The organism is uncultured Nostoc sp. (assembly GCF_964245575.1).
Lineage (GTDB): Bacteria > Cyanobacteriota > Cyanobacteriia > Cyanobacteriales > Nostocaceae > Nostoc.
Genome location: NZ_CAXTNP010000009.1, coordinates 1 through 57671, shown reverse-complemented (window position 1 = coordinate 57671; position 57671 = coordinate 1). Strand labels below are relative to the sequence as shown.

Annotated in this window: 19 protein-coding genes and 4 pseudogenes (1 of these 23 running past the window's edge); 22 read left to right on the top strand and 1 reads right to left on the bottom strand. The window is 41.2% G+C overall.

Features of this window, described 5'->3' with window-relative positions; all coding sequences use genetic code 11:
* The 21 genes and pseudogenes from ACFFAP_RS02645 to ACFFAP_RS02545 form a co-directional block, all read left to right on the top strand.
* Nucleotides 1-5476, top strand: partial view of an amino acid adenylation domain-containing protein gene (locus ACFFAP_RS02645; RefSeq protein ID WP_375509764.1) — the 3' portion only. Its footprint begins 1142 nt before the window's first position; only the last 5476 of its 6618 coding nucleotides appear in the window; its start codon lies beyond the left edge, outside the window; its stop codon occupies nt 5474-5476.
* 4 nt (nt 5477-5480) lie between these two features.
* A pseudogene (locus ACFFAP_RS02640) lies at nt 5481-8132 on the top strand (type I polyketide synthase); the annotation flags it as partial.
* Between the two features lie 162 nt (nt 8133-8294).
* On the top strand, nt 8295-11282 hold the full coding sequence (locus ACFFAP_RS02635; protein WP_375509767.1) for an SDR family NAD(P)-dependent oxidoreductase: 2988 nt from the start codon (nt 8295-8297) through the stop codon (nt 11280-11282).
* A 75-nt stretch (nt 11283-11357) separates the two neighbouring features.
* A complete protein-coding gene (locus ACFFAP_RS02630; RefSeq protein ID WP_375509763.1) occupies nt 11358-13898 on the top strand; it encodes a condensation domain-containing protein in 2541 nt (846 codons plus the stop codon).
* A 19-nt stretch (nt 13899-13917) separates the two neighbouring features.
* Nucleotides 13918-14736: a cupin-like domain-containing protein gene (locus tag ACFFAP_RS02625; protein WP_375509762.1), complete on the top strand. Its 819-nt coding sequence runs from the start codon at nt 13918-13920 to the stop codon at nt 14734-14736.
* A gap of 167 nt (nt 14737-14903) precedes the next feature.
* The gene (locus tag ACFFAP_RS02620) at nt 14904-18212 is read left to right on the top strand and encodes an amino acid adenylation domain-containing protein (protein WP_375509761.1); all 3309 of its coding nucleotides are present in this window, start codon (nt 14904-14906) and stop codon (nt 18210-18212) included.
* Nucleotides 18209-22900, top strand: a complete 4692-nt coding sequence (locus ACFFAP_RS02615) for an amino acid adenylation domain-containing protein (RefSeq protein ID WP_375509760.1) — start codon at nt 18209-18211, stop codon at nt 22898-22900. Before ACFFAP_RS02620 ends, ACFFAP_RS02615 begins: the two co-directional genes overlap by 4 nt.
* Nucleotides 22897-28926, top strand: a complete 6030-nt coding sequence (locus ACFFAP_RS02610) for an SDR family oxidoreductase (RefSeq protein ID WP_375509759.1) — start codon at nt 22897-22899, stop codon at nt 28924-28926. The genes ACFFAP_RS02615 and ACFFAP_RS02610 overlap by 4 nt, the downstream gene beginning before the upstream one ends.
* The gene (locus ACFFAP_RS02605) at nt 28926-32192 is read left to right on the top strand and encodes an amino acid adenylation domain-containing protein (protein ID WP_375509758.1); all 3267 of its coding nucleotides are present in this window, start codon (nt 28926-28928) and stop codon (nt 32190-32192) included. The genes ACFFAP_RS02610 and ACFFAP_RS02605 overlap by 1 nt, the downstream gene beginning before the upstream one ends.
* 50 nt (nt 32193-32242) lie before the next feature.
* Complete coding sequence (locus ACFFAP_RS02600; protein ID WP_375509757.1) at nt 32243-33082, top strand: phytanoyl-CoA dioxygenase family protein; 840 nt, start codon at nt 32243-32245, stop codon at nt 33080-33082.
* 14 nt (nt 33083-33096) lie between these two features.
* Complete coding sequence (locus tag ACFFAP_RS02595; protein WP_375509756.1) at nt 33097-37719, top strand: amino acid adenylation domain-containing protein; 4623 nt, start codon at nt 33097-33099, stop codon at nt 37717-37719.
* Nucleotides 37720-38090: 371 nt separating this feature from the next.
* Nucleotides 38091-41336, top strand: coding sequence for an amino acid adenylation domain-containing protein (locus ACFFAP_RS02590; protein WP_375509755.1), 3246 nt, complete (start codon nt 38091-38093; stop codon nt 41334-41336).
* Nucleotides 41337-41353: 17 nt separating this feature from the next.
* Nucleotides 41354-42403, top strand: coding sequence for a TauD/TfdA family dioxygenase (locus ACFFAP_RS02585; protein WP_375509754.1), 1050 nt, complete (start codon nt 41354-41356; stop codon nt 42401-42403).
* Nucleotides 42404-42660: 257 nt separating this feature from the next.
* Nucleotides 42661-48522 (top strand): amino acid adenylation domain-containing protein, encoded by a 5862-nt coding sequence (locus ACFFAP_RS02580; RefSeq protein ID WP_375509753.1) that lies wholly within the window; start codon nt 42661-42663, stop codon nt 48520-48522.
* Between the two features lie 389 nt (nt 48523-48911).
* Nucleotides 48912-50063 (top strand): aldo/keto reductase, encoded by a 1152-nt coding sequence (locus ACFFAP_RS02575; protein ID WP_375509752.1) that lies wholly within the window; start codon nt 48912-48914, stop codon nt 50061-50063.
* Between the two features lie 256 nt (nt 50064-50319).
* Nucleotides 50320-50424: pseudogene (locus ACFFAP_RS02570) on the top strand (IS1 family transposase); the annotation flags it as partial.
* An 80-nt stretch (nt 50425-50504) separates the two neighbouring features.
* Nucleotides 50505-50807 (top strand): helix-turn-helix domain-containing protein, encoded by a 303-nt coding sequence (locus tag ACFFAP_RS02565; protein WP_375509751.1) that lies wholly within the window; start codon nt 50505-50507, stop codon nt 50805-50807.
* A 380-nt stretch (nt 50808-51187) separates the two neighbouring features.
* Complete coding sequence (locus tag ACFFAP_RS02560) at nt 51188-52981, top strand: ABC transporter ATP-binding protein (RefSeq protein WP_375509750.1); 1794 nt, start codon at nt 51188-51190, stop codon at nt 52979-52981.
* 302 nt (nt 52982-53283) lie between these two features.
* Nucleotides 53284-55131 (top strand): ATP-binding cassette domain-containing protein, encoded by a 1848-nt coding sequence (locus ACFFAP_RS02555; RefSeq protein WP_375509749.1) that lies wholly within the window; start codon nt 53284-53286, stop codon nt 55129-55131.
* Between the two features lie 348 nt (nt 55132-55479).
* On the top strand, nt 55480-55665 hold the full coding sequence (locus ACFFAP_RS02550) for a hypothetical protein (protein WP_375509748.1): 186 nt from the start codon (nt 55480-55482) through the stop codon (nt 55663-55665).
* 222 nt (nt 55666-55887) lie between these two features.
* Nucleotides 55888-56181, top strand: a complete 294-nt coding sequence (locus tag ACFFAP_RS02545; RefSeq protein ID WP_375509766.1) for an HNH endonuclease — start codon at nt 55888-55890, stop codon at nt 56179-56181.
* Here ACFFAP_RS02545 and ACFFAP_RS02540 read toward each other — a convergent pair.
* Nucleotides 56092-56668 (bottom strand): annotated as a pseudogene (locus tag ACFFAP_RS02540) (hypothetical protein); the annotation flags it as partial. The gene ACFFAP_RS02545 and the pseudogene ACFFAP_RS02540 sit on opposite strands and share 90 nt — an antisense overlap.
* A 281-nt stretch (nt 56669-56949) precedes the next feature.
* Between ACFFAP_RS02540 and ACFFAP_RS02535 the strand changes: the two are divergent.
* Nucleotides 56950-57159 (top strand): annotated as a pseudogene (locus tag ACFFAP_RS02535) (ISLre2 family transposase); the annotation flags it as partial.
* Nucleotides 57160-57671 lie beyond the last annotated feature (512 nt).

Here is a 57671-nt window from a genome sequence, read left to right as displayed (position 1 = left end):
TGGTCAAGTCGTACCTTTACAACAGATTACAATCGTCAATCCCGAAACATTAACTCGTTGTCAAGCTAATGAAGTAGGAGAAATCTGGGGATCAGGACCTAGTATTGGTCAGGGTTATTGGAATCATCCTCAACAGACAGAGCAAACATTCCACGCTTACCTCAAAGACACACAGGAAGGTCCATTTCTACGTACTGGTGATTTGGGCTTTTTGCACAATCAACAACTCTTCATCACAGGTCGAGCCAAAGACTTAATTATTATCCGAGGTCGCAACCTCTACCCACAAGATATAGAGTTAACTACAGAACGTAGTCATTCATCATTACGTTCAGGTAGTGGTGCAGCCTTCTCGGTCGAGGTTGGCAATGAAGAACGACTGGTTGTAGTTCAAGAGTTAGAGTTTCGCGCTAAACCGAATGTTGAGGAAGTCATTGCAGCAATTCGGCAGGCAATTGCCGAAGAACACGAAGTACAAGTCTATGCAGTGATTCTAATTAAACCAGGTAGTCTTCCAAAAACTTCGAGCGGTAAAATTCAACGCCGTGCAACAAAAGCCAATTTTCTCGCAGCTCAACTGAAAATCGTTGGTAACAGTATTCAGAAAAGTATTGATATTGATATAGATGGAAACAACAATAGGTTGCAGCGCGAAGCTCTGTTAGCGATCGCTCCCAAAGAATCTCAATTGTTGTTAGAGTCTTATCTTCAAGAACAGATAGTGCGAGCGTTTGCAATCCTACCGGATGAAATTAACTCTCAACAGCCATTAACCTCCTTGGGACTCGATTCTCTAAAAGTTTTCGAGTTAAAAAACCGATTTGAATCTGATCTGGAAGTTAGCATATCCGTAGCTGACTTTTTTGAAGGATCGAGTTTGCGATCGCTCTCCACCAAGATACTCGCTCAAATCATAGCAGAGGCTTTCACCCCCTCAGAATCTCTTAGTCAAATCCAGCTAGCCGAAGTTTATCCTCTCTCTTTTGCCCAGCAACGCCTATGGTTCCTTAACCGATTGGAACCAGGAAACCCAGCTTATAATATTTCCTTAGCTGTGAATCTCAAAGGTCAGCTTGACATTACTTTACTAGAACAAAGTCTGAATGAAATTATCCGGCGACATGAAACTCTCAGAACCACATTTACAACAGTCAACGAACAGCCGGCGCAAATTATTGCTTCTTCCCTAAAATTATCTTTATCAGTAATAGATTATCAAAAAAATATCCAATCACAGGGCGATGCCGCAGTCCAACAATTCTTGACTCAAGAAAGTCAACAACCTTTTGACCTAACGCAGGGGCCATTATTACGTGCTAAACTTTTACGCCTAGCACAGCAAGAGCATATTTTTTTGCTGGAGATGCACCATATCATCTCTGATGGGTGGTCTACTGAGGTATTTTTGCAAGAGATTGCATTACTGTATAAAGCATTCTTAACCAGAAGTTCTTCACCTCTACCAGAAATCTCTGTCCAATACAAAGACTTTGCAAACTGGCAGTGGCAATGGCTACAAGGGGAAATTCTGCAAAGTCAACTCTGTTATTGGAAGCAACAACTTGCAGATGTACCAACTGTTTTACAATTACCAACAGATCGACCAAGACCCGCTGTACAATCTTCACACGGCTTTCATCAATCTGTTGAGTTACCCAAAAGTCTGTTAGACCAACTCAAGGCGATCGCTCGTCAAGAAGGCGTAACTCTATTCATGTTGCTACTAGCGGCATTCCAGACTTTCCTCTACCGTTATACAGGACAAGACGATATTCCAGTCGGCTCACCAATTGCTAACCGTAACAATGACAAATTAAAAGGGCTAATTGGCTTTTTCGTCAACACTTTGGTTTTACGTACTAAGCTTTCTGGCAACCCCACATTTCAACAGTTACTTGCTCGTGTGCGAAACATGGCTCTAGAAGCATATAAACACCAGGATTTAACCTTTGATCAACTAGTGGAGGCATTGAATCCAGAACGAAATGTCAGTCACACCCCTCTATTTCAGGTGATGTTCGACTTCCGGAATGCTCCACCTCTACCAGAAATGCCCGATTTAGTTATCAGTCAATTAAAAGTAGAAAATGAAACGGCACAGTTTGATTTGAGCCTATCTGTGGAGGTTAGACAGGGGCTAATAGTGTCATTTGAATACAACACTGACCTGTTCGATGCCACCACCATTGCCCGAATGTTGGAACATTTTCAAAACTTGCTCTCAGGAATTGTGGCGAATCCTCAAACTAAGCTTTCGGACTTGTCACTATTGACAAAAAAAGAGCAGCATCAACTGCTTGTAGAATTTAATCAAAATCAATCCAAAATCCAAAATCTAAAATCTAAAATTGGGCAGTGTATCCATCAGCTGTTTGAAGTACAGGTAGAGCAAACACCGGATGAGGTTGCAGTAGTATTTGCTCAGAAGCAATTGAGATATTGGGAGTTGAATCAACGTGCTAATCAACTAGCGCATCACTTACAAGCACTGGGTGTAGGACCAGAAGTTATTGTTGGCATCTACATGGAACGCTCACTAGAAATGGTAGTAGCAGTCTTGGGTGTCCTGAAAGCGGGAGGAGCTTATGTGCCACTAGATCCTATCTACTCCCATGAGCGGCTGGCATTGATGTTGAAAAATATGCAGGTGTCAGTTTTAGTAACGCAGAAGTGGTTAGTGAAAAATCTCCCAGAACACCAAGCCAAGGTTGTTTGTCTAGACTCCAATTGGGAGACTATTTGCCAGCAGAGCAACGAAAATCTACTCAATCAAACAACTCCTCAAAACCTAGCATACGCAATCTACACTTCAGGTTCTACTGGCATTCCTAAGGGAGTTATGGTTACTCACGGCAGTTTAGTGAATGCGTATCTTGCTTGGGAGGATGTATACTCGCTTTGCTCTGTAGCCACAAGTCATTTGCAAATGGCAAGTTTTTCCTTTGATGTTTTTACTGGGGATTTAGTTCGGGCTTTATGCTCCGGTGGCAAACTAGTACTTTGTCCACGGGAATTTCTATTGCAGCCAGATCGACTTTATGCATTGATGTGTTCTCAACGAGTAAACTGTGCCGAGTTTGTGCCAGCTGTGCTGATGAACTTACTTCAGTATTTGGAAGAAACTCAACAATCTCTTGACTTTATGCGATCGCTAGTTGTCGGTTCTGATAACTGGTATGTTAGTGGATATGAAAAAGTCAAGCGTTTTTGTGGTCATGCAACCAGATTAATTAACTCCTATGGTGTCAGCGAAGCCACCATTGATAGCTCATATTTTGAAACTACTACAGCCAATTTACAGCTTGAGCAACAAGTACCAATTGGTCGTCCTTTCGTCAATACTCAAATATATCTACTAGATCCATATCTACAGCCTGTGTCGATAGGAGTTGTTGGCGAAGTTTACATTGGTGGGTCTGGATTAGCTAGAGGTTACTTTAATCGTTCTGAATCGACCGCTGAAAAATTTATTCCTCATCCATTTAGCGATGAGTCCGGCGCACGTTTATACAAAACCGGAGACTTAGCAAGGTATTTAGAAGATGGGAACATTGAATTTCTAGGTCGGACAGACTATCAAGTAAAAATCCGAGGTTTTCGGATTGAGTTGGGAGAAATTGAGGCAATATTAAGCCAACACCCAGCTGTTGAGAAAGCTGTGGTTGTTGCTCAAGAAGATGACCATGGTAACAAACGCTTATTTGCTTATGTAGTACAAAATCCTGAACCAGAAACTACGGCAAAATTAATCTCAGGAAAGAAATTAAGCAGTAAGCAGCTGTTGCAGTGGGAAGGTGTGTTTGACGACCTTTACCGAGATACTGCTGAGAAACAAGCGTTAAAATTCGATATCAAAGGATGGAATAGTAGTTACACAGGACAGTCAATACCAGAAGCAGAAGTGCGTGATTGGGTAGACTCAACAGTTGAGCGCATTCTGTCTTTACAACCAACCAAGGTATTGGATATAGGTTGTGGCAGCGGTCTGATGTTTTTTCGGATAGCTCCTTATTGTCAGCAATACTGTGCAACAGACGTCTCAGAAAAAGCTTTGCTGAATCTGAAGCATCAGATGACAATGCTAGAACAGGAACCATCAGGAGTTACCCTCATTCACAGAGGAGCAAATAACTTTGAGGGTGTAGCAGCTAACAGCTTTGATGCTGTTGTAATAGTTTCTGTAATACAGTACTTTCCTGGTGTTGACTATTTACTGCAAGTTTTAGAAAACGCAGTTAATGCAGTAGTACCAGGAGGTTTTATCTTACTAGGAGATGTTCGTAGTCTGCCTCTATTAGAAGCATTCCATACATCTGTACAATTCCATCGTGCACCTGATTTTCTCTCCAAAGAAGAATTACAACAGCGTGCACGTAAACAATTATTTGAGGAGAAACAGCTGGTTATTGACCCAGCCTTTTTCACAGCTTTAAAACAACATTTATCTAAGATTAGCCATGTAGAAATTCTTCTTGAACGTGGTTATCATCACAATGAACTCAATAAATTCCGCTACGATGTGATTCTCCATATAGGAGATGAGGTTCCTTTTTTGGAGGTGCCTTGGTTAGACTGGGAAAAGCAAGAGTTAACAATAACATCTATCCGCCAAATACTTATAGAAACTACACCTAATGTTTTAGGTATCGCTCATGTCCCGAATGCTCGAATTTCAGAAGATATCCGGATTTTGCAGTGGTTAACTTCTCCTGGAGGTGCTGCAACTGTAGGAGATATGAGGCAATTTATAGAAAAAAACTTCGACCAACAAGGAATTGAGCCGGAAGATTTTTGGGTATTAAGCAAAGATTTGCCCTACTCCATCGATATTACTTGTTCAAGCGGTGGAGATAATGGTAATTACGATGTGATATTCAAGCGAGAGCCAACAAGTAAAAAAACGCAAGTTGTAACTACTCATAATGCAAAACATCGCCCTTGGCGAGATTATACGAACAATCCCTTACAGGCAAAATTTGCCTTGGAGTTAGTACCACAACTGCGTGATTTTCTGAGCGCAAAGCTGCCAGAATACATGGTACCTGCAAATTTCATGCTTTTGGATGCTCTTCCTTTTTTACCCAACGGCAAAGTGAACCGTCGTGCCTTACCTGCAGCAGATATTTCCACAGTTAGCAATACTCTCTATACACCACCGGCAACTGAGGTAGAGCAAATTATCGTGACTATTTGGCAAGATGTCTTGGGTGTCGAGAAGGTAGGCATTCATGATAACTTCTTTGATTTGGGAGGTCATTCGCTGTTAGTGGGTCAAGTGCATTCTCAGTTGCGAGAAAAGTTAAATCGAGACTTATCAATAGTAGAATTATTTCAATACCCAACTATCAGGTTGTTGGCAAAACATCTCAGTCAAACGCAGATAAAAACCCAGAAATTTGCAAAAATAGTTGACAGATCAGAAAAACATAAAGCATCTATCAATAGACAAAAGAAATTACGCCAACAAGGAAAGTAGATCCATGAGTAGTTCTGAAACATCTAATTTTTTGGAAGGTATAGCCATTATTGGTATGTCAGGACGCTTTCCCGGTGCTAATAATATTGAAGAGTTTTGGGAAAATTTACGTTCTGGAGTAGAATCAATATCTACTTTCACAGATGAAGAATTAATTGCCTCTGGAATTGCTCCAGAATTACTTAGTGATCCTAATTATGTCAAAAGCCTTGCTGTATTAAAAAATATAGATTTATTTGATGCTTCCTTTTTCGGCTTTAACCCTAGAGAAGCAGAAATCACAGACCCACAGCATCGTTTATTTTTAGAAAATGCATGGAAAGCATTAGAAAATGCTGGCTATGACTCCCAACGTTGCGAAAGTCGGATTGGAGTTTACGCTGGTTCTAGTTCAAATAATTATTTATCATTGGATTTAAATAGCGACCGCGCTGGATTGGGTAGCATTTTCCAAAAGGGAATTGGTAACGATAAAGATTTCCTAGCGACTCGCGTTTCCTATAAATTAAATCTCACAGGCCCAAGTCTAACGGTACAAACCGCTTGTTCTACTTCCTTAGTAGCTATTTCTTTAGCTTGTCAAAGTCTATTAAATTACCAATGCGATATGGCTTTAGCAGGTGGAGTATCTATTCATATTCCCCAAAAAACCGGGTATTTGTATGAAGAAGGGGGTATTTTATCACCTGATGGACACTGTCGTGCCTTTGATGCCAAAGCCAAAGGAACAATTCTTGGAAATGGACTGGGGATTGTAGTTTTGAAGCGGTTATCTGAGGCGATCGCTGATGGTGATAATATCTATGCTGTAATTAAAGGTAGTGCGATCAATAATGATGGTTCTGGTAAAATTGGTTATACAGCACCTAGTGTAAATGGACAAGCAGATGTGATTGCAGAAGCACTTGCTTTGGCTGGGTTGGAACCTGAAACAATTAGCTATGTAGAAGCTCACGGTACAGGAACTGTCTTAGGCGATCCCATTGAAATTTCTGCTTTAACAAGCGTGTTTAGTGAAAGTACCGATAAAAAAGGCTTCTGTGCGATCGGTTCAGTTAAAACAAACATTGGTCATCTAGATGCAGCTGCTGGGGTTACAAGTTTAATCAAAACTGTTTTGGCTCTCAGACATAAACAAATACCCCCCAGCTTAAATTTTGAAAAACCCAATCCTGAGATTGATTTTGCCAATAGTCCTTTTTACGTCAACACTAAGCTGAGAGAATGGAAAACTACTCATACTCCTCGCCGTGCTGGTGTTAGTTCTTTGGGTATAGGTGGAACTAACACTCACGCGATTCTAGAAGAAGCCCCAACTCTTCCAGAGTCTAGCCCTTCTCGTACTTGGCAGTTATTAGTACTTTCTGCCCAAACAGACTCAGCTTTGGAAACTGCCACAGAAAATCTGGTTCAATACCTCAAGCAACACAGTGATATTACTCTGGCAGATGTGACGCATACATTGCAAGTAGGACGCAGGGAATTCAATCATCGTCGCGTATTAGTGTGTGAAGATATCGAAGATGCAACCAGTGCTTTGCAGGTGCAAGATCCTCAAAGAGTTTTCACTTACTTACTCGACGAAGCAGGCGATTGCCCCATCGCGTTTATGTTTCCTGGACAGGGCGCTCAATATGTGGACATGGGTAAAGAACTTTACCAGACTGAGCCAATTTTTCAGGAACAAGTGGATTTATGCTGTCAATTGCTCCAACCTCATATAGGATTGGATCTGCGATCGCTCATATATCCAGGCGAGTCTGAGTCAGAAGCCGCAGCACAAAAACTGCAACAAACTGACATTACTCAGCCAGCACTATTTGTAATTGAATATGCTCTGGCTCAGTTGTGGATGTCATGGGGAATTTCTCCAGGTGCAATGATTGGTCATAGCATTGGGGAATATGTAGCAGCTTGCCTTGCTGGTGTAATGTCACTTGAAGATGCTTTGGCGCTAGTGGCAGCGCGTGGACGACTGATGCAACAACTACCATCTGGTAGTATGCTCTCTGTACCACTGCCAGAGGAAGAAGTTAAAGCTTTACTTGATGAAAAATTATCCCTGGCTGCTTCTAATGCACCAGGCTTGTGTGTGGTTTCGGGAAACCATGATGCCATAGAGGTATTTCAAAACAAGCTCCAAGGTATATGTCGCCGTCTGCATACCTCCCACGCTTTTCATTCAGAGATGATGAAACCCATCTTGGAGCCATTTCAGAAAGAAATCAGTAAAGTCAAATTACATCCCCCAAAAATTCCCTTTATCTCCAATGTCACAGGAACCTGGATAACAGCAGAGCAGGCCACAGATCCTAATTACTGGGCAAAACATTTACGGCAAACAGTGCAGTTTGCGGCAGGCATTTCTACATTGTCGCAAGGGCCAAATTACATTCTACTAGAGGTGGGGCCAGGACATACTTTGTGTACCTTTACTAAAAAACATTTAGATTCCCCAACACTATCCTCATTACAGCATCCTCAAGAAAAACAGTCGGATGTTACATTCTTATTGAACACATTAGGTAAACTCTGGTTGTATGGAATACAGATAGATTGGTCAAAATTTTACATCAATGAGTACCGTCATCGTCTTCCCTTGCCAACATATCCCTTTGAGCGGCAGCGTTACTGGATTGAACCCGAAAAACTTTCACCTTTAACAAAAAGACACCTCCAACGAAAACCAACGGCACTAGAAATTTGGAAATCTCTGGTAGAAGTTGGTCAGTTCCAAACGAGTGAGCGAATTTCTGAATTCGACAATCACACTTATTTAGCAAACAAACAGTGCTTGGAACATTTATGTACCGCCTACATGAATCTTGCTTTAAGGCGTTTAGGTGCCTTTAGCAATCCATTACAGAAGTATTCTCTTGAGGAGTTAGTTGAGCAATGTCAGGTTATTCCTCGCTACCGACAATTGTTGTGTCGCTGGCTGGATGTCTTGGTAGAGCGAGGTCACTTAAAGCAAGATGGGGAACTCTTTACAAACCTTTTGCCATTCTCAACAGACTCTATTGATAGTTTAGTAAAAGAATTTAGAATTAGATGGGCTGATACACCTCAAAAGATAGAACTCGTCCAGAACTCTGGTGAAAGTCTGGCAGACGTACTTATTGGTAAAAAAGAACCATTAGAGTTGTATGCTGCTACGTTAGCCAAGGAAGAAGAAATTTCTCGACAAAACTTGCCTGAGGATATCTACTATAACGCCATTATCCAAGCGAGTCTGGAGGTAGTAATAAAGTCATTGCCATCCGAGGTGAACCTAAGAATCTTAGAAATCGGGGGTGGAACTGGTATTACTACAGCAGAACTGCTACCTATATTGCCATCCAAGCAAACCAATTACACCTTTACTGATGTAGGCAGTTTTTTATTAACAGAAGCTCAAAAGAAATTTAGCGCCTATCCATTTGTTGAATATCGTTTACTAAACATTGAGCAGCCTCCATCTGAGCAAGGGTACAAGAGCCACAGCTTCGATGTAATAGTAGCCGTAAATGTGCTGCATGTTACTCAGAACATAAAAGAAACTCTTGAGCATGTACGCTCTTTATTGGCTCCTGAAGGTCTGTTATTAATCCAAGAAATAACGCAACCTCAATTAGACTTTGACATGATTGACGGTCTGTTGATGAATCCCTTAGAGGATGAACAACGAAGTAGAGGTAATCCTTTTTTATCAAAAGAACAATGGCAGGATGCTCTACGTAATCATGGGTTTGTTGAGGTGGCAGCTTTTTCTGAAATTGATGCTTTTGGACAATATGTTTTCGTAGCTCAAGCTTCTGCGTCAACAGCATTACCCGCAGCTTCAGCATTTACTGTCACCTTTGAGCAAATAGATGCTGAAAACAAACCTCAAGTTTCATTACACGAAAAACTAGACATCTCCGACTGGTTTTATATTCCATCTTGGAAACGCTTAATGCCGCCTCAGCCGTTTAGCTCAAAGCTTCAAACAACTCAGGCAGGGTGTTGGTTAATATTTATTGATGAGTGCGGCTTGGGTGAGAAAATCGTGCAACGACTTACCCTTGAGGGTAACAATGCAATTATCGTCAGAATAGGAGAGCAATTTAGTAGCGAAATAGCATCTAATCAACGCGTATATACCATCAACCCTCGACGACGAGATGATTACTACGCCTTGATAAAAGAACTTGGTGCACTGGAGTTGACTCCAAACAGGATTTTACATTTGTGGAGTCTTACATTGAACAGTGGCACACAATTAACAATTGAGTCCCTTGAAAGATGTGAAACTCTCAGCTTCTACAGTCTGGTATTTCTAGCACAAGCACTTGCAGAGCAGCAAAATATCACAAGTCCTGTGGAAATTGGAATCGTGTCAAACAATTTGCAAGAAGTGACAGGCTTAGAGGTGCTAGACCCAGGAAAGGCTTTCGTATTAGGACCGTGTAAGGTCATTCAGCAAGAGTACCCGAATATCATCTGTCGTACCATTGATATTGTTATTCCTGAAACAGAAAATTGGCAACAAGAAAAACTTATAGATCGGTTACTGGCGGAATTCACGATTCAATCATCTGACCGTGTTGTAGCGTACCGTGGAAATTATCGCTGGGTGCAAACCTTTGAACCTGTCAGCTTGGATGGAACGGTCGAAGCAAAACCGCAGTTCAGAGAAAGGGGAGTGTATTTGATAACGGGTGGATTAGGAGGAGTTGGTCTTTTTAATGCAGAATATCTAGCGAAGACTGTACAAGCAAAACTCATACTGATAGGACGTTCAGCTTTTCCTAACCGAGATGAGTGGTCACAATGGTTATCAGATTATGGTGAGCAAGATAGCGTAAGCCGTAAGATTCTTAAATTGCAAGAACTTGAGGCTTTGGGTGCGGAAGTTCTAGTAGTTAAAGCTGACGTTACCAATCGAGAACAAATCGAAGCAGCAATTACTCACGCGAAGAATCGATTTGGTCAGATTAACGGGGTAATCCATAATGCTGTAGAAAGTCAACAAGAATTCTTTGCCCAAAAAACACTAGAAACAGGAAGAATTTTTCTTGCGCCGAAAGTAATAGGAACAATAATACTCGATTATCTCTTCAAAGATTCCGAGTTGGATTTCTTTGTACTGACTTCATCACAAGCTTCAGTTGTAGGTGGAATCGGGCTAGTAGAATATACTGCTGAATGTGCTTTCATTGATGCGTTTGCTTACTACAGTGCCTCTAAAAATAACAGGTTTATTAGATCCATCAATTGGAATAGATGGAACACTCCAGAATGGATAACCAAAACAAACTTAAATAGGGTGTCAGAATTAACACTTGAAGAATCACCATTAACCCTTGAAGAAGGCATGGAGGCTTTTAGACGTATTCTGTTTTGTAGCACAATACCTCAGGTAGTTGTATCGAAAAGCGATTTTAATGACCTGATTAATCGAAATTTGATTAACCTAAAAGATACTCTTAATACTTTAGAAGAAGAATTTACTAAGGTTAAGCGAAATAAATCAACTCACCCTCGCCCTAATCTAATAAATGCTTATGTTGCTCCACGTACCGAAATTGAGCGGATTATAACTGACATCTGGCAGGAAATATTTAGTATTGAAAAGGTAGGAATTCACGATAATTTTTTTGATTTGGGAGGAGACTCTTTAGTTGCTACTATTGTGATTTCTCGACTACGTAAAACCTTTAATATAGAAGTGTCTCATAAACACTTTTTCGATGAACTAGATATAGCTGAGTTGGCTTTGGTTATTGAAGAAATGATCCTAGAAGAGTTAGAATTAGAACAATTCTCTGAAAGGAAAATTAATTAGACTTAAGAAATGCATTTAACCCCTGATGTGCAATTGTCAAACTAGATAGCAAAAGTCTTTGAGTTCAAGATATTGATGATGAAAATTTCAAAAGATGAAATTTTGAAACGACGGTTAAAACTTTCACCCCTACAGCAAGAGCTTTTTGAAAAGCGACTGCGGGGTGAAGTTAACTCTTACTCTCAACTAGAAGTTATTCCAAGACGTTCTCAAACAAGTCCTGCTCCCCTATCGTTTGCCCAACAACGCCTGTGGTTTCTCCATCAAATTGATCCTGGCAATACTTCTTATAATGAACAAGGAATTATACAGCTGATAGGTGTACTTGATGTGGTAGCTTTGGAGCAAAGTTTCAACGAGATTGTGCGACGCCATGAAGCTTTACGTACTACTTTTGAAATGGTGGAGGATCAACCAGTTCAAGTCATTCATCCTATTCCTACAGCGAATGTCACAATCACAGTAGAAAATGTGTGTAATTTGCCAGAAGGACAACGGAATTCTGACGTACAACGATTAATTGTAGAAGAATCTCAACGCACCTTTGACCTCATCCAAGGCCCGTTACTTAGATGTACCCTCTTGCGCGTCGGTGAACAAGAGCATATATTATTATTTACAATCCACCATATTGTCTCAGATGGTTGGTCAATTGGTTTGTTGGTTCAAGAGTTGGCAGCATTGTACGAAGCCTTCTCCACTGGAAAAGCCTCCCCACTTCCTGAACTGCCAATTCAGTATGCAGACTTTGCAGTTTGGCAGCTTCAGTGGATGCAAGGTGAGGTACTGCACGCCCAACTTGCATACTGGAAGAAACAGCTGGGGAACAACCTCCCTGTACTGCAATTGCCTACAACTCGTCCAAGAGCAGAAGTTAAAACCAATCGGGGTGCTACTTCATCCTTCGTAATTCCTCCAAACCTATCAAAAGCACTGCAAGCACTTTCACGTCAAGAGGGTGTCACTTTGTTCATCACCCTGCTGGCAGGTTTTCAAGTATTGCTACAACGTTATATAAATCAGGATGACATCGTTGTGGGCACTGATGTTGCCAACCGTAACCGGGCTGAAATAGAAGCATTAATTGGTTTTTTTGTTAATTTGCTTGTCTTACGCACTGACCTAAGTGGAAACCCCACTTTCCGGGAGTTGCTCAAACGAGTACGCCAAGTAGCATTGGGAGCTTATGCTCATCAGGATTTACCTTTCGATCAATTAGTGAAGGCTTTGCAACCTGAGCGAAATTTGAGCAATAGTTCGCCACTATTTCAAGTATTGTTTGTCCTTCAGAATACACCCCTACCAGCTTTAGAATTGCCCGGACTGACATTAAGCTTTTTAGAAGCTGAAAACAAAATAGCAAGGTTTGATTTAGCACTGTTTCTCACCAAAACAGAGCAGGGAATCTTGGGCAGGTGGCAGTACAATGCAGATATTTTCGATGCGATCGCCATCACTAGCCTGACAGATCATTTTCAGAAGCTACTTAACAGTATTATATGCCGACCTGATACGCGGATTGGCAATTTAGAAATGCTCACTGAAACTCAAAAAAAACAACAAGCTATACACAAGCAAGAGCGCAAAGCGTTTAATCGGGAAAAATTTCTCAGTGTTGCTTCTCAGCCTGTTATCCTATCACAAGAAAAATTAATTAAGACCGATTATCTCCAAGTGGGGCAAACATTTCCTCTAGTCATTCAGCCTGCTGAAGAGATTGATTTAGTGTTTTGGGCTAAAGCTAACCGAGAATTTATAGAAAGAAAATTATTCAAACATGGAGCCATTCTCTTGCGAGGTTTCAATGTAAATTCAAGCTCGGAATTTGAAAGTGTAGCCCAAGCAATTTGTCCAGACTTATTTGGTGATTATGGTGACTTGCCTCGTGCTGGAGAAGGCGGTAAAATTTATGGTTCTACTCCTTATCCAGCAGATACAGCTATCCTATTCCATAATGAAAGTTCTCACTTGGATCGTTTTCCTCTAAAAATTTTGTTTTTCTGCATACAACCAGCCCAGCAAGGTGGAGAAACACCAATTGTAGACTGTCGAAAAGCCTATAAAATCATCAATCCTAAGTTGCGAAAAAGATTAGCTGAAAAACAATTAATGTATGTTCGCAATTACACTGATGTTTTAGATGTCAGTTGGCAAGACTTCTTTCAGACCAATGATAAATTTGTCGTAGAAAATTACTGTAAACAAGCAAAAATTGATTTTGAATGGTATGATAACCAAAGTTTAATAACCCGCCAAATTCGTCCAGCGATCGCAGTCCATCCTCAAACTGGTGATAAAGTATTTTTTAATCAAATACAGTTACACCACATAGCATATTTAGATACAGAAGTTCGAGAATCTCTATTATCTTTATTCGGAGAGCAAAAGTTACCACGTAATGTGTATTACGGTGATGGGACTCCTATAGAAGACTCAGTTATTGCAGAAATTAATGAAGTTTATCAGCAGTCGAAGATTAGCTTTCCTTGGCATCAAGGAGACATTCTGATGCTAGATAATATACTGGCTGCACATGGACGTTATCCCTATATCGGGCAACGTAAAGTTGTAGTAGCAATGGGAGAAATGGCTCGAAGCAAAGATATCGCACACTAAATAGGGAAGAAAGAAGCAAATGTTGCATGAAACTCAAAATGTTGACCGAGTGAGTAACTTGTCAAGGGAAGAATTTCTACAGAAGTACGGAATATGTGGTAAACCTGTAATATTTTTGGATCTTATGGATAATTGGAAAGCGAAGACGTGCTGGACACCAGAGTTTTTTAAATCCAAATATGGTGCTACCCATGTCACCGTGAGAAAGACTAAGACACCGGATGATGAACGTACAATGAGATTGGGTGAGTATATAGATTATATGGAAAGCACTAAAGAAGAAAATCCTTATTATTTAAAGTACTGGGGTTTTTCTGATGACTGTCCAGAACTTTTGGAAGATTATAATATTCCGGAGTATTTTAACAGTTGGCATCAGCAATTACCAGATGAAATTAGACCTAGATGGAGTTGGATTTACATAGGTTCTACCAATACAGGCTCAGGAATGCACATAGATCCAGCGATGAGTTCTGCGTGGAACGCAGTAATTTCTGGCAGGAAGCGCTGGGTTTTTTATCCTCCTGAAGATGAGCCTTATTTGTATGATGGTAAAGTGGATGCATTTAATCCTGACTTGAAGAAATACCCATTATTTGCTGAAGCCAGATCCTTAACTTGTATTCAAAATTCTGGAGAAATTATCTTTACTCCTGGTGGTTGGTGGCATCAAGTAGTTAATGAAGAAAACTGCATTGCTATTACTGGAAACTTTGTAAATGAAACTAACTACAAGATGGTTAAAAACTACCTAGAAGTTTCAGAGGTTCCAAAGTTAAATCAACTAAAACAAGCGGTAAAACAATATATTCCTCAATTTTATAGCAATTCTCAATGAGTCATAATAAAACTCCATACTTGTGGAGTTTAGAAAAGTAAAAAATGTGAAAATGTATGCAAGATTTAAATTTATCCTTATGTTCGGATAATGCAAAATTGTGTTAGCAATGGGATAAATGGCTTAAAGCAAAGATATCGCACACTAAACAGGGAAGCAAGAAGCAAATGCTGCATGAAACTCAAACTATTAAAGGCTTTCGGCTTTCTCCTCATCAGAAACGCCTTTGGTTATTACAGCAAGATAGTTCTGCTTATCTGACTCAATGCTCCATTCTTATAGAAGGTAATCTCCAACTAGAAGTCTTAAAAGCAGGCATAGATAAAATCGTCAATCGACACGAAATTCTTCGGACAAGTTTTAGTCGCTTGCCTGGCGTAAAAATTCCCGTCATGGTTGTCTTGAATAGTAGTTCACCTTCATGGCGAGATATTGATTTAAGTGTTTTTCCCGTTCTGGAACAGTTGTCAAAAATTAAGGATATCTTCCAGAAGATGAGATATCAAAGTTTTGACTTAGAGCATGATTCAATATTGCAATTTGATTTATTAAAACTATCCATAAGAAAGTATATTTTACTTGTTTCTTTGCCTGCAATTTGTGCAGATATTTTGACAATAAAAAATCTGGTTAATGAAATCATTAATTCATATTTTAATTTCCATAAATATGAAGAGTTGTATGATAAAGCTGCACAATTCATACAATTTTCAGAATGGCAAAATCAACTAATTGCAGATAAGGATGCAGAGGCTGCTAACGAATATTGGCAAAAGCAAAAACTATCTAGACTCGTTGATTTAAAGTTGCCTTTTGAGAACAAGTCCTTAAAAAAATCAAGATTTGAGATAAATAGTTTCCAGTTAGCGATCGCTCCCGAGTTAACAGCGAAGATTGAAACTTTAGCCTACAAGTATGAAACATCTACTAATGTCGTATTATTAGCCTGTTGGCAAACGCTGATTTGGCGACTCACAGGACAGCCAGAGATAATCATTGGCATGGGGTGCGATCGCAGAGAATATGAAGAATTCAATGACATACTGGGACTACTTGCCACCTGGATACCGATTAAAAGTCATTTGCTCCCAGACTTTACCTTCCGAGAAGTCTTGGAACTTGCGGAAAAAACTTTAGATGAAGCTGTAGAGTGGCAAGATTATTTCGTTCCTGAACCCGCAGAAAATGACAATCATCTAGCTTTTCCAATTGGTTTTGAATTTGAAAAATTAACTGAAAAATGTCTGAGTACTGGTGTATTATTTACACTTGATAAATATTATAGTTGTATTGAGCCGTTCAAAGTTAAACTCACCTGTACTCAGTACAATAATACTTTGAAAGTAGAATTATACTACGATATCAATTATTTTTCTATAGATACTATTCAAAACTTAGCCAAGCAATTTCAAACTTTATTAACTAGTGCAACGGCAAATCCAGATGAGAAAATTAGTAAATTAGAAATACTTAACTACAGCGATCGCCAAAAACTGTTGGTTGAATTTAACAAAACTCAGGTTGATTACCCACAAGGTAAGTGTATTCACCAACTATTTGAAGCACAGGTAGAAAAAACACCTAATAATATTGCCGTTGTATTTGAAGACCAGCAACTGACCTATGGAGAACTAAACCGCAAAGCTAATCAACTAGCCCATTACTTGCAGCAGCAAGGAGTCAAGCCGGAAATTATCGTTGGTCTGTGTGTAGAGCGATCGCTCGAAATGATAATTGGTTTACTAGGCATTCTAAAAGCAGGTGGAGCCTATTTACCGCTAGACCCAACATTACCACAAGAGGCACTAGCATTACGGTTACAGGATGCTCAAGTATCATTGGTCATTAGTCATACCCCACAGCAAGTCCCTAGTGCATCTACGTCATTGGTGAATAGCTTGAGACAGATGACTAATGAGAAAGGACAAATGAAAGTCATCTGCTTGGGTGAAGACTGGGATACCATTGCTCAGTACGGGGATGAGAGTCCCACCACTGAGACAACTCCTGAGAATCTGGTCTATGTGTTGTATACTTCAGGCTCTACAGGCAAACCCAAGGGAGTTACTATTGAGCATCGGCAACTCATCAATTATATCTACGCAATTTTAGAGAAACTCAACTTGCAAACTGGTGCCAATTTTGCAACAGTTTCCTCCTTTGCAGCAGACTTGGGTAACACAGCAATCTTTCCATCTCTGTGTAATGGGGGATGCCTTCATGTGGTATCTCAAGAGCGTATTTCTGACCCAGCAGCCTTAACAGCTTACTTTGACATTCATCCAATTGATTGTCTCAAGATTGTGCCCTCCCACTTAGCAGCTTTTCTGGCATCTACTTACTCAGAAAAAATTTTGCCCCATCAGTGTCTGATTCTTGGTGGCGAGACGTTTAGTTGGCATCTGCTAACGCAGATTCAACAATACTCACCTAACTGCCGGATTTTCAATCATTACGGTCCAACAGAATCCACTGTTGGTGTGCTGTCTTATCTAGTAGAAAGTGGACAAGCTAATCATGATTCTGAAACTGTCCCTCTAGGTCGTCCCTTAAGCAATACGCAAGTCTATGTGCTTGATCAGCAGATGCAACCAGTTTCTATTGGTATGCCAGGTGAATTATACATTGGTGGCGCAAGTCTAGCGCGAGGATATTTAAATAGTTCTGAACTAACCACTACAAAATTCATCCCAAACCCTTTTAACAACGCACCAAAGGAAAAACTTTACAAAACGGGAGATCGAGTTCGTTACTTACCAGATGGAAATTTGGAGTTTCTTGGACGGATTGACAGCCAAGTGAAGATTCGAGGCTTTCGCATTGAGTTAGGAGAAATAGAGTCGGCACTGAAACAACATCCAAAGATACAAGAAGTTGTGGTCTTAGCTCGGGAAGATGAACCCGGTAATCAGCGCTTGGTCGCCTATGTTGTTATGAATCAGGGTCAAGCATCCAATACTAGCGAGTTACGTCTTTTCTTGCAGAATAAGCTACCCGAGTATATGATGCCGTCTGCCTTTGTAGTATTAAAGAAATTGCCCTTAAACCCTAACGGAAAAGTAGATCGTCTTGCACTACCTTCACCGGATACAGCTAGACCCGATCTAGAAGATACTTTTGTAGCACCTCGAACGCCTGTTGAAAAATTGCTGGCACAAATCTGGTCTGAAGTATTGCGGCTTGAGCGGGTTGGTGTTCACGATAATTTCTTTGATTTAGGTGGACACTCTTTGCTAGCCACTCAAGTTGTATCTCGTTTGCGTAATGCCTTCGAGGTAGACTTAGCCGTGCGCGACCTTTTTGAGACACCTACCATAGCTGATTTAGCTGTGATTATTGCACAAAGGCTAGCTCAAGCAACAGATAGTGAATTACTGGCTCAGGCGTTTGCAGAAATAGAGCAACTTTCGCAAGAGGAAGTTCAAGCAATACTTGGCGAACAACAGTTAATGAATTGGGAAGAGAGCAGGAAATGAGCGACTTAATTAAAGATATTGCTAATCTTTCTGTGGAGAAACGTGAGCTTCTTCTGCAACGACTCAGCCAGAAAAAAGAGAATACCTCTCGAACAAAAATCACGTCTCAAAGTCGAGATTCCAACATTTTCCCTCTGTCTTTCGCCCAACAACGACTATGGTTCCTTGAACAGTTAGAGCCAGGAAACCCCTTTTACAATCAACCCGGCGTCGTGTGTCTGACAGGAGCGCTCAATGTAGCCGTACTAGAGCAAAGTTTTAATGAAATTATACGTCGCCATGAAGTCCTACGCACTACTTTTACTGTTGTCGAGCGGCAACCAGTCCAAGTCATCGCTTCGACTCTAGTATTAAAGCTCCCAGTAGTTGACTTACAAAAACTTCCTTACGCAGATCGTGAGAAAGAGGTTATGCGCGTCGCTACTAAGGAAGCTCAAATACCGTTCAACCTAGTAGAGGGTCCGCTACTGCGATGTACTCTCCTACAACTGGACGAGGCAGAATACGTGTTGCTGTTTACAATGCATCACATTATCTCTGATGGCTGGTCAAAAGGGATACTCATTCGTGAAATGGCAGCGCTTTATGAAGCCTTTTCTACTGGACAACTTTCACCGTTAGCTGAACTGCCAATCCAATATGCAGACTTCGCAGCTTGGCAGCGACAATGGTTGCAAGCAGAGATACTACAATCCCAGATATCTTACTGGAAAAAGCAGTTAGAGGGGGCATCGGCAACACTAGAGTTACCCACTGACTACCCACGGCCTGCCATTCAAACTTTCCGGGGTACTACTTATTCATTCGAGCTATCTGTCGAGCTATCACAAGCCCTGAAGAAATTGAGCCAGCAGCAAGGAACTACCTTGTTTATGACTCTACTGGCAGCTTTTCAGACTTTGTTATGGCGATACACAGGGCAAGAAGATATTGTGGTCGGTTCACCCATTGCCAACCGCAATCGTGCGGACATAGAAGGGTTAATTGGATTTTTTGTTAATATCCTGGTACTGCGAACCAATTTGGCAGGTAATCCCACTTTCAAAGAGCTACTGACTCGTGTGCGGGAAATGGCATTGGGAGTTTATGCCCACCAAGATTTGCCTTTTGAGCAGTTAGTAGAAGAACTGCAACCACAGCGTTCTTTGAATCATACGCCACTGTTCCAGGTGATGTTTGCGCTTCAAAATGCACCGATATCGGCATTAGAGTTGCCTGGTTTGACTTTAAGTCTTCTAGAAAGCGACAGTGGCAGTGCAAAGTTTGATTTCACCCTGGATATGACAGAAACAGCACAAGGACTAGTTGGCATTCTGGAGTACAATACTGACTTATTCGAGGCAGGCACTATCCGGCAAATGGCAGGGCATTTGCAAACGTTACTCTCTGGGATTGTCGCTAATCCACAGCAGCGACTCTCAGAGTTACCGTTGTTAGCTGAAGTCGAGAAAGCGCTGTTAGTGAAGTGGAATGATACTCAGGCTGAGTATCCTAAAGACCAGTGTATTCATCAGTTGTTTGAAGCCCAGGTGGAACGGACACCCGATGCAGTGGCTGTGGTGTTTGAAGATGAGCAATTGACCTACTGTGAACTCAACGAACGCGCAAACCAACTGGCGCACTACCTGCGCTCCTTAGGAGTCAAAGCAGAGGTACTGGTGGGAATTTGTGTAGAGCGATCGCTCTCTATGGTCATCGGGCTGTTGGGCATCTTCAAAGCAGGAGGTGCTTATGTACCTCTCGACCCAATATATCCGAAAGAGCGATTAGCGCTCATGTTGCAGGATGCTCAGATACCAGTTCTCTTGACCAAACAGCCACTGCTGAATGCACTTCCCAAAAATAAATTTAAAATCGTTTGTCTGGATTCAGACTGGACAATCATTGCCCAGGAAAGTCAAGAAAACCTGTTTAATTTAACTCAACCTGAAAACTTAGCTTATCTAATCTATACTTCTGGCTCTACTGGAACCCCTAAGGGGGTAATGATACAGCATCGCTCTTTGGTGAACTATATCGAAACTGCATGTTTAGAATATGAAATAAAATCGCAAGATCACATACTACAGTTTGCCTCAATCAGTTTCGATGCAGCAGCAGAAGAAATCTTTCCATGTCTTGTGCAAGGTGCTACCCTAGTACTACGCACTGATGCAATGTTGAATTCTATACAAAATTTCTTACAACAATGTCGTAATTTGGGACTGACAGTACTCGACTTGCCCACAGCTTTTTGGCACCAAGTCACAGATGAAGTGTCTACTACGAATTTAACACTACCTGAAGCACTACGATTAGTTATCATAGGAGGCGAAAAAGCTGAACCCTCACGCCTAGAAGCTTGGCAGCAGCAAGTAGGTCAACGAGTGCGGTTGGTCAATAGCTACGGTCCCACAGAAACAACTATTGTGGCAACAATCTGCGACTTGTGTGAGTCAATATCTGTTCAGACAGATAAGCGCGAATTGCCAATCGGGCAGGCAATTAGAAATACTGAAACTTACGTACTTGACCCTTATCTGCAACTTGTTCCAGTGGGTGTTCCTGGAGAACTGTATATAGGGGGAGTGGGTGTGGCGCGAGGTTATCTCAACCAACCAGAGTTGACAGCTCTTGCATTCATACCCAATCCATACACTACAGAACCTGGAGCACGTATTTACAAGACGGGCGATTTGGTTCGCTACCGACCGGATGGGAATATAGAGTTTCTAAAGCGCATCGACCATCAAGTGAAAATTCGTGGCTTCCGCATTGAGCTCAGAGAGATCGAAGCTTTACTGAATCAACATCCTGCTGTTCAGGAAGCTGTAGTCGTAGCTAGGCAAGATGAGACAGATTACAAGCGTTTGGTGGCTTATATAGTTTCAAATATTAAATCTGATGTTATTGTGGAGGGACAGACGCCACCAAGAGAGTTTAACACTCAGCAAGTATCCCAGTGGCAGGCAGTCTTTGATAGCCTCTACAACCAGATAGACCCAGAGCAACAGTCGGGTTTCTATATTAAAGGCTGGGAAAGTAGTTACACAGGCTTGCCTATCCCCGATCAAGAAGTGCATGAGTGGATGGATCAAACAGTTGAGCGGATTTTGGCTTTACAGCCAACCCGTGTACTGGAAATTGGTTCTGGTGGTAGTGGTCTAATGCTTTTCCGAATTGCTCGTAATTGCACACAATACTGTGCAACAGACATCTCACAAAATGCTTTGCATATTCTCCAGCAACAGTTCAACAAGTTAGGGCAAGATTTACCTGGGGTAAGTTTCATCCAGAAGGCAGCAGATGACTTCACAGCGATAAATACGGATACCTTCGACACAGTATTCATAGTCTCAGTAGCCCAATATTTCCCAAGTGTTGACTACTTATTGAAAGTGTTGGAAGGTGCTGTAAAGGTGGTAGAGCCTGGAGGCTTTATCTTTTTGGGAGATGTTCGCAACCTATGCTTATTAGAGGCTTTTCACACCTCTGTTCAACTACATCGGGCACCAGCCTCCCTCTCTGTAGCAGAGTTACAGCAGCGCGTGCAAAAGCAAATATTTGCAGAGAAGCAATTGCTTATTGACCCAGCTTTCTTCATCGCCTTAAAACAGCATCTACCCAAGATTAGCCATGTGGAAATTCATCTCGAACGCGGGTATTCTCATAATGAGTTGACTAAATTCCGCTACGATGTGATTATTCATATAGAACATGAAGTTTATCCGACAGTAGAAATTCCGTGGTTAAATTGGCAGGAAGCAAAGTTGACGCTTTCATCTGTCCGTCAATTACTTGTAGAGACTCAACCGGATATTTTAGGAATTACTAGTGTACCTAATGCTCGTGTTCTGGCAGATATCCAAGCTGTGGAATTACTCAAAAACTCTGAAGGTTTCACAAATGCTGGTGATTTACGGGAAGCTCTCCAGAGAACTGTAAGTACTGGCGTAGAACCTGAAGAACTATGGGCTTTAAGTGAAGAACTACCTTATACCATCAATATTAGCTGGTTAGATTCTAGTGTCAATGGTCAATACCAAGTGGTATTTAAAAAGCGCACAACTGAATCGGTAATGAAGTCTATAGTAGTGATTCCTCCTTGCACTAAAAAAACTACTAGTCCTCAGTCTTGGAGCGATTATGCTAATACCCCACTACAGGCGATGTCCACTACTCACCTTGTGTCCTTGCTACGGCAGCACTTAGGATCGAAGTTGCCTGAGTACATGGTGCCGTCAGCATTTGTGATGTTGAATACTTTGCCGTTGACGCCAAACGGTAAAGTAGATCGCAGGGCGCTACCTTCAGCAGAGGGTCTTCGCCCAGAGTTAGAAACTGCTTACGTAATGCCACAAACTGAACTAGAGCAAACCATTGCTAATATTTGGCACAAAGCACTTAATGTAGAGAAAGTAGGTATTCACGATAACTTTTTTGAACTTGGTGGTCATTCATTGCTCATAGTTCAAATTCATAGTCAACTGTGTGAAATTTTCAAAACAGATTTATCAATGCTCGATATGTTTAGATATCCCACCATAAGCTCCTTAGTAGAGTACTTCAGTCAAGCCAATAATAAAATATCGTCTTCTGGTGACATTAATATTAAAACTGAGAAGCTGAAACAAGGTAAATATCAACAAAGCAAACGTCTTCAAAAAATGAAGTTAATTGCAAATAGTACAGGAATTGACGAAGAATGAATAATTCGACAGCATCTTCTCTAAGGAATGGCTCAGAAATAGCTATTATCGGCATGGGAGGGCGTTTTCCTGAAGCCAAAAATATTGATGAATTTTGGAAAAATCTCCAGAATGGAATAGAATCAATCTCTTTTTTCACCGATGAAGAACTCTTGTCATCAGGGATAGATTCATCTGTCTTAAGTGATCCTAACTATGTAAAGGCACAGGCTACATTAAAAGATATAGAATTTTTTGACGCTTCATTCTTTGGCTTTAATCCCAGAGAAGCAGAAATCACTGATCCGCAACACCGACTTTTTTTAGAGTGTGCTTGGGAAGCCCTTGAAAGTGCTGGATATAACTCAGAAACTTACAAAGGTAGTATTGGTGTTTATGCCGGATCTAGTTTGAGTGACTACTTAATCAAGCTTTATTTAAATCAAAATACTATACAATCTCTTTCTCATGACCAACTAGTGATTGGATGTGACAAAGATTATTTAACCACACGCGTTTCTTACAAACTCAACCTGGATGGACCGAGTTATACTGTTCAAACAGCCTGCTCAACTTCATTAGTTGCTGTCCACTTGGCTTGCCAAAGTTTGCTGAATGGTGAAAGTGATATTGCTTTGGCTGGTGGAGTTTCTATTAGATTGGCAAGAAAAGCCGGATATTTTTACACAGAAGGAGGTATACAATCTCCTGATGGACACTGCCGCGCCTTTGATGCTAAAGCACAAGGAACTGTTAGCGGTGAGGGTGTAGGCATTGTGGTATTAAAGCGATTAGAGGAGGCTCTTGCCGATGGTGATTGCATTCATGCTGTCATCAAAGGTTCAGCCATTAATAATGATGGTTCGTTCAAAGTTAGCTATACAGCCCCCCGTATCGATACCCAAGCAAAAGTTATTAGAACGGCTCAAATCATCGCGGAAGTAGAACCTCAGACAATTACTTATATTGAGGCACACGGCACAGCAACACCCATAGGAGATCCCATTGAAATTGCAGCGCTGACACAAGCTTTTCGCGATCGTACTCGGAAGAAGGGATTCTGTGCAATTGGTTCAGTTAAAACCAATATCGGACATTTGGACGCTGCTGCTGGTGTGGCTGGATTGATCAAAACCACGCTAGCACTTAAGCACAAACAGATACCACCCAGCTTGCATTTTCAAGAACCATCACCTCAGATTGATTTTATTAACAGTCCTTTTTACGTTAATAACTCTCTTTCTGATTGGAAGACAAACATAAACGGTATTCCGCGTCGCGCTGGAGTTAGTTCCTTTGGAATAGGGGGAACAAATGCCCATGTGATTCTGGAAGAAGCCCCAGTTGTCGAGCCATCAGGTTCTTCGCGTCCCTGGCAGTTGTTGCTGTTCTCAGCTAAGACTAGTACAGCGATAAAAACTGTGACAACCAATATAGCTGCTCATCTTCAGCAGCATACTTTGAACTTGGCTGATGTCGCTTACACTCTAAAGGTAGGTCGCCGAGCTTTTAACCATCGCCGCATGGTAGTGTGTGAAAATCTTGATGATGCTGTGAAGGTACTGAGTAGTGAAGACCCACAACAAGTATTCACCCACTATCAAGAATCATGTAATCGCCCTGTAGTCTTTATGTTTTCTGGACAAGGGGCGCAGTACGTAAATATGGGCAGGGAACTTTACCAGAGTGAACCCATCTTCAGAGAGCAAGTTGATCAGTGTTGTGAAGTATTAAAACCTCATATTGGGCTGGATTTGCGTACTGTGCTTTATCCAAGTGAACAACAGGCTCAACAAGCAACACAGCAGTTACTACAAACTGCTATTACTCAACCAGCACTGTTTGTGATTGAGTATGCCCTAGCTCAGTTGTGGATGGTATGGGGTGTACAACCGGAGGCAATGATTGGTCACAGTATTGGGGAATATGTGGCAGCCACTCTGGCTGGAGTTTTCTCCCTCGAAGATGCCCTGGCACTGGTAGCGCAGCGAGGAAAACTGATGCAGCAGTTGCCAACTGGTGCAATGCTGTCGGTTCAACTTCCAGAAGACGAGGTACAACCCTTATTGGAACCAGAACTATCTTTAGCTGCGAGCAATAGTCCCTCCTCCTGTGTAGTGTCGGGTTCTACAGAAGCAGTAGAAAAATTGCAACAGCAGCTACAAGAAAAAGGTGCAGGCTGTCGGCGACTGCATACTTCCCATGCTTTTCATTCCCAGATGATGGAACCCATCATAGACCAATATACACAGAACTTACAACTCGTCAAACTCAATCCTCCTCAAATTCCATTTGTCTCCAACGTTAGTGGGACATGGATTACACAAGCTGAAGCCACAGACCCCAACTATTGGGCGACGCATCTACGGCAGCCAGTGCGCTTTAGCGAAGGGGTCACGGAGTTGTTCAAACAACCAAAGCGAATCTTCCTAGAAGTTGGTTCAGGGCGGACGTTAAGCACTTTTACTAAACAGCATCAACAGGAAGAATTAATAGCGCTGACATCACTACGTCATCCCCAGGAACAACAGTCAGATGTGGCATTTTTACTTAATACTTTAGGTCGGTTATGGCTTTTCGGTGTTCAAATCGATTGGTCTAGTTTTTACACGCATGAACGGCGTCATCGCATCCCTCTACCGACGTATCCATTTGAGCGTCAGCGTTACTGGATTGAGACAAACCCTGAAACTAACCTAGCTACGGTATCACAAAAACCATTACACAAAAAGCAAAATATTGCGGACTGGTTTTATGTTCCTTCTTGGAAACACTGTTCGCTCCCCGTGCAGGCGCGAGATGTAACATCAACAGACCAAAAGTCATGCTGGTTAGTCTTTATTGATGATGTTGGAGTAGGTTCTCAAATTGCCAAACAACTCGAACAGCAAGGCCATGATGTCATCACCGTCACAGTAGGAGAACAATTTACCAAGCAGAGCGATCGCCTCTACGCAATTAATCCACAAGCTAGTAATGATTATGATGCATTGCTTAAAGAACTTAGCACGTTGGATTTAAATCCAAATGCGATCGCCCATTTTTGGAGTCTTACACCGAACAAGGGGAAAGAATCACCGCATCAGTTCTTTGATGAATGTCAAAATTTAGGTTTCTATAGTCTACTTTTCCTCGTGCAGGCGCTGGGAAAACAGGAAATTACTGATTCCCTCCAAATTCTAGCAGTGACCAACAATGTGCAGGAAGTGAATGGCGATGAAAAGTTATGCCCTGAAAAGGCGACTGTTTTGGGAATATGTAAGGTCATTCCACAAGAGTACTCCAACATCACCTGCCGTAGCATTGATATAGTCATTCCTGAATTACGGACTTCTCAAGAAAATCAACTTATAGACCAACTCCTGGCAGAATTCACTCATAATGCTTCTGAGAGTGTGGTTGCCTACCGTAGCAAGCATCGATGGGTGCAAACTTTTGAGCCAGTACAACTGGAGAAACCAGAGTCGGGAACAATACCTCTAAGGGAAGGAGGAGTGTACCTAATTACTGGTGGTCTTGGGGGAATTGGCTTGGTGCTGGCAGAATATCTAGCACAGACAGTGCGTGCCAAACTGGTTCTGACAGGGCGTTCAGGTCTTCCCCAAAACAATGAGTGGTCTCAATGGTTAGCAACTCATGATGAAAATGATCATGTGAGCCGCAAAATTAAGAAAGTGCAGGCATTAGAGGCGTTAGGTGCTCAAGTTCTAGTTTGCAGCGCTGATATTGCCCATGAAGAACAAATGCGGGCTGTGATGAGTCAGGCATCAAAGCGCTTTGGTCAGATTCATGGTGTAATCCATGCGGCAGGAATTGGAGGTGGTGGTTTAATTCAATTCCAGACACCAGAAAAGGTAGCAAGTGTTTTTGCATCCAAAGTAAAAGGAACACAAGTGCTTGATATTCTTTTCAAGGATGTTCAGCTAGATTTTCTGGTATTGTGTTCATCTCACATATCGATATTAGCAGGACCTGGGCGGGTAGACTATTGCACAGCAAATGCTTTTCTTGATGCTTTCGCTCACCACAATACTTCCAGACATAGCCCATTCACTGTATCTATTAACTGGGAGAATTGGCTAGAGGTGGGGATGTCAGTAGACGAAGCGTTGCGACAGAATCTCAAACCTGAAGAAGTTTTAGCGAACGCAATGTCTTCCAAGGAAGGTGTGGATGCCTTTAGCCGCATTCTTTGTAAAAGACTACCACAGGTAATAGTGTCGCCGGAGAATTTCCATGTTTGGATTGAGCGGAGCAATGCTAATTTTGCGTCCGTAGCATCTAGTGCCTTGGAAAGAGTAGAGAAGGCTCGTCCATCCAAACCAGTACACCCACGACCTCAACTAAGCAATGCTTATGTAGCTCCTAGAAATGAGGTCGAGCAAATTTTTGCTGATATCTGGCAACAATTGATAGGTATTGAGCAGATTGGTATACACGATAACTTCTTTGATTTGGGCGGGGATTCCTTTGTTGGTATTCAGGTCAGTGCTAGATTTCATAAAGCAGGCTTCCGGATTAACCCTCAACAGATATTTGAGCATCAGACAATTGCTGAGTTAGCAGCAGTGGCAGATACAACACAAGTGATACAGGCTGAACAGGGCTTAGTAACTGATTTAGTTCCCCCAGCGCCCATGCAGCACTGGTTCTTTGAACAGAATCAGCCCCAAGCACACCACTGGAATCAGGCAGTTTTGCTAGAGGCACTGCAAGTCATCGATGCAGTTTTGTTGGAGCAAGCATTCCGGCAAATACTAATGCACCACGATGCACTTCGCCTGAGGTTTATACACTCTGAATCTGGCTGGCAGCAGATCAACGCTAGCCCCGAAGAGGTTATACCATTTACACGGCTGGATTTGTCGGCATTCTCAAGAGAGGTTCAAAAATCTGCTATTGAAACAACCGCTGCAGAAACACAAGCCAGTCTGAACTTGTCAACAGGACCGATTGTGCGGGTTGTCCTCTTTGAACTGGGTGCCAACTCTTCAAGCCGCTTGCTAGTTGTCATCCACCACTTAGCGGTAGATTTCGGGTCTTGGCGAATCTTGTTAGAAGATATCCAGAGTGCTTATCAGCAACTCAGTCAGGGTCAGACAATTCAGCTTCCGCAGAAGACAACTTCCTTCAAGCAGTGGTCTTTCCAATTAAAGGAGTACGCTCACTCAACCAAGCTGCAGCAAGAGATGGATTACTGGTTGAGCGAACTTAACAAACAAGTTTCCTGCCTACCGATGGATTATCCTAGAGGTATTAACACTGTAGCATCAGTTCAAACAGTATCAGTAGCGATGAATGCAGAAGAGACTCAAGCGCTGCTACAGGAGATTCCATCGCTTTATAGAACCAATATACAAGAGGTTCTGCTCACTGCTCTTGCACAAGCTTTTGCACAATGGACAGGCGTCAACTCGCTGCTAGTTGATCTAGAAGGAAATGGGCGGGAGGCAACTATAGATCATGTAGATATATCGCGGACAGTAGGTTGGTTCACTACAATCTATCCTGTACTTTTGGATTTAGAGAATGCTAACAATCCAGGCGATGCATTGAAAGTCGTCAAAGAGCAACTTCGTTGCATTTCTAATCAAGGCATTGATTATGGAGTGCTACGCTACCTGAGTGAAGATGCGGGAGTTACTGAGAAAATTCGGTCACTTCCCCAAGCAGAGGTTATTTTCCTTTACCTTGGTCAGTTTGGTAAAAGCTTGCCTCAGTCAACTTTTTTCAAACCGACTGGAGAATTCAGTGGACCGGAGCACAGTCCACAAGGAACTCGTTCTCATCTGCTAGAGGTGACTGGGTCGGTTACTGAAGACCAGTTGGCACTGTCGTGGAACTATAGCTCTAATGTGCATCGACGTGAGACTATAGAAAAACTATCTCATAGTTTTGTAGAAGCGCTCAAGTCTCTCATCATCCACTCTCAGTATAAAGAAGCAGGAGGGTATACCCCTTCAGACTTTTCCGCAGCAAAGATAAGCCAAGAAAATTTGAGGAAGTTGTTGGCTCAGGCTGGTCAATTAGACAGGGAGAATTTTTAATGAAACAGGAGAATATTGAAGACATCTACGAGCTTTCATCTATGCAACATGGTATGCTTTTTCACACCATTGCTGCACCTAGTTCAGGAGTGTATTTCCAGCAGTTTTGCTGCACCTTGCATCAGCTTGACGTCTCAGCCTTCAAGAAAGCTTGGCAGCGAGTTGTGGATCGGCACTCGATTCTGCGTACTTCCTTCTATTGGAAAGGTCTTGATAAGCCATATCAAGTCGTGTATCAGCAAGTGGACTTGCCTTGGGAATTGCTAGACTGGCGGAAACTATCCTTACAGGAGCAACAAAAGCAGCAAGAATCTTTCTTAAAAGCGGATCGCGAACGCGGCTTTGAACTTTCCTTTGCTCCACTAATGCGTATAGCATTGATTAGGGTAACTGATGACGCTTATCTGTTGATCCATAGCCATCACCATATAATCTTAGACGGGCTGTCTTGGAATCTGTTGTGGAAGGAATTCTACAGCTTCTATGATGCCTTTTGCCAGGGTGATAATTTACACCTGGAACGGCTTCCTCCTTACAGAGATTACATTGCTTGGTTACAGCAGCAAGACCTATCCAAATCTGAGGTATTCTGGCGGCAGATGCTCAAAGGATTCACACTGCCAACACCACTGGGGATAGATAAAACTTCGGGTAGTTTCAAGAGCCAAGACGAAGAATATGAGCGGCAACACACCCATCTATCGGCAAATATCACAGCCGCCCTAAAGTCTCTTGCACGCCAGCATCAACTTACTTTAAACATCCTGTTTAAAGGAGCTTGGGCTTTGCTTTTGAGTCGTTATAACAATGAGGAAGATATAGTTTTTGGAGTCACCTCTTTTGGTCGGCCAGTTGCGCTTGAGGGTGTGGAGTCTATGGTGGGACTCTTCATTAATACGTTGCCGCTACGAGTACAAGTGCATAGTAATGCTTTTCTCTTGCCTTGGCTGAAGCAGATCCAATCCCAAGAAGTAGAAATGCGCCAGTACGAGTATAGTCCACTGATACAGATCCAACAATGGAGTGAAATAGCCCCTGGTCTGTCTTTATTTGAGAGCTTTTTAATTTTTAATAACCATTTAGTTGATTCTGCCGAAAGAAAGCTAGCTGAAAACATGAGGATCAGTAAATATCGATCATTTGAAAAGACAAACTATCCTCTTACCATAGCGGTAACGCCTGATGCAGATTTATTGGAGATGTCTATTGCAATTACATATGATACCCGTCGTTTTGACAGCGCTACTATTACGAGAATGTTGGGGCATTTAGAGACCTTGCTGCAAGCTATGGTTGCTAACCCCGAACGGCTACTTCGGGACTTGCCGTTGCTTACTGCACAAGAAAGTTATCAGTTGTTGGTATGGAATGATACTCAGGAAGAATATCCCCAAGAAAAATGCATCCATCAATTATTTGAGGCGCAAGTAGAACTTACGCCGGAAGCTATAGCAGTAGTTTTTGAAAACTCTGTGTTGACCTACTGTGAACTGAATGCTAGAGCAAATCAGCTAGCACACCACTTGCGATCGCGGGGAGTAAAACCAGAAGTATTAGTGGGAATTTGTGTGGAGCGATCGCTCGATATGGTAATCGGATTATTGGGCATCCTCAAAGCTGGCGGCGCATATGTACCCTTTGACCCAGCTTATCCACGAGAACGTTTAGCTTTGATGTTATCGGATTCTCAAGTATCAGTGTTGTTGACGCAACAGCAACTGGTTGATAAGCTTCCTGACCACAAGGCCCATGTTGTCTGCTTGGACAAAGACTGGGAGAGTATATCCCATACAAGCCAAGAAAACTTAGCTAGCAGTGTCACGGTTGCTAATTTAGCATATATCATCTACACATCTGGCTCCACAGGAAAGCCCAAAGGCATTGGTTTATGTCAAAGTTCTCTAATGAATCTGCTGCAATGGCATTTCTCATCTCTCTACAAAGGCGCACGTACCCTTCAGTTTGCCTCCTTGAGCTTCGATGCCAGCTTTCATGAGATATTTGCTACCTGGGGCACTGGCGGCACTTTATTCATCCTCTCAGAAAATTTACGAATGGATCCCCTTGGCTTAGGAAGATTTCTTTTAGAACAAGCAATTGAGAAAGTCATCTTCCCGGTTGTGATGCTACAGCAATTGGCCGAGTCAGTAGATGAGCACGGTACTACCCCCCAATATACTAAAATTTTCAGCAGTCTTCGGGAAATTATCACAACAGGAGAACAATTACAAATCACTCAGTCCATCATCAGGCTATTCAAATCCTTGAAGCATTGTTCTTTACATAACCACTATGGACCATCAGAAACCCATGTAGTAACTGCTTTCAATCTCAAGAAGAATGCAGATGAATGGTCATTTTATCCACCCATAGGCAAACCTATTGCTAACACTCAAATTTATATATTGGATCAACAATTCAATCCTGTACCGATCGGGGTTACTGGTGAACTTTATATCGGTGGAGTTTCCTTGGCGCAAGGCTATTTAAATCGACCGGATTTGACGGCTGAAAAATTTATTCCCAATCCTTTTAGTGATCAACTTGGTACCCGCTTATACAAAACAGGGGATTTAACCTGTTATCTCCCTAATGGAAATATTAAATATATAAAGCGTATTGACCACCAAATAAAAATCCGTGGGTTCCGCATCGAACTGGGAGAAATTGAAGTAGTACTGAGCCAGCATCGAGCCATAGAGCAGGTAGTTGTCCTTGCTCAAAAAGATGAAGCAGGGAACACGCGGTTAGTAGCTTATGTGGTACTTAACCACGAATCCACTCCTACAACTAGTGAATTGCGCTCTTTTTTGCACCCTAAACTGCCCAGTTATATGATACCGTCAGCATTTGTATTCCTAAAGGAATTGCCACTGACGCCTAATGGAAAAGTGAATCGTCAAGCACTGCCAATACCAGATAAAGCACAACTTGAATTGGAAAGAATTTTTGTTGCACCTCGGACAGTGGCACAAGAAATGGTAGCAGAGATATGGAAACAAGTTCTTGGTATTGAAAAAGTCGGCATTCACGATAATTTTTTTGAGTTAGGAGGTCATTCACTAATGACAACCCAAGTTACTTCTCGGATCAACCAAGCCTTGCAGATGGAACTACCCATACGTAGCTTGTTTGAATCACCTACGATAGAAAGTCTAATCAACGAAATTGCAAGAATTTGGGGTTCTCTGGAAGTTGTCGAAGAAATTGCTCGGACATGGAAAGAATTAGAACAAATTTCAGTTAACGAAGTGAAAATGCTTTAAGGATAAAAAGAATCAAAATAAATAACTAACGTGCCAAAAATCTTCTTATTATGTACTTAACAAAAGAGCAATTTGAAAAATATACAGACCAAGGGTTTGTTTTGTTAACTGAATGTTTTTCTAAAACTGAAGTTAATAGACTGAAAGTTGAATTGCCTAGTCTCTTCAGAAAAGAGACATCAGGAAGAGTTCTTGAAGAAGAAAGCAATATCGTGCGAGCAGTACATGGATCGCATAAAACTAATGAAATTTTTCAACGTCTATCTCGAAATCCAAGACTTGTTGAACCTCCTATGCAGCTTCTCGGCAGCAAAGTGTATATCTATCAGTTCAAAATTAATGCCAAGGCTGCATTTAGGGGAAACATTTGGGAATGGCACCAAGACTATATTTTTTGGCGCAAAGAGGACGGATTGCCAACAGCACGAGTGGTAAATGCCCTTGTGCTGTTGGATGATATGAATGAGTTTAACGGACCGCTATTTGTCATTCCCGGTTCTCATAAGGAAGGAATGATTGATGTTGTAGCTCAAAATACGAGTAACCGAGCAAAAGACGAAAGAGAACGTCCGGCATGGATATCAAATTTTACTGCAAAATTGAAGTATTCTCTCAATCAAGAGTTGGTTACTAATTTAGTATTGAAGTATGGAATCCTTTCTATAAAAGCTTCAGCAGGATCAGTGTTATTTTTTGATAGCAATCTTGTTCATGCTTCACCAAGTAACATATCGCCGTTTAATCGATCAGTTGCGATCGTGACTTACAATAGTGTTGACAATATTCCTTTACCCGTACAAAATCCACGACCAGAGTTTATTGTAAGTCGTGATTACCGACCAGTAGAGCCTCTGTCAAAAGATGCTTTATTGATTGAAAACTTGATGTAGAGTGAGGGTCAGATATGAGTAATTTTTCATTAGAGAAGCAAAAACTTTTTCAGACGCTACTCAAGAACAAAGGAATAAATACTTTAGGAACGCAAACAATTTCTTCTAAAACAGAAACAGGCTCCTGCAAGCTCTCATTTGCCCAGGAACGGTTATGGTTCCTAACGCAGTTAGAACCAGAAAGTCCTCTCTACAACATCCCTGCTGCTGTTCGTCTACAGGGACAATTGCACCTGAGAGCATTACGACAGAGTTTCAACGAAATTTTCAGCCGCCACGAAGCGTTGCGAACCAATTTTCAGACAGTCGAAGGGCAACCTATAGCAGTCATCTCATCAGTAACACCGCTACTGTTGCCCGTAGTTGATATTAAAGAGTTACCTTCAGATCAACAACAAGCCGAAGTTAGACAACTGGCATATAAAGAAGCACAACAACTGTTTGATCTCAATAGCGACCTGCTGCTGCGGGTAAAACTACTGCGTCTTAGTAAAGAAGAGCATATAGTACTATTGACTATGCATCATATTGTTTCTGATGCTTGGTCAATCGGCGTACTGGTGGGTGAGTTGGCAACACTTTATCAAGCTTTCTGTAATGACATTACCTCACCATTACCTGACCTGCCAATCCAATATCCAGACTTTGCAGCTTGGCAACGGCAGTGGTTACAAGGAGAGATACTAAATGCACAGCTTTCTTACTGGCGAAAGCAGTTAGAAGGTGTGCCAATACTAGAGTTACCCACAGATCGCGTCCGACCTGCTGTTGTCACCTTTCGAGGTGCTGTGTATTCATTTGAGCTATCTCAAGAACTATCCATAGCTCTAAATAAATTGAGCCAGCAGGAAGGATGCACATTGTTCATGACCCTGTTAGCAGCTTTCAAGACTTTGCTTTTCCGCTATACAGGAAGTGAGGATATTGTGGTGGGTTCACCCATAGCTAACCGTAATCGTGTTGAGATAGAGGGGTTAATTGGGTTTTTTGTCAATACCTTGGTACTGCGAACTCACTTGACAGGTAATCCCACCTTTAAGGAGCTACTAACTCGTGTGCGGGAAATAGCATTGGGAGCCTATGCTCATCAAGATTTGCCTTTTGAACAACTGGTAGAGAAGCTGCAACCACAGCGAGACTCAAGCCACACACCTTTATTTCAGGTGATGTTTGCGCTTCAGAATGCACCGACATCAGCATTAGAGTTACCTGGCTTGACTTTAAGTCCAATAGCTAGTGAGACTAGTAATGTTAAGTTTGATTTAACTCTGTCGATGACAGAAACAGCACAGGGATTAGTTGGCACTCTAGAATACAATACTGATTTATTAGAAAAAAGCTTCATTTGCCGGATGGCAGGGCATTTTCAAACGTTGCTTTCTGGTATTGTCGCTAATCCACAGCAGCGTTTGTCGCAGTTACCACTGTTAACGGAATCTGAACTGTATCAATTACTTATCGAGTGGAATTATACAGAAGTTGAATATTTTCAACAACAATGTATTCATGATTTGTTTGAAGCTCAAGTAGAACGCACACCTGATGCGATCGCAGTGGTCTTTGAAAACAAACTGTTAACCTATCAAAAACTAAACGAGAGAGCAAATCAGCTAGCCCATTATTTACAAACTTTAGGTGTACAGCCAGAGGTATTGGTGGGGATTTGTCTAGAGCGATCGTCCTTAATGGTTATCGGACTATTAGCAATCCTCAAAGCAGGTGGTGCTTATGTGCCACTAGACCCAGCTTATCCGCAGGAACGCTTGGCTTTCATGCTCAAAGACAGTAATGCAAAGGTACTACTGACTCAAACCCATTTAGTTGAGTTGTTTGGTAAACCGAATGTGTCTGTTGTCTGTATCGATAGAGATTCACAATTATTTAGCCAACAGAGTATAAAAAATCTGTCTAATGAAGTAAAACCCAATCACTTAGCCTATGTTATCTATACTTCTGGTTCTACTGGTATACCAAAAGGTGTTGCGATCAACCACCAAAGTTGTGTTGCTTTATTAACATGGTCAAGAAAAGTCTTTACAGATAATGACCTTGCTGGAGTTTTGGCATCAACCTCTATTTGTTTTGATTTATCAGTATTTGAACTGTTTGTTCCTCTTAGTTGGGGTGGTACAGTGATTCTCGTAGAGAATGCTTTGCATTTGCCCTCGTTGGCTGCTGAGGTAAGCTTGATTAATACAGTCCCGAGCATCATTGCAGAATTACTGCAAGTAGATGGTTTACCCCCTTCAGTCAGGACAGTTAACCTTGCTGGTGAACCACTGCAAAATCAACTTGTGCAGCAGATTTATCAAAATGATCATATTCAGAAAGTTTTGAACCTTTACGGCCCCTCTGAAGACACTACCTATTCCACATTTGCTCAAGTAAATAAAGGAGATAATAGGGTAACTATCGGTCGTCCCATCGCCAATACACAAATTTATCTGCTTGACACTGAGTTGCAACCAGTACCAATTGGTGTCCCAGGTGAAATTTATATTGGTGGTGTGGGAGTAGGTAGGGGTTACTTAAATCGTCCCGACTTAACAGCAGAGAAATTTATCCCCAATCCATTTAGTAAAGAAACAGCGCGTCTTTATAAAACTGGAGATAAGGGACGCTATTTACCAAGTGGAGAAATAAAATACATTGGTCGGATTGACCACCAAGCTAAAATACGTGGTTTCCGGATTGAAGTGGGAGAAATTGAAGCACTCATCGCTCAACACCCAGGGGTGCGAAAAACTGTGGTTGTGGTGCGCGAAGATGAACTAGGTTCTAAACGTTTAGTAGCTTATACAGTCTTGCACCCAGAGCAGACACTAACCATTGGGAAATTACGCCGTTTCTTAGAAAAGAAACTACCTAATTATATGGTGCCTTCAGCCTTTGTAAGACTAGAGGCGCTCCCTTTGACGCCCAACGGCAAGATAAATCATCAGATGTTGCCAGCACCTGATTTGACACAGATTCAGTCCGAATTTAATTTTGTGGCTCCTTCTACGCCTGTTGAAGAAATACTAGCCGGAATCTGGATAGATGTTCTTAATGTTCAGAAAGTAGGGATTTACGACAACTTCTTCGAGTTGGGAGGACACTCACTTCTAGCTACTCGCATCATTTCTCTGGTACGGCAAGTCTTTGAAATAGAGCTTCCTTTGCGTCGTCTTTTTGAGGAGCCAACAGTCGCTAAACTGGCCAAAGATATTGAAACAGCTACTAAAGTAGCCTTAAAACCAGAGATACCTCCCATTGAGCACATTTCAAGGAATGAAGAATTACCCCTATCTTTTGCACAACAGCGACTATGGTTCCTTGCCCAGTTAGAGCCAGAAAGTCCCTTCTACAACTTACCATATGCTATTCACTTACAGGGACAGTTAAACATAACTGCACTACAGCAGAGTTTCAACGAAATTTTGCGTCGCCACGAGGCCTTGCGAACTAATTTTCAGATAGTTAAAGGGCGACCTGTAGCAGTCATTTTATCAGTAACAGCGTTGTTGTTACCAATCATTGACCTAAGTGAGTTACCTCCAACATCACAAGAAGGTGAAATTAGACAGCTGGCGCTAACAGATGTGCAACAGCATTTTGACCTTAAAAATGATCGTCTGCTTAGGGTGAAATTATTACGTCTCGAGCAACAAGAGTATGTAGTTTTGTTTAGTATGCATCATCTTGTCTCTGATGGCTGGTCAATAGGGGTACTTATTAAAGAACTAACAACGTTGTACAAAGCCTTCTCCAATGATAAGCCTTCGCCACTGCCAGACCTGCCTATTCAATATATTGACTTCACTGTTTGGCAGCATCAATGGCTACAAGGAAAGGTCTTGGAAGCTCAACTTGGTTACTGGCAGCAGCAACTGGCTGGGGCTTCTGTGCTACAATTGCCCACCGACCGACCCCGCCCAGCTGTCCAAAGCTTCCGAGGGGCAATGCAATCTTTCTGCCTATCTGCTGATTTGATAGAGGCACTCAAAGTACTCTCGCGTCAAGAAGGGGTGACTTTATTTATGACGCTCTTAGCAGCATTTCAAACCTTATTGCATCGTTATAGTGGACAAGACGACATTGTAGTGGGTTCGCCAATTGCCAATCGTAACCGGGGTGAGATTGAAGGGTTGATTGGTTGTTTTACTAATATGCTAGTGCTACGTACGGATATGTCTGGCAACCCAAGCTTCCGGCAATTGTTGAACCGAGTACGGGAAGTAGCTTTGGGAGCATATGCTCATCAGGATTTACCTTTTGAAGCAATAGTAGAGACTTTACACACAGAGCGCAACTTGAGCCACAACCCACTATTTCAAGTAACGTTAACCTTCCAGAATATAGTAATGGAGGAGCTGCAACTATCAAATTTGACCCTGAAACCTTTGGAACTACAAAGGTTAAGCACTAAGTTTGATTTAAGTATGATTTTAGAAGAAATTGAGCTAGAACTAATTGGAATACTGGAATACAATACTGACCTGTTTGATGCTGGTACTATTAGCCGAATACTGGAGCACTTCAAAACTTTGCTTGAAAGCATTGTCGCCGATTCAGAGAAGTGTCTGTCGGATTTGCCGCTTATTTCCGAAGTTGAATTGCATCAGTTGGATGAGTGGAGCAATACAGAAAGACAGTAATACTAAACAAAGTATTATGAATTATAACAAGTTAGTCATTGAGTGATTTTGTGCTGTGAAGACAATTGACTGCCGTTTTTCATGGCAACATAATTTACAATAGACCAGGCTATGTACCTTTTGTTGGAATTTTTCAATTACTCAATTTTTATCAAAAAGAACGAATAATTAAATCTGGTAAACATTACATTGAACATATTGCAATTTAAGGAAATCATGGTGCTTGTTGGGGTCGGTTCATCGGTTCAATTAAAGACGGTTCACAAATAAATGAGTGTTTTGCAGATACATACTTTTTTGAAAATAGAAAGATTAAAAATTAAAGATTTTACTTTTTTAGACCAGCTATTTGAATAAAATAGGAAAACGTAATGTTAAGCAATTCTCAAACGTACCAGTGTATTCATAAAGTCTTTGAAACCCAGGTATTAAAGACACCTGATGCTGTAGCGTTAATCTATGAAAATGCACAATTAAGCTATTATGAGATTAATCGACGGGCAAATCAACTAGCACATTACCTACAGAAGATTGGAGTAAAGCCGGATGTACCTGTAGGAATCTATGTGGAGCGCTCCTTGGAAATGGTAATAGGGATCTTAGGTATTCTTAAATCAGGCGGAGCTTATGTACCATTAGACCCAGCGTATCCCTTAGAACGTATAGCTTTTATGCTAGAGGACGTTAAAGTACCAATAATATTGACGCAACAGCAGTTGGTAGAGAGACTACCAGGATACTGGGCGCAAGTCATTTGTCTTGACACAGATTGGGAAACGTTTACATCAGAGAACGAAGTAAATCCTCACTGCAAAGTGACACCTGAAAATCTAGCATATATAATTTATACTTCTGGCTCGACAGGAAGACCAAAGGGAACAGAAATTCCCCACCGTAGCGTTCTTGGTTGTATATTGGACGTTGATTACCTTCATCTAGATTCTGAGCAGACCTTTTTGCAGCATTCTTCTATTTCTTGGGACGCATTCACATTAGAACTGTGGTCAATGTTGTTACATGGTGGATGCTGCGCTCTTTATCCAGGAAAACTTATTACACCTGAAAACCTGGGCAACGCAATTCAAAAATACGGAGTCAATGTGTTGTGGCTAACTTCATCATTATTCAACATTATAATCGACTCGCTTCCTAAGGTATTGTCTGGTGTTCAACAGCTACTGGTCGGTGGGGAAGAACTTTCATCTCCTCACGTTCGTCATGCTCTTGAATTATTACCCTCATTACAGCTTACTAACGGATATGGTCCTTCAGAATGTACGGTATTTGCCTGCTCTTATTACATTTCCAGACCTTTAAGCAAAAACGTGCAATCGATTCCTATTGGAAAACCTATAGGAGATAGGAGAGTTTATTTACTGGATATATATTTAAATCGAGTTCCAATTGGAATTCCAGGCGAGCTATACATTAGTGGAGACGCACTAGCGCGGGGCTACCTCAATCAACCCGGTATGACTGCTGAAAAGTTTGTTCCTAACTCCTTTGGCAAAGAAGGGAGCCGTCTGTATAAGACTGGAGACTTGGCACGTTATCTTGCAGACGGCAATATAGAGTTTCTCGGTCGTATTGATGACCAAGTGAAGATTCGAGGCTACCGTATTGAGATCAGAGAAATTGAAGCAGTACTAAGTCAGTATCTAGCTGTGAGAGAGGTAGTTGTGATGGCTCAGACAGATGAAGTAGGCAGTAAACGCTTAGTAGCCTATGTCGTTCCTAACCCCGTACACACTCCCACGACCAATGAATTAAGAAATTTCCTCAAATCGCGGTTGCCTGAGTACATGGTCCCTTCAGCCTTTATGCTGTTGGAGAAACTACCGTTGGCTCCTAATGGCAAAGTGAACCGTCAAGCACTGCCAAGACCTGACCAAGTAAGACCGGAATTGGAAGAAACTTTCGTAGCCCCTTATACACCGCAAGAGAAGATACTAGTTGAAATTTGGGCTCAAGTTCTCAATCTCAAACAAGTTGGTGTCAAAGACAACTTCTTTGTTCTAGGAGGAGATTCCATTCGGAGCATCCAAGTTCAATCTCTGTTACAGCAACAAGGTTTAAATTTCTCAATCCAGCAGCTATTCCAACATCAGACAATTCACGAACTCGCCCAAAATCTAACGTCAGTTGAGACTGATACTACAGCAACACAACCAGTTCAGTCCTTCAGCCTTATTTCCGAAAAAGATAGGCTAAGGTTACCTAACAGTTTAGAAAATGCCTATCCTCTGACTATGCTTCAGATGGGGATGCTCTTTCATAGCGAATATAACCTGGAAAGTGCTGTTTTCCATGATGTTTTCAGTTTTCACTTACGAGCGCCTTTTGAGTCTCAGCTCTTGCTAGCAGCTATACAGCAACTACTAGCGAGTCACCCAGTATTACGCACTTCATTTAATCTCACTGACTTCAGTGAGCCACTGCAATTGGTTCATCATACAGTAAACATTCCTTGGCAAGTGGAAGACCTTTGCCATCTCTCCCCTACAGAGCAAGAGAAAGCAATGGCTTTCCTTATTGAAAATGAAAAAAAACGGCATTTTGACTGGACAAATCCACCGTTGCTACGCTTTCAAATTCACCTTCGTAGTAGAGAGACATTTCAGTTTACTTTAAGCTTTCACCATGCGATTCTTGATGGATGGAGTTTGGGCTTGACACTCACAGAGTTGTTAGAACGCTATTTCTGTTTGTTAAAGGAACAAGTTTCTCTACCCTCATTACCCCCAGCAAGCACATTTCAAGATTTTGTGGCTTTGCAGCAAAAAGCACTTAAGTCTGAAGAGTGCCGCCAGTACTGGTTACAAAAACTTGATGGCAGCACAAATACAATTCTGCCACGTTGGTTTTCCTCAAACCTAACTCCCATCTCTGCGGAAAGTCAAACACTAGAAGTTCCAATTTGTTCTCAGGTTTCTGAAGAGCTCTATAAGTTGGCAAAATCTCTTGCTGTTCCACTCAAGAGCGTTTTGCTAGCTGCACACCTCAAAGTCATCAGTCTGCTGAGTAACCAATTAGATGTATTAACTGGTCTTTCATCAAATGGCAGACCGGAAACAACCGATGGAGAACGAAGCTTAGGACTTTTTCTTAACACTTTGCCTTTTCGTCTGAAGCTACATGGAGGAAACTGGATTGATTTAATACGGCAGACACTGGAAGTTGAGCGAGAATTGCTGCCCTTCCGGTGGTATCCAATGGCTCAAATAAAAGAGGATTTATGTCGCGAGCGATTGTTTGAAACATCCTTTAATTTCACTCACTTTCACATCTATCAGCGCCTTCAAACATTAGGTGATTTAGAAATATTAGCTGAAAATGGTTTATCAATTAAAGATTTTACACTGTTATCTCAGTTTAGTTTAGATATATTTTCCTCCCAAATCCGACTATCTCTAGATTTTAACGCAGCTGAGTTATGTAGTGAGCAGGTAAAAGATATTGGCAATTACTACACTATGATTCTTACAGTCATGTCTAAAGAACCATTTGAGAGTTATGAGTTTTCTGAAAATCAAATGGAGCGTAGAGAAAAAGAAATTGAAAAAACTAGTCTCCAAAAGTTAAAGATGGTTAAGCGAAAGGCTATTCCTGGTTTGTAAATTCAAAAAGACTTCCTATGAAAGATTCAAAATTCCAAAAACCCAGTCTCAACAAGTTAAGGTCTTTCAAACGGCAAATCATCAGTGTATCTCAAGAGGAATTGATTAGAACAGAATATCTTCAGCCTGAAAACAAATTTCCTCTAGTTGTGAAGCCTAATATAGACGAGATGAATTTGGCATGCTGGGCTCAAAATAATAAGCAGTTCATAGAAGCACAATTACTAAAGCATGGAGGTATCCTTTTTAGAAACTTTAATTTGAAGGGATTAATTGAGTTTGAAGAATTTATTAGGGCTATTTCCGGAGAGCTAATGGCATATTCGTATCGTTCTACACCAAGAAATGCTGTCAGAGGCAAAATATACACTTCGACAGAATATACTGCTACTCGATCTATTCCTTTACATAACGAGATGTCATACTCCGACAACTGGCCTTTGAAGATATTTTTTTATTGTCTTCAACCTGCTGAGAAAGGAGGAGAAACACCGTTAGCCAACAGTCAAAAAGTTTTTGAGCAGATTACTCCAAAAATTAGAAATCATTTCCAGCAGAAAAAGGTTATGTACGTGCGAAACTATGGTGATGAATTAGATATATCCTGGCAAAATGTTTTTCAAACTACAAATAAATCAGAGGTAGAAAACTACTGCCGTAGTGCCAATATTGAAGTTGAATGGAAGGATAAAGATCGTTTGAGAACTTACCAAATTTGCCAGAGTATTGCAACGCATCCAACTACAAGACAGCTACTATGGTTTAATCAAGCCCACTTGTTCCATATTTCAAGCCTAGAACCCGACGTCCGTGAAATTCTTTTAACTAGGTTCAAAGAAAAAGACTTACCTCGAAATGCATACTACGGGGATGGCTCTCCCATTGAAAATTCTGTGTTAGAAGAAATCCGTAATGTCTATCAACAGGAAGCAGTTATGTTTACATGGAAAGAAGGGGATATACTGTTACTAGACAATATGTTGATCGCACATGGACGTATGCCATTTTCGGGAACACGAAAAGTTTTTGTAGGAATGACTGAGCCATTTAGTTCTGAAGGAGTTTAGCAGTTCGCATAAACTACGTCCCAAAAAATGATTGAAAGGAGTTTTGCAATCTACTTTCAATACAACTTACTTAGTCATCAAATATTAAATATGTAATTCTCACTAACTGTGAGTTTGTCAGGTTAAGAATTTGTACTCTACTTTTGGTTTTCTAATCCCAGTCTTAAACAGGAGGTAAATGATGAATTAGCCATAATTCTTTCCTGACAAAGTTTAGCAAAAACTCTTAAATTTTACTATGTAATGGAGACTTTTATATGTCAAAAGAACCGATTGATGGGTATCGTCTCTCACCTCAACAGAGGCGCTTATGGCTGCTCCAAAAAGTTGAGCGTAACCAGCCTTATCGTGCACATTGTAGTCTTTTACTTGAAGGATCTCTAAATCTAAAAGCTTTAAATTCAGCTTTACATAATATTCTCAATAGATATGAAATTCTTCGTACCAATTTCCGTTGCCTACCTGGAATGATAGTTCCACTTCAAGTAATAAACGATAGGATTACACCCTCAATTAAATATTATAATTTCAGCAATATAGATACTCAAGAACAACAGGCTAATATTGAGTTAATCTTTAGTCAATTAAGCCAAATACCTTTGGATTTAGAACGTGGTACTCTTCTTCATCTGTCTTTAGTGACTTTATCTTCATGCAAGCATATATTGCTCATAAACTTACCATCTCTTTTAGCAGATAGCGTTACTATTAAAAATTTAGTAGATCAAATTAGCCGTTATTATGCTGCTTATTTGCGTGATGAGGAGCTATTAGATGAACCAGTACAATATGCAGATATTGCTGAATGGCAAAACGAGCTTATTGAGGCGGATGATACAAAGATAGCAGGAGAATATTGGCACGGACATACTTCTTACGATTTTCTGAGATTGACTCTACCTTTTGAAAATAAACGCTTCAGTACTTCAGACTTCCAACCTCAAATTTATAGTCAAGATAATTCTGATTTGTTAGTGAAGTTAGAAGCATTAGGACAGAAGTACAATACTTCAATTTTTATACTTTTACTAACTTGTTTTCAAGTTTTATTTTTGCATCTTACAGGACAACAAGATATAATAGTCGGGACTGCTTTCGATGGTCGGAAATATGAGGAATTAGAGCAAGCAATAGGCTTATTGGCAAAGTATGTGCCACTTCGTTGTCATTTAGAAAGAAATTTAAAATTCAGTGAAATATTGGAGCAAACCAAACAGTCTGTTAACAATGCTTACAAATGGCAGGATTACTTTAATTTTCAGCAAATTTCAGGATTAACTAAGACTGATGTAGGATTACCATTTTTCCCAATATGTTTTGATTTTTTAGAACAAATTAATAATCAACTATCTGCTGACATTTTGTTGTCAGTTCAAAAGCACTATGCATACATTGACCGCTTCAAGATTAAACTCTCCTGTACTCGTAGTGGCAATTCTCTTGTCACAGACTTTCACTACGACTCTAACTTATTTTTAAGCAGAGACATCAAACGCTTATCATCATATTTTCAAGTACTTCTATTAAGTATAATCAAGAATCCGGAAGCACCTATTTTTGAGTTAGAGCTTCTGAGCGACATTGAAAAACATCAACTAATTGTCGAATTTAACACAGCTAAAGCTAATTATCGACCAGAACAGTGTATTCACCATTTGTTTGAACAACAGGCAGTACACATACCTGATAGCATTGCTGTAGTTTTTGAAGATCAGCATTTAACCTATGCTGAACTGAATGCACGAGCTAATCAACTCGCCCATCATTTGCAGCGGCTAGGTGCTGGTTCTGAAATCATAGTGGGTCTTTATGCAGAGCGATCGCTTGAGATAGTCATTGGTCTGCTTAGTATCCTTAAAACTGGTGGTGCGTACTTGCCGCTAGATCCTGCTTTACCAAAGGAGGGCTTAACCTTCAGGTTACAGGATGCTCAAGTACCGATATTATTGACTCAACAGCAGTTGGTCGAGACGCTTCCCGAACATACGACCCAGGTAGTAGTTCTGGATACCAACTGGACAGTCATATCGTCAGAGAGTAAGGAGAATTTAACCAGCTACGTGAAGGCCGAGAATTTGGCTTATGTGGTGTTCACTTCTGGCTCTACAGGTCAGCCCAAAGGAGTTGCCGTTGAGCATAAGCAACTTCTTAATTATATAAATGCTATCGTCGAAAGACTAGACCTTTCCGTTTGTAACAGCTTTGCTACCGTCTCCACCTTTGCCGCAGACTTGGGCAACACAACAATCTTTTCTTCCCTGTGCATGGGTGGATGTCTGCATATAGTGTCACAAGAACGTGCTTCCAATCCAGAGGCGTTGGCAAAGTATTTTCATCGCCATCCCATCGACTGTCTCAAGATTGTTCCTTCTCACCTTGCTGCCTTACTGACATCTTCTCACGCTGAACAAATATTGCCTCGGCAGCGACTAATTCTTGGTGGTGAAACTTATAGTTGGAATCTGATTGAACAGATCCAACAATTAACGACCGAGTGCCTGATTTTTAACCACTACGGACCGACAGAAGCCACCGTAGGCGTACTAACTTATCCCATCAAGCGAGGGCAGACGGATCGTGTTTCTGAAACAGTTCTTATTGGCCGTCCAATTGCTAACACACAAGTATTTTTGCTAAACTCTTATCTGCAACCAGTGCCAATTGGTGTATCTGGAGAGCTATACATTGGTGGGGCAGGTGTGGCTAGAGGCTATTTGAACCGACCTGACTTAACTAGAGAGAAGTTTATTTCAAACCCTTTTGCAGAGATGGGAGCGATCGCCTCTGGGCAACGCCTGTATAAAACTGGGGATTTAGCTCGCTACTTACCCGACGGCAACATTGAGTTTCTCGGGCGAATTGACCACCAAGTAAAAATTCATGGTTTCCGCATTGAGCTAGGGGAAATAGAGGTAACACTGAGAAAACACCCTCTGGTTTGGGAGACTGTGGTGCTGGCTCGCGAAGATCAACCTGGCAACAAGCATCTGGTAGCCTATGTAGTGCCCAAAAAACAATCTGCCCTCAAAACTAGTCAGTTGCGTGAATACTTGCTGGAAAAGCTACCTGAGTACATGGTTCCGTCAACCTTCGTACGGCTGAAGACTTTGCCGCTCTTGCCTAATGGCAAGGTGGATCGTTGGGCACTACCAGCGCCCAACACGACCTCGAATTTAGAAGGAACTTTTGTGGCACCTCGCACGGCTGTAGAGAAAGTGCTGGCAGAGATTTGGGCTAAGATCCTTAGACTTGAGCAAGTAGGAATTTATGATAAGTTTTTTGAGTTAGGCGGAGATTCTATCCTTAGTATGCAGATTATTGCCAAAGCCAACCAGGTTGGTCTGCATATTACCCCTAAGCATTTGTTTGAACACCAGACAATTGCTGAGTTAGCAGTAGTAGCTAGTACAAACCAAACCATTCAAGCTGAACAAGGGCTAGTGACAGGTCAAGTGCCTCTCACACCCATTCAGCACTGGTTCTTTAAACAGAATCTTCCTGACTCGCACCACTGGAACCAGTCGATTCTGCTGGAAGTTCAGCAAGCTCTCAATCAGGCACTGTTGGAGCAAACGGTACAGAAATTGCTTGAGCACCACGATGCTCTCCGCCTTCGCTTTTTTCTTCAAGAATCTGGTTGGCAACAGTCTGCTGCTAGTTCCGACTCAGTTGTGCCTTGTTCACGAGTGGATTTGTCGGCGTTGTCACCAAACAAGCAAAGACCAGCTCTTGAAGCCGCTGCTGCTGAACTACAGACCAGCTTGAATCTATCCTCAGGGCCGCTAATGCGAGTAATCTACTTTGACTTAGGTACGGACAAGCTTAGTCGGCTGCTGTTGTTGATCCACCACCTCGCTGTTGATGGTGTTTCCTGGCGAATTTTACTCGAAGACTTACAGACAGTATATCAACAGCTTAACCATAAGAAAACGATACAACTGCCACCCAAAACAAGTTCGTTCAAGCATTGGGCAGAACGATTAAGGAAGTACGCGCAGTTACCAGCACTGCAATCAGAGATGAAATACTGGTTAACAAAGAATGGTAAAGAAATTGCCCGTTTACCAGTAGACTTTCGTGAAGGTGAAAACACAATGGCTAAAGCTGGCACTATATCAGTAGCTCTTAGTGAGGAAGAGACTCAAAGTTTGCTACGGGAGATACCAGCAGCTTATCAAACTCAAATTAACGATATATTGCTCACTGCACTGGTACAAGCTTTTGAGCAGTGGATGGGTAAGTGTAGTGCAAAGGAGAGTCGTAAGCATTTACTCCTGGTTGACCTAGAGGGTCATGGAAGAGAAGAAATTTTTGAAGATGTAGACCTTTCACGTACTGTAGGTTGGTTTACTACTATCTTCCCCGTTTTATTAGATATAGAAGAAAATTCTAGCTCAACAGAGACTTTAGAGATGGTCAAAAAGCAGTTGCGTAGTATTCCGAATCGAGGAATTGGCTATGGCGTACTGCGCTATCTTAGTGACGAGACAGCAAAGCCTTTGAAACTGCATCTGCCCAAGGCTGAAATTAGATTGAATTATCTGGGTCAGTCAGATCAAGTGTTTTCTGGATCAGCTCTGTTTGCGCCAGCCCAAGAATCTAGTGGGGCAAGCCGCAGCCTGCGGGGAAACAGAAGCTATCTAATAGATATGATCGCGATTATTGCAGGAGGTCAATTGCGACTGGATTGTATATACAGCAAGGCTGTTCATCACCGAGTCACAATTGAGAGTCTAGTCGAGAGTTTTACAGCAGCTTTGCGCGAACTGATCAATCACTGTAAGTCTCTTGAGCCAAGGAAGTACACCCCTTCTGATTTCTTACAAGCAGATCCAAATCCAATCAAGATAACACACCAAGCAAACGCTTCTACCACAACTGGTAAAATGACTATTGCGGCTTTAAACGCTGAAGCTGTACTGAATCCCACTATTTCCCCTGAGACATCTTTTGAGTTTACAATTGAGCCAGCTAATATTTTGTTGACTGGAGCAACAGGGTTTGTAGGAGCTTTCTTACTACATGAACTCTTGCAACAAACGAATGCTAATATTTATTGCTTAGTACGTGCTCCTAATGTTGAATCAGGGAACAAGAGACTCCAAAGCCACCTTGAATCTTATTTGCTTTGGAATGAATCTCTTAGCAACCGGATTATTCCAGTTGTCGGAGATTTGTCTGAGCCGCTTTTGGGTCTTTCCGAACAGCAGTTTCAAGCTATGGCTGAGTTACTTGATGTTATCTATCACAACGGTGCGGCAATTAATCTTGTTTATCCATACTCTACCCTTAAAGCAGCCAATGTTTTAGGAACCCAAGAAGTCTTGAAATTAGCTAGTCAAATCAAAGTTAAGCCTGTGCACTATATTTCGACCCTTAGTGTTTTGTCCTCAGAGAACCATGCTGAAGTAAAAGGGATTCAAGAACTGCACAGCTTTAATTTTGATCATTGCCAAGTGCCTTCTAGTGGTTATGCTCAAACTAAATGGGTTGCTGAAAAGTTAGTCACAACTGCACATAATCGAGGGCTTCCTGTCTGTATTTACAGGCTAGGACGTGTATCAGGGCACAGCCAAAGCGGAATCTGTAACATGAATGACCGTTTGTACAGAATGCTGAAAGGCTTTATACAACTTAAATGTGCACCAGATGTAGAAACTATTGTGGATATGACTCCTGTAGACTATGTGAGCAAAGCTATAGTTTATTTATCAAAGCAAAACAAATCCCTTGAGAAAATCTTTCACCTGTCCAATCCGCACCCAATCCGCTCGTTTGAGCTTTTTGATTGGATTCGTAAGTTTGGCTATCCCCTGCAACCAATGTCCTACAACCAGTGGGAAGCAGAACTTCTCAATGCTTCTGAGCATTCTCTGAATAATCCGTTGTACCCACTTATACCTTTTTTTGCTGGTATGGAAGCTGAAGGCGATCGCAACCAAGAGTCTTCAGAACAAACTTTTAACTTAGCAACATTAAAGTTCGATTTTCAGAATACAATTGATGGACTTACAAGTACTTCCATTATGTGCCCACCTGTAGATGCTAAATTGCTTAGTACTTACTTCTCCTATCTCATTCAAAGCGGCTTTCTAAATGCTCCGCAGCTAAGTAATTAGCGAGAAAGTTTCTTATAGCAATTTTTTGTGGGGTGAGCACTGCCAGCTTTTTCAATACGAACAAATAAACTACTTAGAGAAAGCCTGAAACTCTCTTCCAGACTGGAGCATAAAATTACGGATCTAAGCCATCAATGTGACAAGCAAGCGATTGCAACATCAAAGAAGACTAAAATATTGTCTCTGTCATTGAGCATTTTGTTGAAGAAAATCTCTTCTGGACAATGGTGTAAGGATTAATAGCTAGGTGAAAAAATGAGTACAAATAAACGCATTGAAAGGGCTGGCACCGCTCACTCTAAAAGTTATGGTCTATTCATCTGAAAACCATTAGAAATAAGATGACTGGAGTTACATCAACACCATTTTTGATACAAGGAAGTACTATAATGACCATTCTAGGCAAGGCTACCTTAGAAGGAACGCGACGTTACAGAGAACGGCACAAAAAGCACTGTGCGCCAACTTATTTCCGAGAAACTGACGAATTCATTGCAAGCTCTATTGGGATTGGTTCGCTTGTTGGTGAACCCGATGAACAAACCAACGCTCTTGTGGTAAAAGCTGTTGTCGAATCAGTTCGGCGTGGAGTCAACTTGATTGACTCCTCAATCAGCTACCGCTATCAGCAAGGAGAGCGCAGTGTGGGAGAAGGTATTCAGCGTCTTCTCGAATCAGGAGAAACATCAAGGGATGAACTTATTATCTGTACAAAAGGCGGTATTCTTCCATATCCAGAGAAAAACCGAGCAAACTTATTTTATAAGCAGTATGTAGAACAAAGCAACTATAGCATCAACATGAGCGATCTCGTCGAGACACGTTACTGCATACACCCGGAGTATCTTCGAGATCAGATCAATCAAAGTCTCACAAACCTCGGACTCCAGACAATCGACGTTTACTATATCCACAATCCAGAAAGACAGTTAACTGATATTACACCAAATATTTTCTACGATCGGTTACGAGATGCTTTCAAGGCAATGGAAGACGCAATAAATGCTGGGCAAATTGCTGCTTATGGTTTAGCAACTTGGGAGGGCTTCCGTGTACCTCCGACTTCTCAGAAGCATTTAGATCTGGCAAGAATAAAATCTATTGCTCAGGAAGTGGCTAGAAACAAGGAAAATCGATTCCGATTTATCCAATTTCCTTTAAACATGGTCATGCTAGAAGCACTTCTTGTACCAACTCAGAATATTGAAGGAGAAAAAGTTCCACTATTAGAAGCAACTTACCGTTTAGGCATTACTCCAATAGCCAGCTATTCGCTTTATCAAGCGCAAGTTGTAGGGCAGATTCCAGAAATTATCACTTCTGCCTTTGGTAACAACCTTTGGACGGACTGCCAGTGTGCACTCCAGTATACCCGAAGCGCCCCTGGTCTTCTCACTGCTCTTGTGGGGATGAAAGCTATAGAACATATAGAAGAAAATTTAAGTCTTACTGCTTTTCCAACCTTTGAAAGGGAGAAATTTCAAGGACTTACTGATTCAATTGTTCAAGTGTTGAAGAGCATGGGGAGCAACGCAATTTAGTGAAGTTGGGTCAAAAAAGTGCGTTTGCTAATAATTATCTTCAGTATATAAAATAGTTTATACAAGCTATTAAGCATAAATATGTAAAAATTTCACCTGCTCTGTGATGATGACAAAAAAGGTAGGATTCCCTTTAAACAATTGTTTTCAGATAGCAGGGAAAAGACATCTTATTTTCTAATAAAAATGTGATTATGTTTTTTCAGTTAAGTAACTAGGCGTTGCATAATAGAGGGAGGAATTGAGGTGATCTACTGTGAATGGTCCATACTGCTGCTCTACTAAAATGAGGAAAAATGGCTTGCAGCGAGGTAAACAAAATCACATCTGTAGTAATTGCGATTGCCAATTTATTGATGTCTAAGTAGAACGAGGTGAAAAAAAGCTAACTGTGTAAAGATAAGTAAATACGTAGAATGTATATACCAGGGTCACACAGATATGGGCAGCCGTTTAAGGGTGTTTCTCACTAAAGAACAAGATAAAACTCTTTTCTACCTAAGAGCAGCAGATGTACCGCAGAAAGTAAAAGACAGAGCACAAATGATTAGATTGAGTGCCAATGGTTGGTATGTAGAGAAAATAGCGGCTCACTTTCATTGGACTGCACAAACGGTAAGAGAAGTTTTGCATAAATGGCAAAGGCTAGGGGTGGAAGGGCTTTGGGAAAAACCAGGACGAGAAGGGAAACAGAAGTGGACAGAAACGGTTAAGTATTATTGGGTTTCTCCAACCCTTAATTAGTTTTGTTTATGGTTTAGTGAGTGGCGGCGTTTCACACAAATCTTATATACAAATGATGGAGACCGAAGCATCAGTTGCCCAAAAAATAGAACGTATCAGAGTAATAGTGCAGGACAACGGTCCGATACATCTGTGTAAAGAAGTGAGCGCAATTATAGTCAAAGTGGGAAGGCATGGGTTTGTACATCTTCTTTTTACCTAAATATTGTTCTCATCGCGCCTTTAATTTTATTTATTACAGGATGTGGTGGTATCGTAAAAGACCTAAGACTAATTTACCCACAGAAGCATTCGCCCAAAAGTAGAAACGCACAAGTAGGCACATCAGCCGAGTATTGAAAAACTAATTCTATCGAGTTCTAATCCAGAATTAATACCAAATGCCAGCTTTGTTTGCTCAAGAGCAGTACTGGAACTTACTTGTAGATTATCTCAAACCCCAAAAAGGGCGGGTAATCAAATTTGCGATCGCCCTCCTCGCCTGCATTGGACTACAATTAATTAACCCCCAAATTCTGCGTTATTTTATTGATACAGCCGTAGCAGGTAGTTCTAGACAAAATTTACTCTTCGCCGCCTTGCTATTTATTGGTGTAGCTTTAGTAACTCAAGTCATCTCAATTGCTGCTACTTACTACGGGGAAAACGTCGCCTGGAGAGCCACTAACGCCTTACGTGCTGACTTGGTTGAGCATTGTTTGAGACTAGATTTATCCTTTCATAAATTATATACACCTGGTGAATTGCTAGAACGGGTAGACGGTGATGTTCAAACTCTCTCTCAATTTTTCTCCAATTTCACTGTTCACATTTTGGGCAATTTACTGCTGATGTTAGGTGTAATTGTCGTTCTTTTTACAGAAGATTGGCGAGCTGGTTTGGCTATTGCATTTTTTGCTCTAACAGCATTATCTACTCTGATGAGCCTACGTTCTATAGCTGTTCCCCATTGGAGAAGTTATCGCCAAATTAGTGCCGATTTTTTTGGTTTTGTGGGTGAACAACTCGCTGGCATGGAAGACGTGCGAGCTAATGGAGCGAAAAGCTATGTTATGCACCGCTTCCACAAAATTTTGCAACGCTGGTTGCCCATCTTTCACAAAGCACGCTTTGCCAGTACTATTCTCTGGGGTACAACTAACGGTATCTTTACTTTAGGTACTGCAATCGCCCTCAGCGTGGGTGCTTACCTTTGGAGTCAAAATATTATTACTATCGGCACAGTCTACCTGCTCTACTATTACACCAATTTACTGAACGAACCAATTGAGCAAATTCGCAACCAATTTGAAGACCTCCAACAAGCAGAAGCCAGTATTTACCGTATTCAAGATTTACTTCAAGTAAAATCTCAACTGAGTGCAGGAGGCGAACAGCAACTTCCTCATGGTGCACTTTCCGTAACTTTTGAGAACGTCTCATTTAGCTATCATGACTGGGGACTAGGTAACTCGGAGTTCCCAGAGGGGATAAGAGGTAATAGGGACTGCGGAACTCGGGATTTGGTATTGCAAAATATATCCTTTGATTTACCTCCAGGTCATCTACTGGGTTTACTAGGACGTACAGGTAGCGGTAAATCTTCCCTAGCACGGTTATTGCTGAGATTCTATGATGCTCAATCAGGTTCTATTCGCTTGGGGGGTATACCTATCAATCAAGCTTCCTTAACAGATTTACCTAAACAAATAGGAATAGTTACTCAGGATGTACAATTGTTTCAAACTACAGTTCGCAATAATGTTACCTTTTTTAATCAGAATATTAGCGACGAATGCATATATGAAACCTTAGAAATATTGGGATTATCAGAATGGTTGCATTCATTACCCCAAGGCTTAGATACAAATTTGGGGCCAGACAGTAGCGGCTTATCTGCGGGACAAGCGCAGTTATTAGCATTTACTCGCGTATTTCTTAAAGATCCTGGTTTAGTAATTCTGGACGAAGCCTCCTCTCGCCTCGACCCCATAACAGAAAAACTTATTCAAAACGCTGTAGATAAGTTATTAATTGGACGTACTGGCATTATTATTGCTCATCGTTTGACAACCGTAGAAAGAGCAAATCAAATTTTGATTTTAGAAGAAGGTCGAGTTAGTGAATACGGTTCGAGAGAAGAGTTACTTAAAAATCCTTACTCACGTTTTGCTCAATTATTGCAAACTGGTTGAACCAATTTATGAATCTAAAAATATTTTTTAAAGAACGAACTACTAACTACGAATTACAAATTAGGGTGTAGTCAAAAGTAGTTGGTAGATGAGCAATCGCGATGGAGTAAAGCTATCTTTTGATAATTATTATCATTGATAGGAAATGAGCCAATCAACTACAAATTATAGCAATCCACTTTGATTTGAAAAAATTATTTACGTGGCGTGCGAAGCGCAGCACAAGTGCGATAGGCTTTTAACAGAGGAGAAGGATAAAGGTGTACCTAACGAGAGCAAAAATAAAATAGGAGTCCTATATTATGGGTTCAACAAAAAAACTAAGAGGTTGGGAGTTATTATGGCAACTTATTCTTTACAAACCAAAACTATATTTAATTGATAGCTGCTTCTGGATTTTTATCATGGGTTTACCTGCCCTACCTGGGTTAATCATCAGGGAATTTTTCAACAGTTTAACGGGCAAGGCAAAATTTGGGTTTACTCCTCTGACTTTAATTGCATTATTGCTGGCTCTTAACTTAGGACATATTGCCGTAATATTTGCAGGGCGTATTACCAAAACTCAGTATCGTTTCATTGTGCGGTCATTACTGCGACATAATTTATTAGACCACCTTTTTAACAATCCTACTGCACAACCAATGGTTGTTAATCAAAAAACTGAAACAACTGTGTCTCAGGGTGAAATAATTAGCTATTTTCGTGATGATGCCGAACAAATAGAAGAAAATGTGGCATTAATATCAGAAGTTTTAGGACAAGGAATATTTTCTGGTATTTGTTTAGTCATTTTATTAAGTATTAATATTCAAATGACGCTGTTTATTTTTCTGCCATTAGTAGGGATGGTAGTAATTATTCGACGAACAGAAGCTCGGATTAAACAGTATAGAAAAGCTAGCCGCGAAGCTACTGAAAAAGTGACAGGAATTTTAGGTGAAATATTCGACTCAGTACAAGCAATTAAAGTAGCTGGAGCAGAAAAAAATGTACTGGATTATTTTCGCACTCTCAATGACAAACGCCGCCAGATGATGATTAAGGATAGCCTATTCAACACCATTCTTAATTCTGGCTTTCAAAATATAGTGAGTCTGGGGACAGGGATAATTCTACTACTGGCTTCTCAATTAATGCAGAGCAGTGTTGGTCAGTTGACGGTGGGTGACTTTGCTTTGTTCGTTTATAACCTCTCTTTTGTGACTAGCTTTTTTACTTCCCTTGCCGGTTTCATGGCGTTATATAAGTACACAGAAGTATCCTTTGAACGTATGGCTAGTTTAATATCTAGTGATACACCATATACTTTAGTGGCTCACAATCGATTGGATCTCAACGAGCTCAAGGGAAATAAAAAATCCTTGCAAGCAGTTGAACAACCGTTGAGGAACGAGAACGATAAGCCTGACGGCATGGCTAGCGTTTACCGCCTGCAATCATTGAGAGTATCTAATTTAACTTATTATTATCCTGGTACGACTCAAGGAATTACAGATGTGAGCTTTGAAATTCAGCGCGGTAGTTTGACTGTAGTTACTGGTCAGATTGGTTCTGGAAAAACTACATTGCTACGGGTGTTATTAGGATTATTACCTATCCAAAGTGGATGTATTTACTGGAATGGGCATTTCGTTGAAAATCCCGCCAGTTTCTTTATTCCACCTCGCAGTGCTTATACTCCCCAAATTCCTCAGTTGTTCAGTTACACTCTGCGAGAAAATATTTTGTTAGGCTTGTCTAAAGATGATTGTGACATCACAACAGCTTTAAACATGGCTGTGTTTGAGCAAGATTTAGCAACTATGAATGATAATCTAGAGACTTTGGTAGGGTCGAGGGGCGTGCGGCTTTCTGGTGGACAAATACAGCGCGTAGCAGCAGCGCGAATGTTTATACGTCAACCGGAATTGCTAGTGTTTGATGACCTTTCCAGTGCTTTAGATGTGGAAACAGAATTGGCGTTATGGTCGCGGATATTTGTTAACAGCACAAAACTAAAGCAAAATCATTGGACACCGACCTGTCTTGTGGTTTCTCATCAACGTTCGGTCTTGCGCCGCGCTGACCAAGTGATTGTATTGAAAGCAGGTAGAGTGCAAGCACAAGGAAGTTTTGATGAAATTTTTAGTCATACATATAATTTATAGTTAACAATACCTTTGCCAAAATAAGAGCATACAAAAATTTTGCCTTGCTGTAGAACGACGAATTATTTGACCATAACGGCAGACTGTTTGTCATCAATCTAACGGGACTTAAACATTTTTGAGGCAAAAACAAGACTCAAACCTATACAGGACAAGGAAAATATACCAAAGGGTCAAAAACGAATGGCACGAATGGCACCAAGAAAAGCCGAAACACTTGCGGTTTAAGCAGTTTGCAATTGCTTGCGTAATTGATGCCGGGGTTTGGTCATCAAGGGGTAATACCAATTTGAAAAAAGAATGCGACAGATGGTAAATGTTATAGAGAGGTAGTATTTAGGGTGAGTGATGGCAGGAGTAACACATATCGATATCCAAGAAAGTGTCGAAGAACTTGAAGTGTTGGTACGTCAACAGAATGATGCACGAATCAAAGAACGGTTACAAGCGCTTTACATGATTAAAAATCAAGGTATCAGTGTGTGGGGAGCAACGCGATTTGGTGAGATCGGGCAAAAAAGCTGCGCTCGCTAAAAATTAGTTTCAGTATAATTTGTATTTTTACTACAAAAGACACAGTATTAATACTGTTTTAGATTTGTGGAATATTTTAATTTCTAAAGATGACTCATTTTTGGGAGACAAAAAAAGGTAGGATTCCCTTTGGAGTAAAGGTTTTGATATCTAACATCAAAACAAAAACAGGGATGCCTACAATGAAAAATAATATATGTTCTACTTTCGATATAAGCAAATATTTGTCGACTAAGCTTCCAAGAATGGGATGTTTTAGAGGTAGACCACATCACCCCCAGTGCGTTAAGCGGCAAGGATGAATACAAAAACCTACAACTACTGCATCGGCACTGTCACGACGAAAAGACCGCAATTGACCTAATCGAAATTCGGAAGAAAGACCGCTCCAAATTCCTAGAGAAACTTTCTCAATTCTGGAACAAATTCAACTGGGAGTGGATACATGATATTCCTAATTTCATAACAAATCTTACCTGCAAGTTGCCCTGCTTTCAAGTCTTCCAGGCTTTTTAACTTCCGAAACAAAGCCTCTAATGTAGACCCATCAGCTATCCATATTCGTTCAAAATTATAGAGTGAAAACTTCACGCTATCTGGCAGTGGTCGCCTGAGTCTTTGTTGCCAATTAAATTGCAATTTAGGCAATAAATCTTTAAAGACACGCTCAAATAACTCATTAGGAAAAACTAAAAATCTTTCTGATAGTGACTGTTGAGCAACTTTAGTAGGTATACACCATAATAAACCTTCTCTTGCCAAAAGACGATTTAACTCTTGAACACCAGGTACTTGCCTCCACAATAGCGTTAATACTGCTGCTACCATGAACGAGAAATTCAGAATTCTATCTCGGCATCCTAACTGCTTATAATATTTTTGTTGAGCAAAAATAGCTGGAGTTAAATATTGCTTGTAATTGCTGAGAAATTGCCTCCTTATCTATAGTAGGAGTATTATGTTTGTGTGCGTGGTCAGAGTTTTGTTTTGGTCGCTTGGGCATGGCGGTAAACCAAACTTTTCATTAACTCGTTTAATAATTGAATTTACCTAACAATGTTGCCCACTTCTTATAAATTTATTCTGCCGTTACAATACTTTTTCGCTTTAAATTTTAACTTTCAAAAATTACTTGATAATAATAATCAAATAGAGGGGGAAGGAGGCGAGCGTCGTTCGCTTCCTTCCCCCTCCCCCGCGCACGATTATCATTTTCAATAAGACTATTTTCAGTATTTTAACTGATTGACAAAATGCGCTTTATTTTAACCTCCCACGAGTGCTCTCAAATTACTATACGTGGTAAGAAGAGCAGAAAAAGTAAACGAGAAAAATAAATTCCCAAATCAAGGATTCTGTCCATTTTTAAAATGGTTGGGAATGTCAGAAGGATTGACACCATTAGTCTGGTCAACTATCGCTCAATATGGTGCGATTGCTAGTTCGTTTGAAGCTTCACATACAATCCGGAGCAGTTGGGGAATTAATATTAGCTCACATCTTGCACCTGGAAAAATGGATGTGAAAACCGCAACTAAGTGCAAGAGGAATTAATCGCTTAATATCAAGTAAAAGAAGAGACACAACTATTTGAGGGAAAAATGATTCTCTTGCTGTTTGTGCTGCCTCTCCCCAATCAGGTGGTAATGGTAACTGAGTCTCCAGATAAGTCCAGTGAGCAATCAGGTAAGCGGTTAGAGAAAGGATGAACCAACGATACATTCAATAGCATTGTCCCTTGACCGAATGGCACTAAGAAAAGGGAAAATCGTTGAGGCAGCAGGGGTGCAGAGGAGCGGAGGAGCAGGGGAGAAAGAAGAAGGAAGAAGCATACGGACAGAAACAAGAGGCATACGGAAAGAAGCAAGAGAAATTCTCCTCTGCCCCTCTGCCCCCCTGCTCCTCTGCAATCCTTACGCCGCCTACCCTTCAGCTTAACTTAGTGCCATTCGTCCCTTGACCGAAGCGATGTAAGCCAAAGCGATGCTTTGCGGTCTTAAACCAAC

What these genes read in the sequence shown, in the direction of transcription:
- ACFFAP_RS02635 (WP_375509767.1), top strand. Translation starts at nt 8,295, where the DNA reads ATGAATCTTGCTTTAAGGCGTTTAGGTGCCTTTAGCAATCCATTACAG.
- ACFFAP_RS02630 (WP_375509763.1), top strand. Translation starts at nt 11,358, where the DNA reads ATGATGAAAATTTCAAAAGATGAAATTTTGAAACGACGGTTAAAACTT.
- ACFFAP_RS02625 (WP_375509762.1), top strand. Translation starts at nt 13,918, where the DNA reads ATGTTGCATGAAACTCAAAATGTTGACCGAGTGAGTAACTTGTCAAGG.
- ACFFAP_RS02620 (WP_375509761.1), top strand. Translation starts at nt 14,904, where the DNA reads ATGCTGCATGAAACTCAAACTATTAAAGGCTTTCGGCTTTCTCCTCAT.
- ACFFAP_RS02615 (WP_375509760.1), top strand. Translation starts at nt 18,209, where the DNA reads ATGAGCGACTTAATTAAAGATATTGCTAATCTTTCTGTGGAGAAACGT.
- ACFFAP_RS02610 (WP_375509759.1), top strand. Translation starts at nt 22,897, where the DNA reads ATGAATAATTCGACAGCATCTTCTCTAAGGAATGGCTCAGAAATAGCT.
- ACFFAP_RS02605 (WP_375509758.1), top strand. Translation starts at nt 28,926, where the DNA reads ATGAAACAGGAGAATATTGAAGACATCTACGAGCTTTCATCTATGCAA.
- ACFFAP_RS02600 (WP_375509757.1), top strand. Translation starts at nt 32,243, where the DNA reads ATGTACTTAACAAAAGAGCAATTTGAAAAATATACAGACCAAGGGTTT.
- ACFFAP_RS02595 (WP_375509756.1), top strand. Translation starts at nt 33,097, where the DNA reads ATGAGTAATTTTTCATTAGAGAAGCAAAAACTTTTTCAGACGCTACTC.
- ACFFAP_RS02590 (WP_375509755.1), top strand. Translation starts at nt 38,091, where the DNA reads ATGTTAAGCAATTCTCAAACGTACCAGTGTATTCATAAAGTCTTTGAA.
- ACFFAP_RS02585 (WP_375509754.1), top strand. Translation starts at nt 41,354, where the DNA reads ATGAAAGATTCAAAATTCCAAAAACCCAGTCTCAACAAGTTAAGGTCT.
- ACFFAP_RS02580 (WP_375509753.1), top strand. Translation starts at nt 42,661, where the DNA reads ATGTCAAAAGAACCGATTGATGGGTATCGTCTCTCACCTCAACAGAGG.
- ACFFAP_RS02575 (WP_375509752.1), top strand. Translation starts at nt 48,912, where the DNA reads ATGACCATTCTAGGCAAGGCTACCTTAGAAGGAACGCGACGTTACAGA.
- ACFFAP_RS02565 (WP_375509751.1), top strand. Translation starts at nt 50,505, where the DNA reads ATGGGCAGCCGTTTAAGGGTGTTTCTCACTAAAGAACAAGATAAAACT.
- ACFFAP_RS02560 (WP_375509750.1), top strand. Translation starts at nt 51,188, where the DNA reads ATGCCAGCTTTGTTTGCTCAAGAGCAGTACTGGAACTTACTTGTAGAT.
- ACFFAP_RS02555 (WP_375509749.1), top strand. Translation starts at nt 53,284, where the DNA reads ATGGGTTCAACAAAAAAACTAAGAGGTTGGGAGTTATTATGGCAACTT.
- ACFFAP_RS02550 (WP_375509748.1), top strand. Translation starts at nt 55,480, where the DNA reads ATGGCAGGAGTAACACATATCGATATCCAAGAAAGTGTCGAAGAACTT.